The 47,879-nt window shown below is 68.8% G+C and carries 48 protein-coding genes, 1 tRNA gene and 2 pseudogenes; 14 read left to right on the top strand and 37 right to left on the bottom strand.

Translation table 11 applies throughout. The annotated features are described in order from the left end of the window. From WC555_RS10365 to WC555_RS10355, 3 genes and pseudogenes are all read left to right on the top strand, one after another. A pseudogene (locus WC555_RS10365) lies at nt 1-400 on the top strand (RNA helicase); the annotation flags it as partial. Nucleotides 401-508: 108 nt separating this feature from the next. Beyond that, nucleotides 509-1,564, top strand: a complete 1,056-nt coding sequence (locus WC555_RS10360) for a diguanylate cyclase domain-containing protein (RefSeq protein ID WP_373253354.1) — start codon at nt 509-511, stop codon at nt 1,562-1,564. Nucleotides 1,565-1,602: 38 nt separating this feature from the next. After that, nucleotides 1,603-2,388: a lysophospholipid acyltransferase family protein gene (locus tag WC555_RS10355; protein WP_373253353.1), complete on the top strand. Its 786-nt coding sequence runs from the start codon at nt 1,603-1,605 to the stop codon at nt 2,386-2,388. Here WC555_RS10355 and WC555_RS10350 read toward each other — a convergent pair. From WC555_RS10350 to WC555_RS10290, 13 genes are read right to left on the bottom strand one after another with little or no spacing between them, the layout of a single operon-like run. Continuing rightward, nucleotides 2,381-2,743 (bottom strand): TfoX/Sxy family protein, encoded by a 363-nt coding sequence (locus WC555_RS10350; RefSeq protein WP_373253352.1) that lies wholly within the window; start codon nt 2,741-2,743, stop codon nt 2,381-2,383. The genes WC555_RS10355 and WC555_RS10350 overlap by 8 nt on opposite strands. Before the next feature lie 3 nt (nt 2,744-2,746). After that, a complete protein-coding gene (locus WC555_RS10345; RefSeq protein ID WP_373253351.1) occupies nt 2,747-3,553 on the bottom strand; it encodes a MetQ/NlpA family ABC transporter substrate-binding protein in 807 nt (268 codons plus the stop codon). Between the two features lie 23 nt (nt 3,554-3,576). Beyond that, nucleotides 3,577-4,254 (bottom strand): methionine ABC transporter permease, encoded by a 678-nt coding sequence (locus WC555_RS10340; RefSeq protein WP_373253350.1) that lies wholly within the window; start codon nt 4,252-4,254, stop codon nt 3,577-3,579. Continuing rightward, nucleotides 4,254-5,255, bottom strand: a complete 1,002-nt coding sequence (locus tag WC555_RS10335) for a methionine ABC transporter ATP-binding protein (protein ID WP_373253349.1) — start codon at nt 5,253-5,255, stop codon at nt 4,254-4,256. Before WC555_RS10335 ends, WC555_RS10340 begins: the two co-directional genes overlap by 1 nt. Beyond that, a complete protein-coding gene (locus WC555_RS10330; RefSeq protein WP_373253348.1) occupies nt 5,255-5,653 on the bottom strand; it encodes a HesB/IscA family protein in 399 nt (132 codons plus the stop codon). The genes WC555_RS10335 and WC555_RS10330 overlap by 1 nt, the downstream gene beginning before the upstream one ends. A gap of 11 nt (nt 5,654-5,664) precedes the next feature. After that, the gene (locus tag WC555_RS10325; protein ID WP_373253358.1) at nt 5,665-6,039 is read right to left on the bottom strand and encodes an SUF system Fe-S cluster assembly protein; all 375 of its coding nucleotides are present in this window, start codon (nt 6,037-6,039) and stop codon (nt 5,665-5,667) included. 17 nt (nt 6,040-6,056) lie between these two features. Next, the gene (locus tag WC555_RS10320) at nt 6,057-7,295 is read right to left on the bottom strand and encodes an aminotransferase class V-fold PLP-dependent enzyme (protein ID WP_373253346.1); all 1,239 of its coding nucleotides are present in this window, start codon (nt 7,293-7,295) and stop codon (nt 6,057-6,059) included. Beyond that, a complete protein-coding gene (gene sufD / locus WC555_RS10315; RefSeq protein ID WP_373253345.1) occupies nt 7,274-8,302 on the bottom strand; it encodes a Fe-S cluster assembly protein SufD in 1,029 nt (342 codons plus the stop codon). The genes WC555_RS10320 and sufD overlap by 22 nt, the downstream gene beginning before the upstream one ends. Further along, the gene (gene sufC / locus WC555_RS10310) at nt 8,299-9,048 is read right to left on the bottom strand and encodes a Fe-S cluster assembly ATPase SufC (protein ID WP_373253344.1); all 750 of its coding nucleotides are present in this window, start codon (nt 9,046-9,048) and stop codon (nt 8,299-8,301) included. Before sufC ends, sufD begins: the two co-directional genes overlap by 4 nt. A gap of 2 nt (nt 9,049-9,050) precedes the next feature. After that, nucleotides 9,051-9,524 (bottom strand): hypothetical protein, encoded by a 474-nt coding sequence (locus WC555_RS10305; protein WP_373253343.1) that lies wholly within the window; start codon nt 9,522-9,524, stop codon nt 9,051-9,053. After that, nucleotides 9,521-10,987 (bottom strand): Fe-S cluster assembly protein SufB, encoded by a 1,467-nt coding sequence (gene sufB, locus WC555_RS10300; protein ID WP_373253342.1) that lies wholly within the window; start codon nt 10,985-10,987, stop codon nt 9,521-9,523. The genes WC555_RS10305 and sufB overlap by 4 nt, the downstream gene beginning before the upstream one ends. Continuing rightward, on the bottom strand, nt 10,987-12,126 hold the full coding sequence (locus tag WC555_RS10295) for a cysteine desulfurase family protein (RefSeq protein ID WP_373253340.1): 1,140 nt from the start codon (nt 12,124-12,126) through the stop codon (nt 10,987-10,989). The genes sufB and WC555_RS10295 overlap by 1 nt, the downstream gene beginning before the upstream one ends. Further along, entirely contained in the window at nt 12,123-12,608 is a 486-nt protein-coding gene (locus WC555_RS10290) for an Rrf2 family transcriptional regulator (RefSeq protein WP_373253339.1), read from the bottom strand. The genes WC555_RS10295 and WC555_RS10290 overlap by 4 nt, the downstream gene beginning before the upstream one ends. Before the next feature lie 158 nt (nt 12,609-12,766). Between WC555_RS10290 and WC555_RS10285 the strand changes: the two genes are divergently transcribed. Then, on the top strand, nt 12,767-13,417 hold the full coding sequence (locus tag WC555_RS10285) for an alpha/beta hydrolase (protein ID WP_300468072.1): 651 nt from the start codon (nt 12,767-12,769) through the stop codon (nt 13,415-13,417). A 3-nt stretch (nt 13,418-13,420) separates the two neighbouring features. On the opposite strand, the gene WC555_RS10280 is transcribed toward WC555_RS10285, so the two are convergent. Genes WC555_RS10280 through WC555_RS10270 form a run of 3 tightly spaced genes read right to left on the bottom strand, consistent with a single transcriptional unit; the run spans nt 13,421 to nt 16,007 of the window. Beyond that, on the bottom strand, nt 13,421-14,110 hold the full coding sequence (locus WC555_RS10280) for a DUF6624 domain-containing protein (protein ID WP_373253338.1): 690 nt from the start codon (nt 14,108-14,110) through the stop codon (nt 13,421-13,423). Between the two features lie 53 nt (nt 14,111-14,163). Next, on the bottom strand, nt 14,164-15,366 hold the full coding sequence (locus WC555_RS10275; RefSeq protein ID WP_373253337.1) for an exo-beta-N-acetylmuramidase NamZ domain-containing protein: 1,203 nt from the start codon (nt 15,364-15,366) through the stop codon (nt 14,164-14,166). Further along, the gene (locus WC555_RS10270; protein WP_373253336.1) at nt 15,363-16,007 is read right to left on the bottom strand and encodes a DOMON-like domain-containing protein; all 645 of its coding nucleotides are present in this window, start codon (nt 16,005-16,007) and stop codon (nt 15,363-15,365) included. The genes WC555_RS10275 and WC555_RS10270 overlap by 4 nt, the downstream gene beginning before the upstream one ends. 73 nt (nt 16,008-16,080) lie before the next feature. Here WC555_RS10270 and tyrS point away from each other — a divergent pair, with 73 nt between their 5' ends. The 4 genes from tyrS (at nt 16,081) to WC555_RS10250 (ending at nt 19,686) form a co-directional block, all read left to right on the top strand. After that, the gene (gene tyrS, locus WC555_RS10265) at nt 16,081-17,337 is read left to right on the top strand and encodes a tyrosine--tRNA ligase (protein ID WP_373253335.1); all 1,257 of its coding nucleotides are present in this window, start codon (nt 16,081-16,083) and stop codon (nt 17,335-17,337) included. Between the two features lie 13 nt (nt 17,338-17,350). After that, a complete protein-coding gene (locus WC555_RS10260) occupies nt 17,351-17,815 on the top strand; it encodes a peroxiredoxin (protein WP_373253334.1) in 465 nt (154 codons plus the stop codon). A 199-nt stretch (nt 17,816-18,014) separates the two neighbouring features. Continuing rightward, nucleotides 18,015-19,166, top strand: coding sequence for a M23 family metallopeptidase (locus tag WC555_RS10255; RefSeq protein ID WP_373253332.1), 1,152 nt, complete (start codon nt 18,015-18,017; stop codon nt 19,164-19,166). Further along, the gene (locus WC555_RS10250; RefSeq protein WP_373253330.1) at nt 19,150-19,686 is read left to right on the top strand and encodes a polymer-forming cytoskeletal protein; all 537 of its coding nucleotides are present in this window, start codon (nt 19,150-19,152) and stop codon (nt 19,684-19,686) included. The genes WC555_RS10255 and WC555_RS10250 overlap by 17 nt, the downstream gene beginning before the upstream one ends. Nucleotides 19,687-19,827: 141 nt before the next feature. Here WC555_RS10250 and prfB read toward each other — a convergent pair. The 7 genes from prfB to WC555_RS10215 form a co-directional block, all read right to left on the bottom strand. After that, nucleotides 19,828-20,950 (bottom strand): peptide chain release factor 2 gene (prfB, locus tag WC555_RS10245; protein WP_373253328.1). Its coding sequence is split into 2 segments (ribosomal slippage): nt 19,828-20,880 and nt 20,882-20,950, totalling 1,122 coding nucleotides; the frame shifts between segments, so codons are not numbered across the junction. A 187-nt stretch (nt 20,951-21,137) separates the two neighbouring features. After that, entirely contained in the window at nt 21,138-23,534 is a 2,397-nt protein-coding gene (locus tag WC555_RS10240) for a penicillin-binding protein 1A (RefSeq protein WP_373253357.1), read from the bottom strand. 61 nt (nt 23,535-23,595) lie between these two features. Beyond that, the gene (locus tag WC555_RS10235; protein ID WP_373253326.1) at nt 23,596-24,387 is read right to left on the bottom strand and encodes an exonuclease domain-containing protein; all 792 of its coding nucleotides are present in this window, start codon (nt 24,385-24,387) and stop codon (nt 23,596-23,598) included. 27 nt (nt 24,388-24,414) lie between these two features. Then, entirely contained in the window at nt 24,415-25,620 is a 1,206-nt protein-coding gene (locus tag WC555_RS10230; protein WP_373253324.1) for an ABC transporter permease, read from the bottom strand. Next, entirely contained in the window at nt 25,620-26,330 is a 711-nt protein-coding gene (locus WC555_RS10225; RefSeq protein ID WP_373253323.1) for an ABC transporter ATP-binding protein, read from the bottom strand. Before WC555_RS10225 ends, WC555_RS10230 begins: the two co-directional genes overlap by 1 nt. Next, nucleotides 26,327-27,577: an efflux RND transporter periplasmic adaptor subunit gene (locus WC555_RS10220; protein ID WP_373253321.1), complete on the bottom strand. Its 1,251-nt coding sequence runs from the start codon at nt 27,575-27,577 to the stop codon at nt 26,327-26,329. Before WC555_RS10220 ends, WC555_RS10225 begins: the two co-directional genes overlap by 4 nt. Nucleotides 27,578-27,879: 302 nt before the next feature. Then, on the bottom strand, nt 27,880-29,049 hold the full coding sequence (locus WC555_RS10215; RefSeq protein ID WP_373253319.1) for an N-acetylmuramoyl-L-alanine amidase: 1,170 nt from the start codon (nt 29,047-29,049) through the stop codon (nt 27,880-27,882). Nucleotides 29,050-29,531: 482 nt separating this feature from the next. On the opposite strand from WC555_RS10215, the gene WC555_RS10210 reads away from it, so the two are divergent. From WC555_RS10210 to WC555_RS10200, 3 genes are all read left to right on the top strand, one after another. Continuing rightward, entirely contained in the window at nt 29,532-32,171 is a 2,640-nt protein-coding gene (locus tag WC555_RS10210; RefSeq protein ID WP_373253317.1) for an Rne/Rng family ribonuclease, read from the top strand. A gap of 75 nt (nt 32,172-32,246) precedes the next feature. Continuing rightward, nucleotides 32,247-33,653: a M48 family metalloprotease gene (locus WC555_RS10205; RefSeq protein ID WP_373253355.1), complete on the top strand. Its 1,407-nt coding sequence runs from the start codon at nt 32,247-32,249 to the stop codon at nt 33,651-33,653. 24 nt (nt 33,654-33,677) lie between these two features. Then, nucleotides 33,678-34,457 (top strand): thioredoxin domain-containing protein, encoded by a 780-nt coding sequence (locus WC555_RS10200; protein WP_373253315.1) that lies wholly within the window; start codon nt 33,678-33,680, stop codon nt 34,455-34,457. Nucleotides 34,458-34,475: 18 nt separating this feature from the next. Here WC555_RS10200 and WC555_RS10195 read toward each other — a convergent pair whose 3' ends face one another. The 6 genes from WC555_RS10195 to glmU all read right to left on the bottom strand — a co-directional run bounded on the left by WC555_RS10195 (nt 34,476) and on the right by glmU (nt 41,113). Then, a complete protein-coding gene (locus WC555_RS10195) occupies nt 34,476-35,258 on the bottom strand; it encodes a chorismate mutase (protein WP_373253313.1) in 783 nt (260 codons plus the stop codon). A gap of 230 nt (nt 35,259-35,488) precedes the next feature. After that, the gene (locus WC555_RS10190; protein WP_373253311.1) at nt 35,489-36,070 is read right to left on the bottom strand and encodes a prephenate dehydratase domain-containing protein; all 582 of its coding nucleotides are present in this window, start codon (nt 36,068-36,070) and stop codon (nt 35,489-35,491) included. 2 nt (nt 36,071-36,072) lie between these two features. Further along, the gene (locus WC555_RS10185) at nt 36,073-37,446 is read right to left on the bottom strand and encodes a class II 3-deoxy-7-phosphoheptulonate synthase (RefSeq protein WP_373253310.1); all 1,374 of its coding nucleotides are present in this window, start codon (nt 37,444-37,446) and stop codon (nt 36,073-36,075) included. A 206-nt stretch (nt 37,447-37,652) separates the two neighbouring features. Further along, entirely contained in the window at nt 37,653-39,035 is a 1,383-nt protein-coding gene (gor, locus tag WC555_RS10180) for a glutathione-disulfide reductase (protein ID WP_373253308.1), read from the bottom strand. Nucleotides 39,036-39,059: 24 nt separating this feature from the next. Further along, nucleotides 39,060-39,746, bottom strand: coding sequence for a ribose-5-phosphate isomerase RpiA (gene rpiA, locus WC555_RS10175; RefSeq protein ID WP_373253306.1), 687 nt, complete (start codon nt 39,744-39,746; stop codon nt 39,060-39,062). Continuing rightward, entirely contained in the window at nt 39,743-41,113 is a 1,371-nt protein-coding gene (gene glmU, locus WC555_RS10170) for a bifunctional UDP-N-acetylglucosamine diphosphorylase/glucosamine-1-phosphate N-acetyltransferase GlmU (protein ID WP_373253304.1), read from the bottom strand. The genes rpiA and glmU overlap by 4 nt, the downstream gene beginning before the upstream one ends. Before the next feature lie 60 nt (nt 41,114-41,173). Here glmU and WC555_RS10165 point away from each other — a divergent pair. The 3 genes and pseudogenes from WC555_RS10165 to WC555_RS10155 all read left to right on the top strand — a co-directional run bounded on the left by WC555_RS10165 (nt 41,174) and on the right by WC555_RS10155 (nt 42,501). Next, a pseudogene (locus WC555_RS10165) lies at nt 41,174-41,931 on the top strand (HAD hydrolase-like protein). A gap of 1 nt (nt 41,932) precedes the next feature. Continuing rightward, nucleotides 41,933-42,007: transfer RNA gene (locus tag WC555_RS10160), tRNA-Val, on the top strand. A gap of 269 nt (nt 42,008-42,276) precedes the next feature. Next, entirely contained in the window at nt 42,277-42,501 is a 225-nt protein-coding gene (locus WC555_RS10155; RefSeq protein ID WP_292026897.1) for a hypothetical protein, read from the top strand. 56 nt (nt 42,502-42,557) lie between these two features. On the opposite strand, the gene WC555_RS10150 is transcribed toward WC555_RS10155, so the two are convergent. From WC555_RS10150 to WC555_RS10115, 8 genes are all read right to left on the bottom strand, one after another. Then, a complete protein-coding gene (locus WC555_RS10150; RefSeq protein WP_292061961.1) occupies nt 42,558-43,193 on the bottom strand; it encodes a hypothetical protein in 636 nt (211 codons plus the stop codon). Next, the gene (locus WC555_RS10145; protein WP_291838722.1) at nt 43,190-44,080 is read right to left on the bottom strand and encodes a DNA-processing protein DprA; all 891 of its coding nucleotides are present in this window, start codon (nt 44,078-44,080) and stop codon (nt 43,190-43,192) included. Before WC555_RS10145 ends, WC555_RS10150 begins: the two co-directional genes overlap by 4 nt. A 319-nt stretch (nt 44,081-44,399) precedes the next feature. Continuing rightward, nucleotides 44,400-45,977 (bottom strand): Fic family protein, encoded by a 1,578-nt coding sequence (locus WC555_RS10140; protein ID WP_373253303.1) that lies wholly within the window; start codon nt 45,975-45,977, stop codon nt 44,400-44,402. Between the two features lie 231 nt (nt 45,978-46,208). Next, on the bottom strand, nt 46,209-46,628 hold the full coding sequence (locus WC555_RS10135) for an AlpA family transcriptional regulator (RefSeq protein WP_292061956.1): 420 nt from the start codon (nt 46,626-46,628) through the stop codon (nt 46,209-46,211). Further along, the gene (locus WC555_RS10130) at nt 46,625-46,822 is read right to left on the bottom strand and encodes a hypothetical protein (RefSeq protein WP_292069270.1); all 198 of its coding nucleotides are present in this window, start codon (nt 46,820-46,822) and stop codon (nt 46,625-46,627) included. Before WC555_RS10130 ends, WC555_RS10135 begins: the two co-directional genes overlap by 4 nt. After that, nucleotides 46,815-47,102 carry a hypothetical protein gene (locus WC555_RS10125; RefSeq protein WP_373253301.1) on the bottom strand — a complete coding sequence of 96 codons (288 nt, stop codon included), beginning with the start codon at nt 47,100-47,102 and terminating at the stop codon, nt 46,815-46,817. The genes WC555_RS10130 and WC555_RS10125 overlap by 8 nt, the downstream gene beginning before the upstream one ends. Further along, a complete protein-coding gene (locus WC555_RS10120) occupies nt 47,099-47,701 on the bottom strand; it encodes a lytic transglycosylase domain-containing protein (RefSeq protein WP_373253300.1) in 603 nt (200 codons plus the stop codon). The genes WC555_RS10125 and WC555_RS10120 overlap by 4 nt, the downstream gene beginning before the upstream one ends. Next, nucleotides 47,695-47,879 (bottom strand): S26 family signal peptidase (locus tag WC555_RS10115; RefSeq protein WP_373253299.1); only part of this gene is annotated, 185 nt, incomplete at its 5' end. The genes WC555_RS10120 and WC555_RS10115, both read right to left, overlap by 7 nt.

The raw sequence follows: 47,879 nt of genomic DNA, 5'->3' as shown, positions 1-47,879 counted from the left end.
CAGCCGCGGCGCCCGCGGCGAGCCGAAAACGGACGCGCCCGCGCCCGTCGAGGCGGTGTCTTCCGCGCCCGAAGCCGCGCCGGCCGAAGTCGTCGTCGCCGACACCGCAGCCTCCGACGCGCCGCCGGCCCGCCGCTCGCGCAGCCGTCGCAGCGCCAAACCCGCCGCCGCTGCAGCGGAGGCCCCGACGTCGGGGCCCGAGCGCGCGCCGGCTGAACGCGCGCCGGCGCCGGTTCCCGCCGCCCCGTCTGCGGATCGTCCCATGCAGGAAACCCATCTGCGCCAGTCCGACCGTCGCGGCGACCGCGCCGAGGCCCAGCCGGACCGCTCCAACGGGCGTCCGTTCGGAGAGGGCGACGTCCCCGCCTTCCTGCGCCGCCCCGTTTCGATCAAGGCCTGAGCGCTCCCGGTTCCGCAACAGACGCGCGATTTAACCCGTCGTTACGAACCGCGGACATAGATTCCCGGCGCAGGATCGCCATGAGGGCTTGAGCCTGGGGAAGCGCGCATGACGGCCAAGGTCGAAACCACCCTGCGAAGTCCGCAAGCCTACGGGCTCGCGCGCCGGGTCGTCGACCAAATGGAAGCCGCCGGCGTCTGGCCGACACCGCAGAATTTCGAACTCTGGACCCATGCCCTCGCTGAGCCCGAAGGCGCCCTCGCCGGCGAGATCCAGCGCCTGATCGCGACCGCCCAGCCCTTCACCGAGGCCGTGACCGACGGCCTCGCGGCGCAACACCTGCCTCGCGGCCGCCTGACCGAGCAGATCCGCGACGCCGGCCGGGTGCTGGACCGCGAACTGTCCAGCGTTTCCGACGTCATCGCCGAGGCGCACAGATCACAGGCCGCCTACGGCCAGACCCTCGACCAGGCCGCCACCAACATCGAAGCCGCCGGAGACGGAGACGGCCTTCAGACCATCGTCTCGGGCCTGACCACCGCGACCCGGCAGGCCCGGCAGGAAACGGAAGCGCTCGAGAAGAAGCTGGAGGTCTCCACCCAGGAGGTCATCCGCCTGCGTGAGCACCTCGAACTGGTCCGCCGCGACGCCATGACCGACGCCCTGACCGATCTGTCGAACCGCAAGGCCTTCGACGAGCATCTGGCCGCCGCCTGCGACGAGGCGGAGACCCAGGGCCGCGCCCTGACCCTGGCCGTGCTCGACATCGATCATTTCAAGCGGTTCAACGACACTTGGGGCCATCAGACCGGCGACCAGGTTCTGCGCTACGTCGCCAGCGTCCTGGGCCGCACCGCCGCCAACCCGCGCTTCGCCGCCCGCTACGGTGGCGAGGAGTTCGCCATCATCTTCCCCTATGAGAGCGTCGCCATGGTCGAGGCCGCGCTGGAGAACGTCCGCGCCGAAATCGCCTCGCGCTCCCTGCGCCGCCGCTCGACGAATGACGACCTGGGCGCCGTCACCGTCTCGGCCGGTTTCTCCGTCCGGCGGAAAGGCGAATCGGCCGCAGCCTTCCTCGAGCGGGCGGACGCAGCCCTCTATGCGTCCAAGCGCGGCGGCCGCAACCGCGTCACCAGCGCCGAACGCCTGCCCAAGGCCGCCTGAGACCTTCCGGGTTCGCCGATTCACGCCATAGTCGCCGGATGCGCAGCCTCGCCTTCAACATCGCCTACTGGCTCCTGTCGATCGTCTACGCCTCGGCCGCAGCCTTCGCCGCCCTGGCCCCGGGACGCGGCGCCACCAGCTGGATCATCCGCCGCTATGTGAAGCGCATGGTCCAGGCCATGCGGGTGCTGGCCGGCATCCGCCTGCAGGTGCGGGGCCGCGAGCGGTTGCCCACGGGCGTCTTCATCATCGCCTCCAAACACCAGAGCTGGGGCGACGGCTTCGCGACCTACGACCAGTTCGACGACCTCGCCTTCGTCACCGGCGACCATCTTGAGAAATTCCCGCTGCTGGGCACGGTGTTGCGCAAGCTGGGGGCCATCGTCGTCAACAACTGCGGCGGCCGCGAAGCCCGCGAGGCGCTGAAGCACCGCTCGGCCGACGCCCACGCCGCGGGCCGCCGGATCCTGATCTACCCCGAGGGCAATCTGGCGAAGGTGGGCGAGAAATTCCGCTACCGCTCGGGCGTCTGGCACATGTACCGCGACTTCGACATGCCGGTCGTGCCGCTGGCCACCAACCTCGGCCTGTTCTGGCCGCAGGAGGCGTTCCGCAAGACTCCGGGCACGGCCACGCTCGAATTCCTCGATCCCATCCCGACGGGGCTGGACAAGGACGCGTTCCTTGCCCGGCTCGAAGCCGCCGTGGAAGGCAAGACCGCCGAACTCGTCGCCGAGGCGACCGGTCAGCCGGCAACGTCCGCCGTTCGGGTCCTCGCGCCCGACGAGGCCGCGCGCGCCGGCCAGGCCACGCCCCTCACCTGAGCGTCTTCGGTTTCCGCTTCTTCGCCGCCTTGCGGACCGCCGCCGCGATCGACGCCCGCGCCCAGGTCAACGCCTCGTCCGGGTCGTCCGCGGCGCTTTCAGGCAGGCTCCAGTAGGCCATGCTCATCACCTGCCCATTCTTCGCGGAATAGGTGAACGGGCGGGATCCCGCGGCGCTCAACGCCGGCTCGTTCTCCTCATCGACCTTCAACCAGACGACGCCGTCATCCAGCAGGGCCCAGATCAGATCGTCGGCATAGACGGCCGCCGCTCCGAACATCGGCTTGATCCGCATCGGACCCAGGCCGGCGAAATGCTCGAGCACCCATTCGCCGAAGTCGGGATCATAGGCCATCGGTCAGGCCGCCGGGATCACCGCGCCGTCGTATTTGGCGGCGATGAAATCCTTCACCGCCTGGCTGCGCAGCATGGCCGCCAGCGCGGCGATACGCGGGTCGTTCCGGTTGTCGGGGCGCGCCACCAGATAGTTCACATACGGGCTGTCGGCGCCTTCCAGCGCCAGGGCGTCCGTCTTCGGCTTCAGCCCCGCGTCCAGCGCATAGTTGGTGTTGATCACCGCCATGTCGACCTGGTCCAGCACCCGCGGCAGGGTCGCTGATTCAAGCTCCCGGAAGCGAAGGTTCTTCGGATTGTCGACGATGTCGCGCAGGGTCTGCAGCGGATTGGCCGGGTCCTTCAGCCGGATCAGGCCCGCCTTCTGCAGCAGGATCAGCGACCGCCCGATCGACGAGGCGTCGTTCGGCACCGCGACCTCGGCCCCGTTCGGCAACTGATCCAGCGAGCGAAAGCGCCGCGAATAGGCGCCCAGCGGCTCGACGTGCACCCCGGCCACGGTCGTCAGATCCGCCCCGCGCGAGGCGTTGAACTCGTCCAGATAGGGTTTGGTCTGGAAATAGTTGGCGTCCAGCCGGCGCTCCATCAACTGGGTGTTCGGCTGGACGTAGTCGTTGAACACCTTGATCTCGATCTGGAGCCCCTCGGCCGCCAGCAGCGGCTTGATGTGCTCCAGTATCTCCGCGTGCGGCACCGCCGTCGCGCCCACGACCAGCGGCGCGTTGGCGTCGGCCTTCCTTTCGGCGCCCTGCCCGCAGGCGGCGAGCACCAGTGAGGCGGCGGCGAGGGTCAGGAGCGAGCGGCGGATCATGGGCGGGCCTTTCGGGGGGGCGATCAGCGGTGGGAAACGGAGGCGACCAGACGGTCGCCGAGCATCTGAAGAATCTGCACCAGCAGGAGCAGCAACACCACGGTGACGACCATGACATCGGTCTGGAAGCGCTGGTAGCCGAAGCGGATGGCCAGGTCGCCGAGACCGCCGGCGCCGACCACCCCGGCCATGGCGGTATAGGACACCAGGGCGATGGCGGTCACGGTCGCCCCGGCGATGACGCCCGGCATGGCCTCGGGCAGCAGGGCGCGGGTGACGATCTGCCAGGTCGAGCCGCCCATGGCCTGGGTCGCCTCGACGACCCCCTTGTCGACCTCGCGCAGGGCCGTCTCGACCAGCCGGGCGTAGAAGGGCGCCGCACCCACGACGAGCGGCGGAATGGCCCCGGCCACGCCCAGCGAGGTCCCGACCAGCAGCACCGTCACTGGCAGCATGACGATCAGCAGGATGATGAAGGGCACAGAGCGCAGGATGTTGACGATCAGCGACAGCAGGGTGTTGAGCACCGGATTGGCCGCCAGCCGCCCCTTGCCCGACAGGTAGAGCAACACGCCCAGCGGAATGCCGAACAACACGGTCAGGGCCATAGACCCGCCGAGCATCAGCAGGGTGTCCCGCGAGGCGCGGGCGATCTCGGGCCAATCCACGTTACTGGCGATATTGGCGAAGAAGGCTTCCATCAGATCGCCTCCCCCACGCTTTCCACCACCACGCCACGCGCGGTCAGCTGCGCCACCGCCGCTTCCGCGTCGCCGCCGGTGAAGGCCACCACCAGCTGGCCGTAGGGCTCGCCGCGGATGCGGCTGATGCGGCCCGACAGGATGGAATAGTCCACCCCTACAGACCGGGCGACGCGGCTCAGTTCCGGCTCATAGGTCGAGCCGCCGCGGAACGTCAGCTTCGCCAGACGTCCGCCGGGCGGAACGGTGGTGGCGTCAAACCCCTCCTCGCCCTCGGCCAGCATGGCGCGGGTGGCGGCGTGTTGCGGATGCAGGAAGACATCCGCGGTCGCCCCCTCCTCCACCACCCGCCCGTCCTTGAGCACGGCCACCCGGTCGCAGACGCGGCGCACCACCTCCATCTGGTGGGTGATCAGCACGATGGTCAGCTTCAGGTCGCGGTTCAGCTGATCCAGCAGGGTCAGGATTTCGTCGGTCGTCTCGGGGTCGAGGGCGCTGGTCGCCTCGTCGCACAGCAGAACGCCGGGCTCGCAGGCCAGGGCCCGGGCGATGCCCACCCGCTGCTTCTGCCCGCCTGACAGCTGGGCCGGATGCTTCCTCGCATGCTCCGACAGACCCAGTTGTTCCAGCAAGGTCGCCACGCGCCGGTCGATCTCGGCGGCCGGCCGGCCTTCGAGCCGCAACGGGAAGGCCACGTTCTCGGCGATGGTCTTCGCGTTCAGCAGGTTGAAATGCTGAAAGATCATGCCGATCCGCCGCCGCGCCGCGCGCAGGTCCGCCGGCGACAGGGTCGTCATCTCCCGCCCGTCGACGGTCACCGTTCCGGCGTCTGGCCGCTCCAGCAGGTTGACGGCGCGAATCAATGTTGATTTTCCTGCCCCCGAGCGCCCGACCACGCCGAACACCTGGCCCGGCGCGACCGTCAGATCGACCGCTTCCAGCGCCACGCGCTCGCCCGCCGCGCTATGAAAGCGCTTCGTCACACCGTCCAGCCGGATCATCAGTCGACGTCCAGCGCCTTCGCGGGAATGATGGTGACGCTCTCGCCGCAGCCGCAGGCGTCGGTCTGGTTCGGATTCCGGAACACGAATTTCGAGGCCAGCTTCGTGGTCTCGTAATCGATCTCCGAGCCGATCAGGAACAGGATCGCCTTGGGGTCGATCAGTATGGTGACGCCCTTGTCCTCGACCACCTCGTCCATGGCCCCGATCTCCTCGGCATAAGCGAAGGTGTACTCCTGCCCCGCGCAGCCGCCGTTCTTCACCCCGACGCGGAGACCGACATAGGGTTTGGCGGCGTTGGCCATGATCTCGGTCACGCGCGCGGCCGCGGCCTCGGTCAGGCGGACGGCCTTGGGACGCGGGCGGCGCGGGCGGGGCGTGGTCTGAAGCTCGGTCATCGGACGGTCCATCAGAACATGTTCAGGGCCAGCTTGGCCTCATCGCTCATCTTCGACGCATCCCACGGGGGATCGAAGGTCAGCTCCGCGCGCGCCGAGCGCACGCCCTTGACCTTCTTCACCGCCTCCTCGACCCAGATCGGCATCTCGCCGGCCACGGGACAGCCCGGGGCGGTCAGGGTCATCTCGACCACCACGTCGCGGTCGTCGGACAGGTCGACCTTGTAGATCAGCCCCAGCTCATAGATGTCGACCGGGATTTCCGGGTCGAACACCGACTTCAGCGCCTCGATGATGTCGTCCGTCATGCGGTCGATCTCGCCCTGGGCCAGGGCGCTCTTCTGCGGCGCGTCCCAGGCCTCGGCGAAGGCCGGGCTGTCGGACATCGGGGTCGTCGGGTCGCTCATGCGAAAAACTCACGGGCCTTGATCAGGGCGTCGGCGAAGGCGTCGGCGTCCTCGATCGTGTTATATAGGGCGAAGCTGGCGCGGGCGCTCGACGTCAGGCCGTACCTTTTCGCCAGCGGCTCGGCGCAATGCAGGCCGGCGCGCACGGCGACGCCGTAGCGATCCATCACCTGGGCGATGTCGTGGGCGTGGGCGCCGTCAACGGTGAAGGTCAGGATGGCCCCCTTCCCTTCCACCGTCCCGATGACCTTCAGCCAGTTCAGGCCGTCCAGCCGCGCCAGGGCGTGGTCATGGACCGACCGCTCGTGCGCCGCGACCGCGCCGTGGTCGAAGCGCGACAGCCACTCGATGGCCGCGCCCAGGCCGATGGCCTCGACGATCGGCGGCGTGCCCGCCTCGAACCGATGCGGCGGCTGCGCATAGCGGACCGCGTCCTCGGTGACCGACTCGATCATCTCGCCGCCGCCCTGATACGGCGGCAGGGCCTCCAGGGCGTCGGTCGTCCCGTACAGGACGCCGATGCCGGTCGGGCCGTACAGCTTGTGGCCGGTGAAGGCGTAGAAGTCGCAACCGATGGCCTGCACGTCCGGCGCGGCGTGCACCGCCCCCTGACAGCCGTCGATCAGCACCGTCGCCCCGACCGCGTGCGCCATCTCCGTGATCGCCCGCACCGGATTGATCGTGCCCAGCACGTTCGACATGTGGGTCACCGCGACGACCCTGGTCCTCGGCCCCAGCAGGTCCGCATAGGCCGCCATGTCCAGCGAGCCGTCGTCCAGCACCGGGATCCACTTCAGCACCGCCCCCCGCCGCTCGCGCAGCATGTGCCAGGGCACGATGTTGGAGTGATGCTCCATCTGGCTGACGATGATCTCGTCGCCCGGCTGGATCGACTGGCCGATCCCGGCCGCAACGAGATTGATCGCCTCGGTCCCGCCCTTGGTCCAGACGATGTTGGAAGACGCCTCTGCGTTCAGGAACCGCGCCACGCTGTCGCGCGCCGCCTCGAAGGCCTCGGTCGTTTCATTGGCCAGGGTGTGCAGGCCGCGATGGACGTTGGCGTAGCTGCCCTCCATCGCCGCCGTCATGGCGTCGATCACCGCCCGCGGCTTCTGCGCCGAGGCGGCCGAGTCCAGATAGACCAGCGGCTTGCCGTTCACCGTCCGCGACAGGATCGGGAACTGCGCCCGCGCGGCGTAGGGATCAAACAGGGTCACAGGCGAGCCGTCAGCCATTCCCGCACCACCTCTCTCGCGCCCTCAGGCTCGATCCGGTCAACCACCTCGATCAGGAAGGCCTGCGTCAGCAAAGCCCGCGCCTCGTCGGCCGGCAGGCCGCGCTGCTGCATGTAGAACAGGGCGCTCTCGTCCAGATTCCCCACCGTATTGCCGTGCGCGCACTGCACGTCATCGGCGTAGATCTCCAGCTCGGGCTTGGCGTCCACCTCGGCCCGTTCGCCGAGGATCAGGGCGTGGTGGCCCATCCGCGCGTCAGTGCCGTCGGCCCCGCGCTCGACGACGATCTTGCCCTGGAAGACGCCGCGCGCCGTGTCGCGGACGACGCCCTTGGTCAGTTGGCTGGTCAGGCCGTTGGCGGCGACGTGATCGACCACGGTGGTCAGGTCCGCCTGCCGCTCGCCCGACAGCACATAGACGCCGTCCAGCCGCACGTCGGCGCCCTGGGCGCGATGGGTCAGCTGCGTCTCCTGGCGCTGCAGCTTGGCGCCGGTCGTCAGGATCGTCTGGCGATAGATCCCGCCCGCCTCGACCTTCACCATCGCCTGGGTGATCGAGATGGCGTCCGCCGGCTCGTCGGTCAGCACCAGCCGGGTCACCTCGGCGCCCCGCGCCACGTCCAGCTCCAGCCGGTTGTGCGCCACCCAGGCCGAGCCCTCGCCCTCATGCGTCTCCAGCAGCAGCAGTTTCGCTCCGGCCCGCACCGAGATGCGCGCCGTCAGGGCGTGGCCGGTCCCCTGCGCCCGCGAGATCAATCGCAGACGCACCGTCTTGTCGCCCGAGACCATCATCTGGGTCTCGCCCACGGCCCGGCCGTTGACGAACACCATGGCCTCGCCGCCCAGCGCCTCGAACGGTCCGCCGCCCACAAGCGGCACCGTCGCCGACGGCGAGGGCGCCGGCGCCTCGCGCAGATGACGGCGCAGGTCCGAATATTTCCACGCCTCGACGCGGCGCGAGGGGAAGCTGGAGGCGTCCTTCAGGTCGATGAGCGGCAGGGCGTTCACGCCGCCTCCATCGCGTACTTGTCGTAGCCCTCGGCTTCCAGCTGGTGCGCCAGCTCCGGCCCGCCGGAGGCCACGATCCGACCGGCGGCCAGGACATGCACCCGGTCGGGTTTGATGTAATCCAGCAGCCGCTGATAGTGGGTGATCACCAGCATGGCCCGGTCCGGCGAGCGCAGGGCGTTGACCCCGTCCGCCACGATCCGCAGGGCGTCGATGTCCAGCCCCGAATCCGTTTCGTCGAGAATCAACAGCGACGGCTCCAGGAGGGCCATCTGCAGGATCTCCATCCGCTTCTTCTCGCCGCCCGAGAAGCCGACGTTGAGCGGCCGCTTCAGCATGTCGAAATCCATCTTCAGCGCCGCCGACGCCGCCTTGACCAGCTTCAGGAAGGCGGGGGCCGAGACCTCCTCCTCGCCGCGCGCGCGCTTCTGGGCGTTCAGCGCCGTGCGCACGAAGGTCAGGGCCGGGACGCCGGGAATCTCGATCGGATACTGGAACGACAGGAAGACGCCCTTCGCCGCCCGCTCGGCGGGCTCCAGCGCCAGCAGGTCCTCGCCCTTCCACGACACGGCGCCTTGCGTCGCCTCATAGCCCGGCCGCCCGGCCACGGCGTAGCCCAGCGTCGACTTGCCGGCCCCGTTCGGCCCCATGATGGCGTGCACCTCGCCCGCGGGGACATCGAGCGTGAGGCCCTTGAGGATCAGCTTGTCGCCGACGGCGACATGGAGGTTGGATATGGAAAGCATGGTCAATCTGCGTAGACGGGGCCGAGGCGGAAGACGGCGGACCCCTTGGTTGGTGCGGTGAAGGTCGCAGAGGCTCCGTCGAATTTGAGCGTCGGCCCTTCGTACATGATCTCCAGCAGCCGGACGTACCTGGCTGAATCGTCAGGGGGGCAATGAATCTCCCCTCGCCGGGCCGGACTCGCTACCGGGAGTCCGGGGTTCTTCGCCGGCGAGCTTCCGCTCCAGAAGCGCCCGTCGGCCTTGTCGAGAAATCCGGCGTCCAGACAGCCACCGGCAATGAAATAGTAGTCCGGTGCTTCGAAATCGCCCGTCTTCGAATAGAGGCGAATCCCGAGTTTTGTGTCTTGAACGAGCTCTCCGTTCAGCGATTCCAGCTCGCCAACGAAGATGTTGACGCCCGCCTTGCACTGCTCCACCGGTCCGGAGGCGGAGCAGGCGGCGAGGGTCAGCATCAGTGGGAAGAAGGCCAGCCTCACCCCACGCTCCCTTCCAGACTGATCGCCACCAGCTTCTGCGCCTCGACGGCGAACTCCATCGGCAGCTTCTGCATCACGTCGCGGACGAAGCCGTTGACGAGCAGGGCCACCGCCTCCTCCTGCGACAGGCCGCGCTGCTGGGCGTAGAACAGCTGGTCGTCGGACAGGCGCGTCGTCGTCGCCTCGTGCTCCAGCTGGGCCGAGCCGTTGCGGGCCTCGATATAGGGCACGGTGTGCGAGCCGCAGTCCTTGCCGATCAGCAGGCTGTCGCACTGGGTGAAATTGCGCACTCCGGTCGCCTTGGGATGCACCGACACCAGGCCGCGATAGGTCGAGTCCGACTTGCCCGCCGACACCGCCTTGGCGATGATCCGCGACTTCGAATTCTTGCCCAGATGGATCATCTTGGTGCCGGTGTCGGCCTGCTGATGTCCGTTGGTGATGGCGATCGAATAGAATTCGCCCGAGCTCTCCTCGCCCTTGAGGATGCAGGACGGATATTTCCACGTCACCGCCGAGCCGGTCTCGACCTGGGTCCACGACACCTTCGACCGGTCGCCGCGGCAGTCGGCGCGCTTGGTGACGAAGTTGTAGATGCCGCCCTTGCCCTCGGCGTCGCCGGGGTACCAGTTCTGCACCGTCGAATATTTGATCTCGGCGTCGTCCAGCGCCACCAGCTCGACCACCGCCGCATGCAGCTGGTTCTCGTCGCGCATCGGGGCGGTGCAGCCCTCCAGATACGAGCAGTAGCTGCCCTTGTCGGCGATGATCAGGGTCCGCTCGAACTGGCCGGTGTTCGACGCATTGATGCGGAAATAGGTCGACAGCTCCATCGGACAGCGCACGCCCGGCGGGATGTAGACGAACGACCCATCCGAAAAGACCGCGCTGTTCAGGGCCGCGAAATAGTTGTCCGAGACCGGCACCACCGACCCCAGATATTTGCGCACCAGCTCAGGATGTTCGCGCAAGGCCTCGGAAATCGGCATGAAAATCACCCCGACCTTGGCCAGCTCGGCCTTGAAGGTGGTGACCACCGAGACGCTGTCGAACACCGCGTCCACGGCGTAGCGCGGCGCGCCCTCGACTCCCGCCAGCACCGCCTGCTCGCCCAGCGGAATGCCCAGCTTGGCGTAGATGGCCAGCAGTTCCGGATCGACCTCGTCCAGCGACTTGGGCCCGTCCTTCTTCTTCGGCGCGGCATAGTAGAACAGGTCTTGATAGTCGACCGGCGTGTATTTCACCGACGCCCAGGTCGGCTCCTCCATCGCCAGCCAGCGCTCATAGGCGGCCAGACGCCATTCCAGCATCCATTCCGGCTCGCCCTTCTTCTCGGAGATGAAGCGAACGATGTCGGCGTTCAGCCCACGCGGCGCGAATTCGGTGTCGATCTCGGACGTGAAGCCGTGCTCGTACTTCTCGAGCGCCGCGACCGCATCGATGGTCTGTTGAACGGCGGCCATCAGGCGACTTCCTTCGCGCGCGCTGCTGTCCGGGCGCGGTGTTTCGCATAGGCCTCGACCCAGGCCGCGGCGAAGCGGGTCCAGTCGTCCTCGACCGTGCCCCAGCCGCCCGAGATGCGGATGCCGCCGGTCGCCTTGTCGATCAGCCCCGTGGCCAGGATGGCCCGCGAAGGCTTGGTCTTGCCCGACGAACAGGCCGAGCCGGCCGAGACCATCAGACCCATCAGGTCCAGGGTGATCAGCTGCTGCGGGCTGTCCCAGTCGGACACGGCCATGAACAGGGTGTTGGGCAGCCGCTCGGCGCCCTCGCCGATGACGGTCGCCCCGGCCGCCTTGACCACGGCCTCGGCCGCATCCCGCCAGACGGCGTGCGCCCGGGCGTCCGGCAGGTCGCGCGCGGCGCAGACGGCGGCGGCGCCGAAGCCGGTGATCCCCGGCACATTCTCCGTCCCGGCTCGCAGGCCGCGCTCCTGGCCGGCGCCGTGCAGCATCTGGACCGCCTCGCGACCCTCGCCCATCACCAGGGCGCCGACGCCCTGCGGCCCGCCCAGCTTGTGCGCCGACAGGGTCAGGCTGTCGGCCCTGAGGCTGCGGATATCGACCGGGATCTTGCCCGCCGACTGGATGGCGTCGACGTGCAGCCAGCCGCCCGCCGCGCGCACCAGCCGCGCCGCCTCGACGATCGGCTGGATGACGCCGCTTTCGTTATTGGCGTGGTGGATGGCCACGACCGCCCGGCCCGGCTGGCCCAGCAGCTGCCGCAGCTTGTTCAGATCGACGACGCCGCGCGAGTCGACCGGCAACATCTTGACCGGTTTGCCCGACGCCGTGGCCGCCTCGGCCACGCACGGATGCTCGGTCGCGCTCACGATCAGTCGTTCGCAACCGGCCGCGATGGCGCTGAGGATCGCCTGGGCGTTGGATTCCGTGCCGCCGCTCGAGAACACGACCGACGCCGGATCGGCCCCGACCAGTTCGGCCACCTGCGCCCGCGCCGTCTCGACCCGAGCCCGCGCCCGACGGCCGGCCGCATGCACCGCCGACGGATTGCCGTTGTCGGCCAGGGCCTTGGCCATCACCTCCTGCACCTCGGGACGCACCAGGCCCGAGGCGTTGTAGTCCAGATACACGCCGCTCACGCCGCCACTCCGATGTCAGTCTTGGCTTCGGCCTCGGTCGGGCGTCGGCGCGCGCCGGTGCGGTTCATCACCACGTCCTCCAGCGACACACCGGCCAGGTAGCGATGGATCTCGTCGCCGAGGTCCTCCCACAGATTGTGGGTGATGCAGCGTTCCCCGGCCATCATGCAGCCCTTGGGCGACGTATGGCCGATGCAGCGGGTGGCGCGGATGGGTTCGTCGACGGCCAGAACGATCTCGGCCACCACGGTCTCGTTCGCCCCCTTGGCCAGGCGATAGCCGCCGCCCGGGCCGCGCACGCTCTGCACCAGACCGCTTTTCCGCAGCCGGGCGAACAGCTGTTCCAGATAGCTCAGCGAAATCTCCTGACGCGTCGCGATTTCCGCCAGCGACACGGCCCGGACCACGCCATCGGCCTGTCCGTTCCTGGCCAGATCGGCCATCGCCATCACGGCGTATCGTCCCTTGGTCGACAGACGCATCGCGCACCTTCAAAAATCGCGCGCTTTTCGAGGGTCCTGTGCTAGAACCCGCGCCTTCGCAAAGGCGTCGGCGCGCAAGCTGGACTTAGAAAGTCCTACCGCTGCGGTCAAGTATTACGCAGTTGCGAAACGACAGTTGAACACGGAATTCGCCGCACATGCCTGAAGTCATCCTGCCCGGCGCCTCTGGCCGTATCGAAGGCCGTTACTCCCCGGGCAAGCGCCCGAACGCGCCGATCGCCCTGATCCTGCATCCGCACCCCAAGGCGAACGGGCATATGAACAACCCGGTCACCGTGACCCTGTACCAGCTGTTCCAGAAGCGCGGCTTCGCCACCCTGCGCTACAACAGCCGCGGCGTCGGCAAGTCGCAGGGCGAGTTCGACAGCGGAATCGGCGAGCTGGCCGACGCGGCCACCGCTCTCGACTGGCTCCAGTCCAACAACCCCGGCGCCTCCCAGACCTGGGTCGCCGGCTATCAGTTCGGCGCCTATATCGGCATGCAGCTGCTGATGCGCCGCCCCGAGACGGACGGCTTCATCTCCGTTTCGCCGCCGTCGAACATGTACGACTTCAGCTTCCTGGCCCCCTGCCCCGCCTCGGGCCTGTTCCTGCACGGCACGGCCGACACCGTCGTCCCGCCGGTCGAGGTCGAGCGCGTGGTCAACAAGCTGCGCACCCAGAAGGGCATCATCATCGACTATGAGCTCGAAGAGGGCGCGACCCACTTCTGGCAGGACCACATCGACGCCGTCGAACGCCGTGTCGGCGCCTATCTCGACAAGCGGCTGGCCGAAAAGCCGGCGTAAGGCTCAGGGCTTTTCCTCGCACGGCGGATATTTGGCGAACACCTGCTCGTACTCCGCCAGGGTCCAGTGGAAGCCCATTTCGCGGCGACGCGCGTCCGCGTTCTCGGGGTCTTCGAGGTTCTCCCAGTCGATCACCCATTTACCAGCCTTGCAGGTCACCTGCGTGCCGTAGCGCTGGGGCCTGCCTTCATTCTCGGCGAGCCGATCGTACATCAGCCCGTATGACTGCCCGTCGACCTCGCCGGCCGCCACCAGCGGTTCCAGAACCGGCACGAATCGCCGCCAGTTCTCAAGGTCCGAGTGCTGGATGATCAGGAAGGCGGCGCCGGCGGCCCTGTCGCCGTACACGCTCTTCAGGAACCAGCCCTCGGGCGGGATCATGGTCAGAAGCTCGGCCAGCAGCCGCTCGTCCATCGCCGTCAGCGGCGCCCACATGGCGGTGTTGGCCGCCGCGCGCTCCGCCTCCGGCAGCGCGGTCAGGTCGATCGGATTCAGCGCCCGACGCCCGACCTGATCCAGCACGCCCATCCGCTCAAGGCGTTCGCGGTCGCTGGTCGTTGGCGGTAAGGCGGCCTGCCGGGCCTCCTCGGCGGCGATCGCCTCCGCCACCGGCGCGATCAGCGCCCGGGCCTCCGGACTCAGCGGCGCGGGCTCCTGAAAAGTCAGAAGAGCTGCAAACAGTAATGCGATCATGACGTCCTCCCCGCGCCGGAGAACAGCCTCTGATTACGGCGAACTTGCGACCTTCAGTAGAGCAGGTACGGCCGTCGCAGCTCCACCCACGCCGTCTCGTCCCGTCCCGCCAGCGCCTCCAGATCGGCCGGCGTCGCCGCCAGGTCGTCGACCCACTCCCGCAACCCCGGCCCACCGTTGATCACATCGATGGCCAGCTTGCCGAACTCATACTCGTACGGGAAGTCGCGCCACAGGGCGTAGTCCGGATACAGCCGCCGAATCGCCTTGAACCCCAGCGCCTGCAGCCGCCACGGCTTGAACGACGCGTGGTCATAGGCCGGGTCGTCGACATGGATCTGCACCCCGTTGCACAGCTGGTGCACGTGCTTGTGGAAGGTCGGCTCGAACCAGCAGTCCCGCAGTCGGCATCCCGCCAGCCATTCCGGCGCGAAGGCCTGCATCTCCGCGATGACCGCCCGCGCGTCGATATCCGGCGCCCCGAACAGCTCCAGCGGCCGCGTCGTGCCCCGGCCCTCGGACAGGGTCGTCCCCTCCAGCATCACCGTGCCCGCATAGGCCCGCGCCATGCTCAGGTTCGCCGCATTCGGACTGGGGTTGATCCAGCTGCGCTCGCCGATCGGCCAGCCGAAGCCCGGCCCCTGATCGGGCGCCCAGCCCGCCATTTCGACGACGCGGTATTCGACGTCCAGTCTGAAGTGGTCGATGAACCACCGTCCCATCTCGCCCAGGGTCATGCCGTGCCGCATCGGCATCGGCCCGGCCCCGACGAAACTCTCCCAGCCCGGCAGCAGGGTCGTGCCCTCGACCGGCCGCCCGGCGGGATTCGGTCGATCCAGCACCCACACCGCCTTGCCGTGCTTCGCGGACTCCTCAAGCACGTACAGCAACGTCGTCACGAAGGTGTAGATGCGGCAGCCCAGGTCCTGCATGTCGACCAGCAGGACGTCGAACGTCCCCATCGCCTGACCTGTCGGACGCCGGCTCTCACCGTACAGACTGAACACCGGAATGCCGTGCCGCGGATCGGTGAAGTCAGCCGACTCCATCATATTGTCCTGCAGGTCGCCCCGCATGCCGTGCTGCGGCCCGAAGGCGGCGGTCAGGTTTATGTCCGGACAGGCGGCCAGGGCGTCCAGCGAATGCGTCAGGTCCTCCGTCACCGAGGCCGGATGCCCCAGCAGGGCGACCCTGCGCCCCTTCAGGTCGGCCCGCAGCTCGGGCTCGGACAACAGGCGGTCGATGCCGAATTTCATGCGGGCTCCGGAGGCGGCAGGGTCAGGACGAAGGAGTCGGGATGGTGGAAGTCGGGCTTATCGGACGGATGCGCCAAGGCCCAGTAGGACAGACCGCCATCGACGTCCTCGATGACCGCCGACAGGCCGATCCGATCAATGCGAGGCCAGTCGGCCCAGTTGATGATGGCGTCGAGTTCGAAAGCGTCGTCTGTTCGCTCCGCCCGTACCACCTGGATCGGGCCTTCGACGTTCGCCATACCCTCACGATAGCCGCTGAACCCGTAGGCCGCCCACTGTCCTGAGGGCGAGATGTTGAACTCGGCGTAGCGCCCGTCCCTCAGCAGGGCGAACACCTCGAAACAGGTGTTGCGCCATAGGCCGTCGGTTCGGCCGACGTCGGACGCCCTGGGAATATCAATCCCTGATTTTACGCCGGCCATCTGCCGCCGGGTCGCTTCCGCGAACCTGAGCTGTTCCTGCAATCGGACGCTGGCGACCGACGGCGAAGGTTCCGGGATGCGCACACGGTCGCCAAAGCCCGCCATGCGGAAGGAGACGAAGACATAGCTGCGCCCCTCGATATCGACGGAAGCTCGGATCGACCTCCCCGTCTCAGCGGGCAGTTCGCCATAAGGGCGCAGGACGCCGTTGAGGATCATAAGGAACCGCTCAGTTCGCCTCGGCAGACGACCGTGCTACACGCCCCTTCCCTCCCAAGCCAAGCCTGATCCGATGACCGAGCCCGCCTTCCAGTCCGACTTCCTGAAAACCCTTCAGGCGCGCGGCTACATCCATCAGATCACCCACCCGGCCGAGCTCGACGCCGCGGCCGCCGCAGGCGTGGTCACCGGCTACATCGGCTTCGACGCCACCGCCCCCTCGCTGCACGTCGGCAGCCTGATCCAGATCATGATGCTGCGCCGCCTGCAGCAGGCCGGCGGCAAGCCCATCGTCCTGATGGGCGGCGGCACCACCAAGGTCGGCGACCCGACCGGCAAGGACGCCTCGCGCCCCCAGCTGACCGACGAGACCATCCAGGCGAACATCGCCTCGATCCGCACCGTGTTCGAGAAATTCCTCACCTTCGGCGACGGCCCCACCGACGCGGTGATGGTCGACAACGACGCCTGGCTGTCGACCTACGGCTATGTCGAGTTCCTGCGCGAGTACGGCACGCATTTCACCATCAACCGGATGCTGGCGTTCGACTCGGTCAAGCTGCGGCTGGAACGCGAACAGCCGATGACCTTCCTCGAGTTCAACTACATGCTGATGCAGTCGGTGGACTTCCTCGAGCTCAACCGCGCCCGCAACTGCACCCTGCAGATGGGCGGATCGGATCAGTGGGGCAACATCGTCTCGGGCGTCGATCTGGTCCGCCGCGTCGACCACAAGGCCGCCTTCGGCCTGACCACCCCCCTGCTGACCACGGCCTCGGGCGGCAAGATGGGCAAGACGGCCCAGGGCGCGGTCTGGCTCAACGCCGAACAGCTGAGCCCGTATGACTACTGGCAGTTCTGGCGCAACGCCGACGACGCCGACGTGGGCAAATTCCTGCGCCTGTTCACCGACCTGCCGCTGGACGAGATCGCCCGGCTGGAGGCGCTCGAGGGCGCCGGCATTAACGACGCCAAGAAGACGCTGGCCGATGCGGCGACCACCATGCTTCACGGCGCCGAGGCAGCGGCCCACGCCCGCGGCGCCGCCGAGGCCGCCTTCGAACAGGGCAGACTGTCCGCCGACCTGCCCACCGTCGAACTGCCGCGCGACGAGGTCATCGGCGCCATGATCGCCGCCGTCACCGCCCGGGCCGGCCTGACGGCCTCCAACGGCGAGGCCCGCCGTCTCGCCCAGGGCGGCGGCCTGCGGCTCAACGACGAGGCCGTCACGGACGGCGCCCGCCTGATCGAAGCCGCCGACGTCAACGCCGACGGCATCCTGAAACTGGCGGCGGGCAAGAAGAAGATCGTCCTGGTCCGGCCGGTCTGACGGGAGCGAAGAGATGCAGATCACCGAAGGCCAGCCGGCCCCCGCATTCGACATGGCGACCGACGGCGGCCGCCGCGTGTCCCTGGCCGGGCTGAAGGGCCAGACCGTCGTCCTCTATTTCTACCCCAAGGCCGACACCCCTGGCTGCACCACCGAGGGTCAGGACTTCTCGGCCCTGATCGACGACTTCGCCGCCGCCGGCGCCGTGGTGATCGGCGTCTCCCGCGACCCGGTGAAGAAGCTCGACCGCTTCAAGGCCAAATACGATCTCAGGGTCATCCTCGCCTCCGACGAGCCCGAGGACGTGACCAACGCCTGGGGCGTATGGGTGCAGAAGAAGCTCTACGGCCGCGAATATATGGGCGTCGAACGCGCCACCTTCCTCATCGATGGCCAGGGCGTCGTTCGCCGGGTCTGGCGCAAGGTGTCAGTCAAGGGTCACGCAGCGGAAGTTCTCGCGGCCGTGAAATCCCTCTGACTACGGACTGTTCTCTGCAACCAGAGATGTAACTGTCATTTCATAGATTCGCGCGCTCGCCTGACAGGCGAGTTATGACCCCGAATACCGGGTTTATTCGCGCGAAGACGCGTCATCGTGGTTAACAGTTCGTGAAGAGACTTGTCCCCATGGCGTAGCTTGGCGCATATATCCTGCTCGTACGTGGGGGCGTTGCGTGATGACCGAACGTGAGCCGACAGTCAGCCGGTCTCTGATCGGAAAGTGGTTTCCGACGCGATACCTGTATCTGCGCGACGGCGACGCCGTCCGCGCCTGGGCCCTGACGCCGGGCAAACAGATCGTCGCCGCCGCGGCCGCCGTCCTGATCGGCGGCTGGACCTTGGCGGCCTCGGGCAGCCTGGTCTTCGACATGGTCGCGCACAGCCAGCAGGACCGCACGGTCGCCCGCGCCCGCGCCGCGTCGGAACGGATGAACGCCGACCTTCAGGCCCGGCTGGACAGCGCCGTGGTGCGCATGAGCGCCACCACCGGCTCGCTCGATGAAATGGCGCAGATGGTCGAGCGCCGTCACGCCGCCCTGACCCAGGTGATGGGCATGTTCCGCGGCGTCGAGGGCGCCCAGACCGCCCTGCGGCCCGCCCTGCCGCTCGACGCCGGCCGATCCTCCCCGGTCCAGCGCATGGTCGCCGTCCGCATGGACCAGGAGCGGCTGATCGCCCGCGCCGAGAACGAGGCCCGCACCCGCGCCGAACGTCTGCGCCTCGCCTTCCGGCTGGCCGGCCTCAACCCCGCCGCCTACGCCCCCCAGGACGCCGCGCTCGGCGGCCCGTTGGTCGAGGCCCGTGATCCGCGCGCCCTCGCCGCCGTGCTGGATGTCGACGAGGCGTTCGCCGTCCGCATCCGTCACGCCGCCGACAACCTGTCGGAGATGCGGACCCTGGCCAATGCGGCCGAGGGCATGCCCTTCCGCCGTCCGACACAGGCGCGCACGACCTCCGGTTTCGGCGTTCGGTTCGACCCCTTCAACGGCCGTCCCGCCCTGCACCAGGGTCAGGATTTCGCGGCCCCGCTGAACACGCCGATCTATGCGCCGGCTCCCGGGATCGTGTCTTTCGTCGGCGTGCGTTCAGGGTATGGCAACACCGTTGAGATAGATCATGGACGCGGCTTCAAGACCCGCTACGCCCATCTGAACGCCACGGCGGTCACGGCCGGCCAGCGCATTCCGCTGGGCCAGCGCGTCGGCGCCATGGGAACCACAGGACGCTCCACGGGCGTCCACCTGCACTACGAAGTGTGGATGGACGGCCGCCCGCAAAACCCCGCCCGCTTCATGAGAGCCGGAGATCAACTTGTTCAACAAGACTAAGTCCCCCGTCCCGCCGCCGCAGCCCCGCGCCAACAGCGGCTCGGCCATTCCGCCCCTGCCCGATCTGCCGACGCCCGGCGGCCCGGCCGCCGCGCCGCGGTCCGCCTCGCCGGCCCCGGCGAGCCAGCGCGGGCTGTCGACCCTGTCGTCGGACCTCCAGTTCGACGGCAACATCACCGGCGGCGGCGATCTTCAGATCGACGGCTCGATCAAGGGCGACGTGCGCGTCGGCCGTCTGATCGTCGGTGAGACCGGCGCGGTCGAGGGCAATGTCTCGGGCGACTATGTCGAGATCCGGGGCCGCGTCGTCGGGGCCATCTCGGGCAAGCAGGTCAAGCTGATCGCCACGGCCTATGTCGACGGCGACATCACCGCCGAACAGATGTCGATCGACATCGGCGCCTATTTCCAGGGCCGCGTCCTGCAGGGCCGCCGCGAAGCGCCGGCTCCGACGCCCGCGCCCCGCCCGGCCGCGCCGGAGCCGGCGCCGCAGATCATCGACATGAAGCCGGGCGCGTAACAAACGCCTCTCCCTCCCCCTTGGGGGAGGGTCGTCGCGCAGCGACGGGGTGGGGCGGCTCGAAAGGGCCGCCCTTTTCCCTGCCGTCCCCACCCGGCTTCGCTGCGCTCAGCCACCCTCCCGAGCGGGGAGGGAGAAGGCCTACTCGACCGTGCTGCCGCGCGTCTCGCCGACCCGCGCCGCCAGAGCGGCGCCCATGAACATATCCAGATCTCCGTCCAGCACCCCCTGGGTGTCCGAAGTCTCGACGTTGGTCCGCAGGTCCTTGACCATCTGGTACGGCTGCAGGACGTAGGATCGGATCTGGTGGCCCCAGCCGATGTCGGTCTTGGCGTCGGCCACGGCCTGGGCCGCCGCCTCGCGCCGCTGCAGCTCCAGCTCGTACAGCCGCGCCCGCAGCATCTTCCACGCCTGTTCGCGGTTCTGGTGCTGCGACCGGCCGGCCTGGCAGGCCACCACGGTGTTGGTCGGAATGTGCGTCAGACGCACGGCCGAGTCGGTCTTGTTGATGTGCTGGCCGCCCGAGCCCGAGGCGCGATAGGTGTCGGTGCGCACGTCGGACGGGTTGATGTCGATCTCGATGGCGTCATCCACCACCGGCGACACCCCGATCGAGGCGAAGGAGGTGTGGCGCTTGGCCGCTGCATCATACGGACTGATGCGCACCAGCCGGTGCACGCCCGATTCCGACTTCAGCCAGCCATAGGCGTTGGGACCGCTGATCAGGATGGTGGCCGACTTGATGCCCGCCTGGTCGCCCGATTCCTCGGCCTCCAGCTCGACCTCATAGCCGTGCGCCCTGGCCCAGCGGCTGTACATGCGCAGCAGCATCCCGGCCCAGTCGCAGGACTCGGTGCCGCCGGCGCCGGAGTTCACTTCCAGATAGGCGTCGTTGCCGTCGGCCTCGCCCGACAGCAGGGCCTCCAGCTCGGCGCGGCCGGCGCGGTCCTTGATCGCCTTCAGCGAGGCGCGCGCCTCCTCCAGCGTCGCCTCGTCGCCTTCCTCGTCGGCCATCTCGGAGAGCATGACGCCCTCCTCCAGACCGGTTTCCATCTCGCGGACGGTGTTGATCTGGGCCTCGAGGCGCGAGCGGTCGCGCGACACGGCCTGGGCGGCCTCGGGGTCGTTCCACAGCGTCGGGTCCTCGACCCGCGCGTTCAGCTCATCGAGCTTCCTGAGTGCGACATCCCAGTCAAAGACGCCTCCTGAGCAGAGCGATGCTCTGCTCGATGTCGGCCTTCATGGCCTCAACATCCGGTCTCATCGCGAACTCCTGCGATACAAAAGTGAGGCGCGGACATAGAGCGCCGGGACGGAAAGGGGAAGGGCGAGGACGCAGGGCTCAGGGATTAGGGATTAGGGATTAGGTCATCAGGGTCTGACGAGAAGGGGGGCGCCGGGCGGCTGCCGGTGCGGTCATGGCCCGCGTCCCTAATCCCTAATCCCTTCCCTCAGTACAGACCGCTCAAATCCTCGGCCGGCTCCTTCTTCGGCGGCGGAGGCGTGGTGGTCGGTGGCGGCGCCGCGGTCGCGGGCGCCGCGTCGGGCCCCTCAGTCTCCCGACGGATCACCTCATTGTAATTCTGCGGACCCGTGGGCATCGGCTCCGTCGGCGCGCGCCGCTCTTCCTCACGGCGCCGTTCGGTGCCCGGGCGGAAGGCTTCCTCGATGCCGTTCACGGTGCGGAAGACGGCGTTGCGGGGCCGCACGAACGGCCGGGCCGGACGCTCGCGCAGGGCCACCCGCATGAAGTCGGTGAACACCGGCACCGGTCCGGTCGCCCCCGTCTCGCCCGAGCCCAGCGGCCGGTTGTCGTCGAAGCCGATGAACACCCCGACCACGATGTCGGACGAGAAGCCGACGAACCAGGCCGAGCGGTATTCGTTGGTCGTGCCGGTCTTGCCGCCGACGTAAGGCCCCAGGCTGCTGGCGCTGGCGGCCGTGCCCCGCCGGACCACACCCTCCAGCATGGAGCTCATCTGATAGGCGGTGATCGGGTCGATGACCTGGGTCCCGCGCTGTTCCAGACGCGGGGACTCCTGCCCCGTGAACGGCCGCCCGCAGTCGCGGCAGCGGCGCGGGTCGGCCCTGAAGATGGTCTCGCCGTCCCGGTCCTGGACCATCTCGATCAGATAGGGATCGACCCGCCGCCCGCCGTTGACGAAGGCCGCGTAGGCGGCGGTCAGCCGGTACGGCGTCGTCTCCCCCGCCCCCAGCGACACCGACAGATTGGGCTGCAGGTCGTCGGCCACGCCCATCTTCTTCGACAGGTCGACGACGTTGCGCATGCCGATGGCCTGGGCCAGCCGCACGGTCATGACGTTGCGCGACAGCTCCAGCCCTCGCCGCAGCGTCTGCGGGCCATAGTATTCACGGCTGTAGTTCTCGGGCGTCCACCGCTCCCCGTTGCGCCCGCCGGCGAAACTGATCGGGGCGTCCAGCACGATCGAGGCCGGCGTATAGTCGCCCTCCAGGGCGGTGGCGTAGACGAACGGCTTGAACGCCGAGCCCGGCTGGCGCTTGGCCTGGGTGGCGCGGTTGAAGCTGGACAGGGCGTAGGAATAGCCCCCGACCATGGCCAGCACCCGACCGGACTGGGGTTCGATGGCGACCATGGCGCCGTTGACCCGCGGCACCTGTTTCAGGGCGTACTGGCCACCTTGCGCCTCGACGAAGATCAGGTCGCCGCGCTTCAGCGGCCGGTTGGCGTTGGCCCAGGCCGCGTCGCCGGTGATCAGATAGCCGGAACGGTCGCCGCGGGCGGTGCGGATGCGCACGCTGTTGCCGGCGGCGTTCTCGACCGCCGCGGCCTCCCATGCCCGACGCTCGGGCGGCCGCTGGCCGCGTACGGCCGTCTCGCGCCAGCCCTCGGCGAAGTCGGTCGTGCCCCACGGGCCGCGCCAGCCGTGCCGGCGGTCATAGTTCTCCAGCCCCTTCATCAGGGCGTCGCGCGCCGCCGACTGCAGCTCGGGATCCAGCGTCGTGCGCATATAGTAGCCGCCGCGGTTGACCTCTTCCTTGCCGAAGCGGGCGACGGCCTGACGGCGCGCCTCCTCGACGAAGAAGTCGGCGTCGGCGTACTGGGCCCGACGCGGCGCGTCCTGGGTCGTCAGCGGCCGTTCGCGTGCGGCGACCAGCTCGGCGTCGCTCAGCCAGCCGCTCTGGTTCATCTCGCCCAGAACCCAGTCGCGCCGGCCCTTGGCCGCGCCGGGGTGGCGTTTGGGATGATAGTTGTTCGGCCCCTTGGGCAGGGCCGCCAGGAAGGCCGCCTCGTCCGGCGTCAGCTGGCTCAGCGACTTGCCGAAATAGTTGTAGGCCGCCGCCGCCACGCCATACGAGCGATAGCCCAGGAATATCTCGTTCAGATACAGCTCGAGGATCTGCTGCTTCGTCAGCGTCGCCTCCAGCCGGTTGGCCAGGATGGCTTCCTTGACCTTGCGGTTGATGCTGCTCTCGTTGGTCAGCAGCACGTTCTTGGCCACCTGCTGGGTGATGGTCGAACCGCCCTCCAGCCGCCGCCCGGTGGCCGCGTTGAACACATTCTTGAACATGGCCCGGCCCAGGCCGCCCACGTCGATGCCGCCGTGGTTGAAGAAATTGCGGTCCTCGGCCGCCAGGAACGCCTGCACCACCGGCAGCGGAACCTGCTCATACGGCACATAGATGCGCCGCTCGTCCGAGAACTCGCCGATCAGGGTGCCGTCTCCGGCGTAGACCCGCGTCGCCGTCGCCGGGCGATAGTCGGCCAGGTCCGAGGCGTCCGGCAGGTCATGGAACAGCCAGGCCGCATAGACGGCCACGATCAGCCCCGCCAGGGCGATCCCGCCCAGCAGCGCGACACCCGCCATTACGAACCAGCGTTCGGCAATCTTCACCGCAGTCTCCGAATGGCGGGCCCCTGCCACGGGTTTAGCTTGCGTCGTCCGCGTCCGCCATAGCCCCCGTGCGACGGTCCAGCTCCTGTCGCGCCGCGGCCACGACATCGGCGTCCATATCCCCCTGCCCGGCCATCCAGCGCAGATAATCCTCGGGCGGTTCGGACCATGGCTTGCCGCGATGCTTGCCGAACGGAATGCGGTTCAGACGGCGCGGCTCGGCCGTCCAGGCGATCATCTGCTCGACCGTCGCCTCCTTCAGCAGGTCGATCAGCAGATGCGCCGTCACCCAGGCGTCCGGCCCGGCCCGGTGCGCCGGATTGGCCAGGGCCGGATCGAGGTTCAGCCCGCGCCAGTACCTCAATACCTGGTTCGAATGCCCCGGCGCCTGCGGCCACACCGCCTTGGCCGAGCGCACGGTGCAGATCCACGGCAGGCCGCCGTGCGCCGTATCGGCGATGAAGCCCCGCTCGAACCCCGCGCTGTGCGCCACCATCACATCGGCGGGCGGGGCCCCGAACATGTCGCGCAGGGCGTATTCGTCGCAGTGCGGATCGGCGTCGCAAAAATGCGCCGGGGTCAGATGGTGCACCGCCATGGCGTGGAAGGAGATCGCACCGCGCGGCCGGAACAGTTTCGACACCGGCGGCGACGCCCGCCACCCGTCCCCGTCGCGCACCACATCGACGACGCCCACCTCAATGATCTCGGCGGTCCGGTCTCCCCCGGTGGTTTCCAGATCGACGACTCTCAGGCGCATGAACCGCAGATAGGGGATGTAGAGCGGGAGCGCGAGCGGGGCGGGGGTGAGGGCCGTTGTCGCCATTTGACCTGGCGGACCCTCGCAAGATGTTCACTCGTGCCGTAGCGCATCAATGGGATCCAGACGGGCCGCGCGTCGCGCGGGGAAGTAGCCGAAGACGACGCCGATACCAGCCGAGATGCTGAAGGCCATGAGATTGGTCATTGGGTCGAAGATGAAGGGGACGTGCAGCACCTGGGCGAGGATCGCAGTGGCGATCAGGGCGAGCGCCAGCCCCAGCAATCCGCCGATGACGGAGAGGGTCACCGCCTCGATCAGGAACTGCATCAGCACATCGCCCTCCAGGGCGCCGATTGCGAGCCGCACGCCGATCTCGCGGGTGCGCTCGGTGACGGACACCAGCATCACGTTCATGATGCCGATCCCCCCGACCAGAAGACTGACGGCGGCGACGGCCGCCAGCAGTCCGGTCATCACCTCGGTCGCGCCCGTGGCCGCCTCCGCGATCTGTCGGGTGTCGAGGATGTTAAAGTCGTCGTCCTCGTCGCGGTCGATGCGGCGGCGGTCGCGGAGCAGATCCGCCAGTTGCGCCTTCACCTGGTCCACCGAGCCCTCGTCGGCGACCGCGATGGCGATGCTGCCGATGTCCTGGGAGCCTGTCAGTCGTCGTTGCACGGTGCGCAGCGGAAGAATGATGACGTCGTCCTGGTCCTGCCCCATGGCGGCCTGGCCCTTGGCCTCGAGCAGTCCGATCACCTCGCAGCTGAACTGCCGCACGCGCAGGCGGGTCCCGACCGGGTCGCCTTCCCCGTAGAGTTCCTTCCGCACGGTCTCGCCCAGGACGCAGACGGCGCGCCCGGCCTCTTCCTCCGCCTCGGTGAAGATGCGCCCGGAGGCCAGATCGAGATTTCGGGCGACGAAATACGGCCGACTGGCCCCGACGGCCGAGGTCGACCAGTTCTCGGCTCCGAAGACCGCGACCGCGCTCGTCGTCTCGAACCCGGAGACCGCGCTCAGACCGGACAATCGACTCACCGCCTCCACGTCGTCGGCGCGGAACGACGGCGCGCGGGTCCCGCCGCCGCCGGGGCCCATCCGCTGGCCGGGGCGGACCATCAGCAGGTTGCTGCCCAAGCCGGCGATCTGGTCGGAAACGGACCGGGTGGCGCCGGCCCCGACATTGACCATGGTGATCACCGCCGCCACCCCGATCACCACGCCGAGGACGGTCAGCATCGAGCGGGCGATGTTCCGGCGGATGGCCGAAAGGGCGAGTCGCAGCGCGCTCCAGAACATCAGGCGGCCTCGGCCCGCGGCGCGTCCGACTGGATCTTGCCATCGACGAACCGGACGACGCGATGCGCATAGGCCGCCATGTCGGGCTCATGGGTGACCATCAGGATGGTGATGCCCCGGTCCTCATTGAGGGACCGCAGCAACACCATGATCTCATTCCCCTTTTCGCTGTCGAGGTTGCCTGTCGGTTCGTCCGCCAGAAGGACGGTGGGATTGGTGACAATCGCGCGGGCGATCGCCACGCGCTGCTGCTGCCCGCCGGAGAGCTGGGCGGGCGTGTGCTTCTCCCACCCGGAGAGGCCCACCAGGGCGAGGGTTTCGCGCGCCAGACGTCGACGCTCTTCGGTCCCCACCCGCCGGTACATCAGCGGAAGCTCGACATTCTCGAGGGCGCTGGTGCGAGGGAGCAGATTGTAGCCCTGGAACACAAATCCCAGCCGCCAACGCCGCAGAAGCGCTCGCTGGCCCCGGGTCAGTTGCTCCACGGCCAGGCCCTGGAAGCGGTAGGAGCCGCTCGTGGGCGTATCGAGGCAGCCCATGATGTTCATGGCCGTGGACTTGCCGGACCCGCTCGGCCCCATGATGGCGAGGAACTCGCCTTTCTGGACGGTCAGGTCGATGCCCCGCAGCGCCTGGAACGCGGCGGCGCCCGAGCCGAACACCCGCGTGACGCCGGTCAGTTCAATGAGCGGAGCTTCGGATCCGGTCACTGTGCGTCTTCGCCGCCGCCCACGATGACCGCCATCCCCGCACTCAGACCGGCGCCGCTCACCTCGGTCATCTGTCCGTTCGAGGCTCCCGCCGTGACCGGGATGCGTACGGGAACCCCGTCCCGCAGCACCCAGATCTGGCTGCCGCTGGATTGGCGCTGGCCGCCGCCGCCTGGCATGCGCGGCGACAGGGCGCCGGCCAGGCCGGTGGACGACGGCGCACCTGTGCTGGGGGGGCTGAATCTCAGCGCCTGCTCGGGAACAAGGAAGACCTTCTCCCGGCGCAGCGTGGTGATCTCCGCCGTCGCGGTCATGCCGGGGCGAAGGCTGAGGTCGGCATTGTCCACCGAGAGCAGGGCCGTGTAGGTCACCACGCCCTCCTTGGTCTGCGAGCCCAGCCCGACGCGCGTCACCCGCGCCTCGAAGGCGCGGCCGGGAAAGGCGTCGACCGTGAAGGTCGCCGACTGGGCCTCGCGGACGGCCGCGACCTCGGCCTCGTCGATGTCGATTTCGAGGTTCATGCGGCTGAGGTCTTCGGCCAGCACGAAGAGCACCGGGGCCTGCAGCGAGGCGGCGACCGTCTGGCCCGGCTCCACCTGCCGGTCCAGGATCACCCCGCCGATCGGCGAGCGGATCGTCGATTTTTCGAGGTTGGTCCGATGGGTCCGCAGCGTCGCCTCGGCCTGACGCACCCCCGCCGTGGCCGAGGCAGCGCTCGCCAGCGCCCGTTCCGCCGCCGCCTCCGCCGCGTCCACGTCCGCTCGTGCGGGATACCCTCCATTGGAGCTTGTCCACAGGCGGCTCAGACGAGTCCGCCTCAGCCCGGTCTCCCGAACCGTCGCCTGGGCCTCGCGCAGTTGCGCCTGCGCGACGGCGACCGCGGCCTCGCCGCCGGCGATCTGGTCCCGCAACTTCGTCGCATCGAGCGTCGCCAGCACCTGTCCCGGGACCACGACATCGTTTTCCTCGACCATCACGCGCTCGACGGCGCCCGAAAGCTCGCTGCCGACCTCGACCTGGTTGAGGGGCGCGACCGTTCCGGTCGCCGACACCGTCGCCACGAGGTCGCCCCGGGTCAGAAGCTGGGTCTGGTACGGCGATGTCGGCGCCGGCGTGGCCAGCCTCCATATCAGAAACGCCGCCGCGACAGCCGCGACCGCGACCGCAACAACGATCACCGCCTTCGGCCTTTTCCGCGTCCCGGCGCCCGGTACGCCGAGCATCTCTTCAAGGGTGCGGTCCTGCACCCACCCTTCCGCCGTACGGCGGCCGGCCGCGGGCGTCGACGGGGGCTCCGGCTGCCGCGCCTGTTCTTTCGTGGCATCGGGCGTCGTGGTCATTGCTCCCGTATGGCCAATGCCCCGGGCGTGCGCCTTGATCCCTGTCAAGAAGCCGCAGACGCCGCGCCGCGCCTGTGCGGACGGGTCTCGCCTCCGTGATGTTCAGAATAGTGGCCGTCTCGCTACGGTCGGAAGGGCCGTCGGGGCCGGGGCCTGAGGTCGCTTTCTGGAGCCTGCGTCTTTACCTGACGAACCAGGGAGCGGGCGCCCTAAGGCTGGCCCGCCGCCCCGGTCGACGCCATCTGCAGGGTGCCCGCAGGCTCGCGGAAATAGCGGTCGATGCCCTCGGCCACGGCGCGCATCAGGCGGCGGCGGGCGCGGTTGTCGTTCAGCAGCCGCTCGTCCTCGGGATTGGTGATGAAGCCCATCTCCAGCAGCACCGCCGGCACGTCGGGGGCCAGCAGCACGGCCAGGCCGGCGTCGCGGTGACTGCGGCGCAGCATCGGATGGTCGGCGCCCTCCAGTTCGCCCAGCAGGGTCCGGGCCAGCTGGGCCGAGCGGTTCTGGGTGGCGCGCTGGGTCATGTCCAGCAGGATGCGGTCCACCGACGGGTCGCGACCGGGCAGGTTCAGGCTGCGGTGCCAGTTGTCGCCGCGCGTGAACTCGCGCACCGCCCGGCCGGCGCCCTGTTCCGACAGGGTATAGACGCTGGCCCCGCGCGTGGCCGGATCGGCCCCCGCGTCGGCGTGCAGCGAGATGAACAGATCGGCGTCGGCCTGACGGGCGATGGAGACGCGGCGATACAGGGCGACATAGGCGTCGCTGTCGCGGGTCAGGCGCACGCGGTAGCGGCCCGTGCGCTCCAGCTCCTGCTTCAGGGCCTGGGCCGCCGCCAGGGTGACGTCGCTCTCGTCCGAGCGGGCGCCGTGGGCCCCGGGGTCGCGGCCGCCGTGGCCGGCGTCGATGAAGATCAGCGGCCGTTCCGCCGTGCGGACCGGCGCGCGCGGCGCGGGCCGGGCGGCGGCGCGCGTCGGGGCCCGGCCGGTGGCCTTGAGGTCGATCACATAGCGGTAGTGGGCGATGCCGTCGCCGGGGGGCAGCAGGAAGCGACGCTCGATCTCGGCGCTGGTGGCCAGGTCCAGCTCGACCCGCGAGGCCACGCCGGCGCCGGCGACCCGCCAGCCGCGGACCAGCCCCGAGCCCGTGCCGTTCAGTCCCCGCTGCGGCGCCACGCCCGCCAGCGACACCACCACCTGGCCCTGCTCGCCGTCCTCGATCACCTGTCCCCGCGAGGTCCGGTCCAGATCGACCACGACCCGCGTGTGCTGGGCGTCGCCGCCGAACCGCACGCGCAGCACCTCGCCCATGGCCCCGGACGCCAGCCCCCGCCCGGCCGCAAACACGGCGACGCAAAAGACGGCGGCGGCGATCGCCGCCATCGCCCACTCGCGAACGCGCCATTGCGTCAGGTTGATACGCGACAGTCCGTGCATTTGACGGCAGACCCACCTTCTTGGTTGGCCCCACCATGACTCAACGTCGTCGCCAACGGGTTAAGGCGGACAACGCTTTTAATTCGCGACCGCCATGCCTATGCTTGTTCCGTCCGCGAATGATCGCGTCCCCTGATCATCAGGCCGGACGCGCCCTCCTCGCGGCGTGACTTTCACTGATCCGAAAGCCGGCCCCGCCGGTTTGAAGACGGGACCGGGACGCCCCTCAGACGGCGCGTCCGGCCCCAGGACCGTACGAACCCCCATGGGCCTTATCGCCTGCGCTCCCTTCCGGTCTGAACTGACCGACACCGCCCACGGCCTCCGCCGCGGCGACGGGAATGCGTCTGCGTCCGCCCCCCATCCCATTCGGCGAGCCGCCTGCCCCCTTCGCGGGGATGGCCGAGCGCGCCAGAGAGAAAATTTCCATGTCAAAGACCATGTTGATCGATGCGGCGCACGCGGAAGAAACCCGCGTCGCCATCGTCGAGGGCCGTCAGGTCGAGGAATTCGACTTTGAATCCCGCGCGAAGCGCCAGCTTCGCGGCAACATCTATCTCGCCAAGGTCGTTCGCGTAGAGCCCAGCCTGCAGGCTGCGTTCGTGGAATACGGCGGCAATCGCCACGGCTTCCTCGCCTTCAGCGAAATCCACCCGGACTATTACCAGATCCCCGTCGCCGACCGCGAAGCCATCATGGCCGAAGCGCATTCGGAAGACGACGATCACGACGAACACGCCCGCGAGAGCGACGACGAATCCGAAGGCGGCATGGCCGAGGAAGAGCGGCTGAAACGCCGCCTCATGCGCCGTTACAAGATCCAGGACGTCATCAAGCGCCGCCAGGTCATGCTGGTCCAGGTCGTCAAGGACGAGCGCGGCGGCAAGGGCGCGGCCCTGACCACCTGGCTGTCGCTGGCCGGCCGTTACTGCGTCCTGATGCCCAACACCGGCAAGGGCGGCGGCATCTCGCGCAAGATCACCCAGGCCACCGACCGCAAGCGCCTGAAGGCCGCCGCGGCCGCCCTGCACGTGCCCCAGGGCATGGGGCTGATCATCCGCACCGCCGGCGCCAAACGCACCAAGGCCGAGATCAAGCGCGACTACGAATATCTGCTGCGCCTGTGGGAAACGATCCGCGAAACCACGCTGAAATCCAACGCCCCCTCGATCATCTATGAGGAAGAAAACCTCGTCCGCCGCGCCGTGCGCGACATGTTCGACAAGGATTTCGACGGCATCCAGGTCGAGGGCGTCGAGGGCTTCAAGGAGGCGCGCGACTTCATGCGCGTGCTGATGCCCTCCCAGTCGAAGAAGGTGCACCTGTACCAGGGCGCCCGGCCGCTGTTCGCGACCAACGGCATCGAGGAGATGCTGACCCAGATCCACCAGCCGGTCGTGCCTCTGCCCTCGGGCGGCTATCTGGTCATCAACCAGACCGAGGCCCTGGTCGCCATCGACGTCAACTCGGGTCGCTCGACCAAGGAACGCAACGTCGAGGCCACCGCCACCAAGACCAATATGGAGGCCGCCGTCGAAGCGGCCCGCCAGCTTCGCCTGCGCGACCTCGCCGGCCTTATCGTCATCGACTTCATCGACATGGATGAGTCGAAGAACAACCGCACCGTCGAGAAGGTGCTGAAGGACGCGCTGGCCAAGGACCGGGCCCGCATCCAGATGGGCCGCATCTCGGGCTTCGGCCTGATGGAGATCAGCCGCCAGCGCCGCCGCCTCGGCGTCATCGAGGGCGCGACCGAGGTCTGCCCGCACTGCCAGGGCGCCGGACGCGTCCGCTCGGCCGAAAGCGCCGCGCTGATGACCCTGCGCGCCGTCGACATCGAGGCCGGCAAGAACGGCGCGGGCTCGGTGAACCTGCGCCTCTGCACCGCCGTCGCCCTCTACATCCTGAACCACAAGCGCGACTATCTGCAGCGCCTGCTGGCCCAGCGCGGCCTGAACGTCGTCATTCTGATCGACGACACCCTCGGCCAGGGCGACCATTCGCTGGAGCGCACCGAAACCAACGAGGACTTCGTCCCCGAAGAGCGGCCCGAAGCCTTCATCGACCTCGACGACGACTTCGACGACAGCGCCTTCGACGATGAGGACGAGGACGAGGACGAAATCATCGCCGACGACGACGCCTTCGACCGCGAGGACACCGACGACGACGAACCGCGCGAGCGCGCCGAACGCGTTGAAGGTGAAAGCGGCCGCGGCCGCGGACGTCGCCGCCGCGGCGGACGCCGTGACGCGACCGAAACCTCCACGGACGAGGCTGCGCCTGCAGCCCCCGCCCTCGCCGCCGGCGAGGATGACGACGACAGCGAAAACGGCCGTCGCCGTCGGCGTGGACGCCGCGGCGGACGCCGGGTGCGCGAGGAAGGCGGCGAGCGCGACGGCTTCAACTGGGTGCGCGGCCGTACGCCGTCGCTGGAAGATCCCTACGTCTGGTTCGACCCCATCAATCCGGAACGCACCGAGCCGCGCGCGGAAGCGGACGTCACCTCTGCCAGCGACGTCGACGAGGTTGTCGGCGAACGCCCCGAGGGTGAACTCGGCGGTGAACGCGGGCCGCGCTCGCGCCGTCGTCGTGGACGGGGCCGCGGCCGCGATCGCGGCGCCGAGGACGGCCTGACCCACGAGACCAAGGTGGAGACCCGCGCCACCAACGAAGGCATGCCGCCGGACGGTTCCGCCGACACGCCCATGGCCGTAATCGTCGACGACGCCGTCGAGTCGGCCCCGGTCGCTGTCGCGGAAGAGCCCAAGCGTCGCCGTGTGCGCCGCAAGGTCTCGGCCAGCGCGACCGCCGAATCGGAAGTCGAGGCTGTCACCGCTCCCATCGAGTCGAACGAGGCGGAGCCCGAAACGGCCCCGGCCGTGCTGGACGTCACCCCCGCCGAAGCGGCGGAGACCCCTTCCCTGCCCGAGCCGAAGCCAGCCCGCGTGGTCGAGGCCGTCGCTCCCCCTCAGCCCGAAGTCGACGTCGCCGCCCTGATCGCGGATGATCCGAACCAGATCGTCGCCCCGCCCGAAAAGCCGAAGCGCGGATGGTGGCGCCGCTGAAACGCCGTGATTAGGTTGTGACCATCGGCCGGGCGGGGGCGTAGACTTGGGTATGAGGAGTTCGCATTGAACTGGCTGTCCCGAAACGCCGCCGCCCGGCTGTCCGGCGCTGTCGCGGCCGTCGGCCTGCTGCTGGCCGCGGCCTCGCCCGCCTCGGCCCAGAGCGCCATTCGCGACACCGAGATCGAGGGCATCATTCATGAGTGGTCGGACCCCGTGTTCACCGCCATGGGTCTTGAACCGTCCGAGATCGAAATCCTGCTGATCAACGAGAACGACCTCAACGCCTTCGCGACGCGCGGGCGCATCCTGGGCGTCAACACCGGCCTGATCCTGAAGACCCGCAGCGCCAACGAACTTCTCGGCGTGATCGCCCACGAGGCCGGGCACATCAAGAACCGCCACACCCTGCGCGACGGGGCCCAGGGCGCGGGCATGCAGCCGATGCTGATGACCATGGCGCTCGGCGCGCTGGCGATCGCGGCGGGCGCGCCCGACGCCGGCGCGGTTCTGCTGGGCAACAGCCAGTATTTCGGCACCCTCAGCGCGCTGCGCTACATGACCCATCAGGAGGGCGAGGCCGACAATACCGGCGCGCGGGCGCTGCAGAACGCGGGCGAATCGGGCCGCGGTCTGGTCACCTTCTTCGAGAATTTCCGCTCGCAGGAAGTCTTCTCGGATCAGCGGCGCTATCCCTATTTCCGCAGCCACCCCCTGTCGTCGGCGCGCATCGAAAATCTGCGCCGCTTCGTCGCCGAGCAGTCGAACTACGACCACCAGGACAGTCCCGAACGGATCGCCCAGCACGCGCTGATCCTCGCCAAGATCCACGCCTTCATGGATGAGCCGAACCAGACCCTGCGGGACTATCCCGAAAGCGACACCTCCCTGCCCGCGCGCTACGCCCGCGCCATCGCCCTGTATCGCGACGGCCAGACGGAGACGGCGCTGGCGGCGGTCGAGGTGTTCCTGACCGAACAGCCCGAGAACCCGTATTTCTGGGAACTGAAGGGCCAGATCCTGTTCGAGGAGGGCCGGCCCGCCGAAGCCATCGGCGCGCACCAACGGTCGGTGGAGCTGAAGCCCGACGCGCCCCTGCTGCGCATCAACCTGGCCCACGCCCTGCTGGAGACCCGCGACGCCGCCAAACTGGAAGAGGCGGTGAACCAGCTGAAACGCGCCACGGCGCTGGAGCAGGACAACACCATGGGCTGGCGGCTGTTGAGCCAAGCCTACGCCAGCCAGAACAAGGAGGGCGAAGCGCGCCTGGCCTCGGCTGAAATGTATTTCGCCATGGGGGCCGAACGGCAGGCCACCCAGTTCGCCCTGCGCGCCCGCGACATGCTGACGCCCGGCACCGCCGAATGGACCCGCGCCATGGACATCGTCTTCGCCTCGGGCGCGACCCAGGACGACATCGACGACGTCGACCGCCGCAACAGTCGGCGCGACCGCGGCGGCGTGATACCGGCCGCCGGCTGACCTGTTCTTCGATCGAGACTCATGATGACCGACGCGCCTGACCCCATGCCCGCGCCAGACCGCGGCTTCTTCGACCGCCCCCGGGCGGCGATGGCGGCCATGGCCGTATCACTGGTCGCTCTGGGACTGGCGGCCGCTCCCTATCTGACGGCGGGCGACTTCGACGGGCGGGTTCGGGCCTATTTGCTGAAGAACCCGGAAATCCTGCAGGAGGTCAGCGCTGCATTGCAGGCCAGGGAGGACGACGCGCGGACCGACGCCATCAATCAGCGCGCCGCCGCCAGCCCGGCCCTGCTGGCCGTCAGCCCGCTCGACCCCGCCTTTGGCCCGGCCGACGCGAAGGTCACCGTGATTGAATTCTTCGACTTCCGTTGTCCCGGCTGCAAGGCGACCGCGCCGGACGTGCTGCGCCTGATGCAGGCCCACCCCGATGTGCGTTTCGTGTTCAAGGACTGGCCCATCCTCGACCGTGGAAACGATGACGTCTCGCACTACGCCGCCCGCGCCGCCCAGGCCGCGCATCGGGACGGCAAATATCTGGTCGTGTTCCGCGCCCTGATGGCCGAACCCGCGCTGACCAAGGCGGCGACGGACCGGATTCTGGCCGCCAACGGGATCGCGGCTCCCGCGGCGCAGGCGGCGATGTCGAGCCCGGAAACCGCGCGCCATCTGGCGGATGTACAGACCTCCGCCTCGGGCCTGGGCCTGCTCGGCACTCCCACCTTCTTCATCAACGGCCGCGCCAGCGCGAGCATCCAGCCCGCCGACATCGACCGCGCCATCCGCACGGCGAAGGCGGGCTGAGCCCGCCCCGCTGCGGCTCTAGCTGATCGCCCCGACGCAGCCTTCGTCGCCGCCGATCGGCAGGGCGGCGTCGGTCAGGGACAGGGTCCAGCCGTGGTGGGTGGCCAGACCGCGCCGACGGATGCCGCCGCCGTCGCCGGCGTCGCCGCCGGCGTCGACCAGGACGCGCCGGCCGGTCGGCAGCGCCGCCGGATCGATCCGCCCGACCGCGAGGGCGGTCGGCGTCGCGCCGCCGAAGCCGTCGAACACGCTCAGCATCGACCAGTCGCGGCGCAGGCCGATCCACCAGGCGCTGTCGGCGTTGACCGCCAGCACGGCGACGCCGTGGCCTTCCGCGGCCCAGGCCAGGGCGGTCTCGGGATCGCGGACGGCGCGCATATCGGCGGCGGCGCCGAAGCGCAGACGCGCGCCGTCGAAGGCGCGGGTCGGCTCGATCGGCGACCAGACCTGGACCTTGATCCGGCCCTGACGGGCCAGACCCCAGCCGACGATCTGACGCCACAGGGATTCGACGGCCTCGCGGTTGTCGGGATCGGCCCTGGCCAGCATGCGCGCCAGCACGGCCTGTTCGCGGTCGGGGCGCAGTTTCACATGAGGGCCCGCGGGGGCGTCCTTGGCCTGGCCGACGCGGGCGGCGATAGCGAGGCGGCGTTCGAACAGGGCCAGCAGTTCGTCGTCGAGGTCATCGATCTCGTGACGCAGGGCCGCCAGGGCCATGTGCTCGGGCGAGATGTCGGTCACGGCGGGGATGGCGCTGGGCCAGACTTGCTGGAGGGCGGGCTTGGTACTGGAATGGGGCACGGACAGGGACTTTCGATTTCGATCACGGCGATGAGGGAGTTTGCGAGCCGCCGCCCCGTTGCGGGGCGGTCGCCGGCGAGGCCGTCAGGACGAAGTCCCGGACGCCTCAGCCGGCGTATCGAAAGCCGTAGAGATACAGGTCCGCAGCCGCGAAAACGCGGGCGAATGCAGTCGCAGCGGTGGCTTGCGAACGGACCATGCCGCTCAAAGGCCGCACGGATCGTGCCGCGTCAAGCCGGATTGGCGCTGAGGAGGACAAAACGCGTCCGATTGTCCTCGGAATCCTGGATATCGTTGCGCAGGATCGACAGTTCATAGACCTCGGCGGCGCGCGCGGGGGCGACGGCGGCGCGGGTGAGGTCGCCGGCCTCGGCGACGGCGCGGGCGGCGCCGGCGGTGTCGAAGGCCTCGACCGGCGTCAGGCCCAGCGCCGCCAGCGACTCCGGGCATTGGCGCAGGGCGATGGGGTGGCTCTCGGCCGTCTTCACACTGCGCAGGGTGGCGCCCGGAGGCGCCATCAGGGCCAGGCGGATGGGCCGCCAGACTTCGGAGACGACGGTCAGTCCCGCGCCCTCGACCAGCGACGCGGCGGGCTCGACCCGGCCCACGGTGCTGTTCTCGACCGGGATCAGGGCGCAGCCGACCTCCCCGGCCTTCAGGGCCGCGATGGCCCCTTCGAAGGAGTCATAGGCGACGGCCTCGTCCCACGGTCGCAGATCGAGGCAGGCTTCATGGCTGAAGGCCCCGGGCGCGCCCTGATAGGCGCAGCGGCCGCCGGTTTCGTCGCCCGCCGGTTTGCCCACACCCTCCATGCTCACGCCGCCTGCGACCGGCTGACACGGCCGGATTTGAGCCGCTCGGCGACGAGGAAGGCCAGCTCCAGCGCCTGGTCGGCGTTCAGGCGCGGGTCGCAGTGGGTGTGATAGCGGCTGGACAGGTCGTCCTCGGTCAGGGCCTGGGCTCCGCCCAGGCATTCGGTGACGTTCTGGCCGGTCATCTCGAGATGCACCCCGCCCGGGTGGACGCCCTCGGCCTCGGCCACGTCGATGAAGCCCCGGACCTCGGCCAGGATGCGTTCGAAGGGCCGGGTCTTGTAGCCGTTGCCGGCCTTCAGGGTGTTGCCGTGCATGGGGTCGATCGACCAGACGACGCGCCGCCCCTCGGCCTTCACCGCCTTCATCAGACGGGGCAGCCGGTCGCCGACCTTGTCCGCGCCGAAGCGGCCGATCAGGGTCAGGCGGCCCGGGGTGTTGTCCGGGTTAAGGGCGTCGATCAGCGGCAGCAGGTCGTCCGGCTCCATCGTCGGTCCGCATTTCACGCCGATCGGGTTTTTGATGCCCCGGGCGAATTCGATGTGGGCGCCGTCCAGCTGGCGCGTGCGTTCGCCGATCCAGACCATATGGGCCGAGGTGTCGAACCACTCGCCGGTGGCTCCGTCGAGACGCGTCAGGGCGCTTTCCAGGTTCAGCAGCAGGGCCTCGTGGCTGGTGAAGACCTCGACCCGGCTGAGGTCGGGGTGGCTTTCGGGCGTGACGCCGACGGCCTCCATGAAGGCCAGGGCCTCGGTGATCTTGTCGGCCAGCTCGCGGTATCTGGCCCCGTAGGCGCTGTCGGCGGCGAAGCCCATGGTCCAGCGGTGGATGTTGTACAGGTCGGCGTAGCCGCCGCCGGCGAAGGCGCGCAGCAGATTCAGGGTCGAGGCCGACTGGTTGTAGGCGCGCAGCAGGCGCTGCGGGTCCGGCACGCGCTCTTCCGGCGTGAAGGCCATGCCGTTGATGATGTCGCCGCGATAGCTGGGCAGGGTCTCGTCGCCGATGGTCTCCAGCGAGGACGAGCGCGGCTTGGCGAACTGGCCGGCGATGCGGCCGACCTTCACCACCGGCTTGCCGCCGGCGAAGGTCAGGACCACCGCCATCTGCAGGATCAGGCGGAAGGTGTCGCGGATGTTGTCGGTCGAGAACTCCTTGAAGCTCTCGGCGCAATCGCCGCCCTGGAGCAGGAAGGCGTTTCCGGCCTCGACCTGGGCCAGTTTGGCGGTCAGGTGACGGGCCTCGCCGGCGAAGACCAGCGGCGGCAGGGCGCGCAGTTCGTCCTCGACCCGGCCGAGGGCGGCCATGTCCGGATAGTCCGTCGGCATCTGCACGACGGGCTTCTGTCTCCAGCTATCGGGGGTCCAGCGCATACTCATTCCCAAAGGATAGGCGTTCAAACCCTCTGCGACAACGAAAGCCGTGTCGCAGAGGGGTCGGGCGACCCGGCGGTAGACTCCCGATCCGGAAAAATACAGTGGATTGAGTCTACTCAGTCCACTTGCGGGGACCGGACCAAAGCGCCAGGCCGCGCCGGACCCACGGGGCCAGTATGGCGCAGGGGTGCGTCAAAACCGGACGTATCCTATCCCGCTGAGGTGTTGGGCGACTGCTTCTCCTTCAGTGTCACCAGTTCCTCGGCCATGGTCGGGTGGACCGCGCAGGTGGCGTCCCACTGGGCCTTGGTCAGGCCGGCCTTCACGGCGATGGCGGCCAGCTGGATCATCTCGGGCGCCTCGGGCCCGACGATGTGGACGCCGACCACCTTCTGGCTCTCGGCGTCGACGACCAGCTTCATCAGCATCCGTTCGTCCGAACCGGTGAAGGCGTATTTCATCGGCCGGAAGCGGGTGACATAGACGTCGACGGCGCCCGGGCAGGAATGCCGCGCCTCGCTCTCGCTCAGACCGACGATGCCGACGGGCGGCTGGCTGAACACGGCGGTAGCGACGGCCTCGTAGTCGAAATGCTGCGGATTGTCGCGGTAGACGGTCTCGTGGAAGGCCACGGCCTCGCGAATGGCGACGGGCGTCAGGTTCATCCGGTCGGTGACGTCGCCGATGGCCCAGATGTTGTCGGCGGTGGTTTTCGACAGCGCGTCCACCCGGATCGCGCCCTGGTCGTTCAGCTCGACGCCCGCCGTTTCGAGGCCGAGGCCCTTGACGTGCGGCTCGCGGCCGGTGGCGAACATGACCACGTCCGTCTCGATCTCCATGCCGTTTCCCAGCTTGTTGACCAGTCCCGTCGCCGTCTTCTCGATGGCCGTGTGCTGGCAGCCAAGGATGACCTTGATCCCCCGCTTCTCGATCTCGCCGGCCAGATGGGCCCGCACGTCGTCATCGAAGCCGCGCAGGATGTTGGGGCCGCGATAGATCAGGGTGGTTTCGACGCCGAGGCCGGCGAAGATGCCGGCGAACTCCACGGCGATATAGCCGCCGCCGGCGATCAGGATGCGCTTCGGCAGCTCCGGCAGATGGAAGGCCTCTTCGGAGCTGATGGCGTGCTCGATGCCCGGCACCTCGGCCGGCATCCAGGGACGGCCGCCGGTGGCGACGAGGATCTTCTCCGCCGTGATGGTCTGGTCCTTGCCCACGATCTCGACGGTATGGGCGTCTTTCAGAACCGCCCGGCCATGAACCAGATCGACGCCCGCCTTGCCCAGGTTGGCGGCGTAGATGCCCGACAGCCGGGCGATCTCGACGTCCTTGGCCTGGATGAATTTCGGCCAGTCGAACGCGGCCTCGACGGTCCAGCCATAGCCCTTGGCGGTCTCGAACTGGTGGGCGAAGTCCGAGGCCATGACCATGAATTTCTTCGGCACGCAGCCGCGGATGACGCAGGTGCCGCCGACCCGGAACTCCTCGGCGATGGCGACGCGCTTGCCGCCCAGCGCCGTCAGCCGCGCGGCGCGCACGCCCCCCGAGCCGGCGCCGATGACGAAGAGGTCGTAGTCGTAGGACTCAGGCATGTTCTGCTTTCGGAACCGGGAGGGCTACGGAGTTAGGACGTCCACGCCGGAATCCAAGCCAATCATCGCCTCATCGGCCAGATCGAGGAACAGCCCGTGTTCGACCACGCCGGTGATCAGCTTGAGGTCGTCGGCCAGCCGCACCGGGTCGTGGATGGCGCCGCATTTCGCGTCATAGATGAGGTTGCCGCCGTCCGTGCGAACCAGTCCCCGCTCGGCGGTGCGCACCCGCGCCGGCATGGCGATCTCATGGTCGGCCAGCACGTCGGCGATGCGGTTGGCGGTGGTCTTGTGGCCGAAGGCGACGACCTCGATCGGCAGGGCGAAGGCGCCCAGGGTCTTCACCACCTTGGCGCTGTCGGCGATGACGATGCAGCGCGTCGAGGCCTCCCACACCAGCTTCTCGCGCAGCAGGGCCGCGCCGCCGCCCTTGATCAGGGCGAGGCCCGGGCCGATCTCGTCGGCGCCGTCGACGGTCAGGTCGATGCGCGGCGTGTCCTCCAGCGTCGACAGGGTCAGCCCCAGCTCGCGGGCCAGCTCGGCGGTCGCCTCCGACGTCGGCACGCAGCGCAGCCCGTCCAGCCCGCGCGCCGCCAGCGCCTTGACGAACCAGGCGGCGGTCGAACCGGTGCCGAGGCCGACGACCATGCCCGCTTCGACGCGCTCGGCGGCGGCTTCGCCCGCCCGGCGTTTCTGATCATCCGCGCTCATTTCGCTTTCAACGCCTTCTTCGCCCGCATCTTTTCCATGAACCGGGCGGCCCAACCGGCCTTCGCCTGCTGCTCCCCACGCGCGAGGGCGAGATCGCCCGGCGCGACGTCGCGGGTGATGACCGAACCGGACCCCACCATGGCCCCCGCGCCGATGGTCACCGGGGCGACCAGCGAACTGTTGGAGCCGACGAAGGCCCCCTCGCCCACCGTCGTGCGGTGTTTGAAGAAGCCGTCGTAATTGCAGAAGATCACGCCGGCGCCGATGTTGGCCCTGGCCCCCACCTCGCCGTCGCCGAGGTAGGCGAGGTGGTTGGCCTTGGCGCCCTTGCCCAAGCGGACGTTCTTCACCTCGACGAAATTGCCGACCCTGGCGCCCTCGCCCAGATCGGCGCCGGGGCGCAGGCGGGCGTAGGGGCCGACCTCGGCGCCCGAGGCGACGGTCGCGCCTTCAATATGGCTGAAGCTGCGGATGCGCGCGCCCGAGGCGACTTTCGCGCCGGGGCCGAAGACGACATAGGGCTCGATCGTCGCGCCGCCGCCGACCTCGGTGTCGAACGAGAAATGCACCGTCTCGGGCGCCGGCATGGTCACGCCGGCGGTGAGGAAGGTCTCGCGCCGCACCTTCTGGAACAGGGCCTCGGCCATGGCCAGTTCGCCCTGGGCGTTGACGCCCATGACGGCGTCCTCGCCGGCGAAGACGGCCCGGGTCGGAACGCCCCGCCCGCGCGCCAGTTCGACCACGTCGGTCAGATAGTATTCGCCCTTGGCGTTGTCGTTACGGACCTCGCGCAGCAGATCGAACAGCAGGCCGACCGGCGCGGCCATGACGCCGGAGTTGCAGGCGGTCAGGGCCAGGACCTCGGGCGTGGCCTCCCTGGCCTCGGTGATGGCCAGCAGCCGGTCGCCGTCCATGACCAGACGGCCGTAGGCGCCGGGGTCGCGGGCCTCGAAGCCGATCACGGTGACGCCTTCATGGGCGGCGAAGACCGGCTCGATGTCGGCGGCGGTCAGCAGGGGCACGTCGCCATAGGTGATCACCACCTGGCCGACGAAGTCGCCCAGCACGGCCTCGGCGGCGCGCACGGCGTGGCCGGTGCCCAGCGGCGGGTCCTGGACGGCGATGGCGTCCTCGCCCAGCCGTTTGACGACATGGTCGCGCACCTCGGGCGAATGGGCCCCGACGACCACCACGATCCGCTCGCAACCCAGGGCCTCGGCGGCGTCGATGGCGTGGTCCAGCATGGCGCGGCCGCCGACCGGGTGCAGCACCTTCGGCAGGGCGGACTTCATCCGCGTGCCCTGGCCGGCGGCGAGGATGATGGCGGCCCTCCCTTGCGCAGGATGGGGATGCGTCTGGCTGGTCATGAATCGGTCCGGCGGTTAGTCGTCGCCAGCGGTCTAGCCCATCACGGCGGCCGGCGGGAGATGCCGATGACGACGCGCGACCTCGAAGGCTGGACCATCGCCTTCGACCTCGACGGCACGCTGGTGGAGACGGCGCCCGATCTGGTCGGGACGCTGAACCGCCTGCTGGCGCAACACGACCTGCCGCCCGTGCCGCTGGAATCGGCCCGCAATCTGATCGGCCACGGCGCGGTCGCCCTGCTCAGGCGGGGGTTCGAGGCGGCCGGGGCCCGCTGGGACGAGGCCGCCTCCCCGGCCCTGCTCGAGGCCTTCCTCGCCGACTATCTCGACCACATCGCCGATCACAGCACCGCCTATCCCGGATCGATGGAGGCGCTGGACCGGCTGTCGGACCGCGGGGCCATCCTGTGCGTCGCCACCAACAAGCCCACCGATCTGGCCGTGGCGCTGTTCGACGCCATCGGCCTGTCCGACCGGTTCGCCGCCGTCTGCGGGCCGCAGTCGGTCTCGGCGAAGAAGCCGGACGCCGCGCATATTCGCGAGACGGTGCTTCTGGCCGGCGGTCACGCCGGACGGGCGATCATGGTCGGCGACAGCATCACCGATCTGGACGCCGCCCGGGCGACGGGCGTTCCCTGCATCCTGACGACGTTCGGCTACACCGACACGCCGGCCAGCGAGCTGGGCGCGGACGCCGTGATCGCGCATTTCGACGACCTGCCGGCGGTGATCGGCCGGCTGATCCTGATCTGACATCTTGCGCCGTCCGGACCAGCGGGCTATGTCGCCGCCTCCCCGTTTCGACGGGGCGCGACTGATGGATGCGTAGCTCAGCGGGAGAGCACCTCGTTCACACCGAGGGGGTCACAGGTTCAATCCCTGTCGCATCCACCATTTTTACTGAACAAAAACATACCTCTGGCGGAGAGCCACCCTCCGCATACGGATGATTTTTTGGCCAAAATCGAGTTAGTGGGGCAGTAGTGGGGCAGTCGCCGCGCAAAACTACCGCCCGAAACGAGACAAAGCGCCCTGAAAAGCATTGATTGGAACCGAGACCGGGGCTGATTCGACCCCGCTCGGCCGCGGCCTTTTGCAGGGCGTTTCATCCAAATCCGTCTCCCGGCCTCAATCCACCGCGACCCGTTATCGAAAGAGCTCCCATGGCGTTGATCCCGGACCATCCCAACGACGCCGGAACCTGGACCCGCCTGGAGGGTCGGGAGGGGTTCGCGCTTTGGCGTCGCGAGCGTCTGACGTTGGCGCCGGTCACGATGTACTATGTCGTCGCGCCGCCCCGGCAGAGCGAGATTCTCTACGACGAAGCCAAGGCCCGCCTTCGCTTCAACGAACTCGCTGGCGTTTCCGGCCGAGAGACAGCCCTTTAAGGAAGGCTTCGCAGACGCGCGATCCGCCGGCGGTTCCGGCGGCCCGCTCCAGATCCTCAGCCCTGGGCGGCGGCAAATGGATTGGCGAAGACCCGGCGCGCGATGAAGATGCCCGTGATAGCCACGCCTGGAAATCTGCGCGACAGGATCGTGTGGGCCGCCCGAAAATGGGTGCCGGCCGTCAGGACGTCGTCCAGAATTCCGATCTGGCCGAAGGGCGCGACGGCAAGGGACTCGTCAATCTCGTAGGCTCCCAGGAGATCCTCGACCGTGTTTCGAACGCTGCCCGCTTCATGAGAAGCGGTCATGGACCGGGTTTGGCGGATGAGCCGGCGAACATCAGCGGCGGGCTGGATCGCCGCTGCCATGTCGAACATACGGTCGTCGTAAGCCGGGTCGCCCACCATTTTCGAGGGCGGGACGGGGACGATGACGGACTGCCGGATCCAGTCGTGGTTCAGCGCCTTTCCGAGCGCGCCGGCGCACTTCCCGATCGCTTCCCGCTTGTAGCCAAGCTCGGCCGCTGATGCCGTGGGCTTCTTCTTGAGATTGGAAATCAGGGAGTTCGCCTTGCTGTACGAATAGCCCTGCCCCGACGTGAACTCGAGGAGGTACAGGCAGGCGTCCGCCGGCGTCAGGTGGTAGTGATCGCCGCGGTTGCTGTCATCGATCTGCCTGAAGCGGATCGTCATGCAAGGGCGTTCCAGATGTCATCCATCGAGCGAACGCGAATGGCGCCCAGGTCGGCGAACCTCCGGGGCCACGTCAGCTTCAGCGACGGGTCGAAACAGCTGTCGAGGATGAAGAGCTTGCGGCCCTGGTGCAGGGCGGCCCGTGCCTGAGTGAGGGTCCCGGACGTGTCGCTGGCCTCCACGATAACGGTGCCCTCGGTGAGGGCGCTCATCGTCACATTTCGCTCGGGGAAGAACAGGCGATTCTGCTGGGGCCCCTGTTTGCCGTAGCGCAACAGCGGCACCTGCGAGATCAGCAGATGATCCGTGGCGATCTGGTCCTGAAGGTCCCTGTTGGCTTTCGGATAGTACTGTCCAAGCGGTGTTCCGATGACGGCGATAGTGCGGCCACCGCATCCCAGGGCGGCGGTGTGCGCCGCGCGGTCGATACCCTCTGCCAGCCCGGACACGACGGTGAAGCCACGCTCAACCAGGCCTTTGGCGATCTGGGCTGCACGTTGGGTGCCCTGCTCTGTGGCTTTCCGCGCCCCTACGACCGCGATGGAGCGGGTCTCGGTGAGCTCCCATGCCCCCTGGTAGTAGAGGACTTCGATCGGGTGGCGCGCGTCGCGAAGCCGTTCGGGATAGTCGCCGGCATGGTTGATCCGGACGCCGAACCGATGGACGCCCGACTTCTTGAGCCGGGCGAACACCTCGTCCGCAGCCGCCTCGGCGGCGGAGCGGGACACGAAATCGGACGGAAGAGCCGACGGGTCCCGAGCGAAACGGTCTGCGAGCGTCTTGAAGGTCGCGCCCTGCTCCAGCCACAACGATTCGTACGCGCCCAGCTCGAGGCGCGGCGAAATCGGCGCCAGGGCCGCTCCATCTGCACGTAATGCCAGGTTCATTCTGAAGTCCGTTTGACAGAGATTGAATCAACTGTCCCGAAGGATCAACGCCTGAGGTCGGTGAGCGTCACATTATGCTGCGCCGGATCAGGGCGGGCACGTCTTAGGAACGCCCTCCAGGACCGAGGCGAGCGCTTTTCGGGCAGCGGACGTTGCGAAAGGTCAGTTTTAGACGTCCGGCGGCGCCAGCGGCGATCTCCGCTCAGGGCGGTCGTAAGCGGACATTGGCCCGGCGGGCCGGTTCGTAGGGCCTGCCGGCGTCCGCTAAATGGCGAGCTCCCAAGCGCGAGGCAGAACCCTGGTCGACACGGTTCACGGATCAGATCGGCATCGGCGCGCCCTGGTCGCGCCTGAGCGCCTGCCAATAGTCTGCAGGCGCCGGCGTGCCGTCATGCGTCTCGATGACCAGGGCCGGGTTCGGCATCGTCAGCCGGGCGTGACGCGGACTCTCGCAGAAGGCATAGGCGCGCGCCCACGTCGTGATGGCGGCCTCCGTCGTCTCCTCCGAGCAGGCGGCGCTCACGCGCTGGCAGAATTCGAGCGACCGCACCAGGATGGAGGGGTCGTTCCGCCGCGACAGGGCGCGCAAGGCGTCGAGGTAGTCTTCCCTGAACACCGTCGGGATCACGATGCGGGACAGGCCGCCGGCCATGAGCTCCTTCGTCATCATGATGCGGCTCAGGCGCCCGTTCCCGTCATTGAAAGGATGGACGTCCGACAGCAGGAAATGGACGAACACGGCGCGCGAGAACGGGTCCTTCAGGGTCTCGAGTATCGATACGCCCTCCCGCAGGGTTCCCTCGACGCGGTCCGGGGTGACGAAGGTCGTATCCCCGGCCTTGTTGGTTCGCGTCTTGAACTGACCCGGCCGGACCGACGGCCGGGCGTCCATCAGGATCCGGTGCCGCTCCTGGATCTCGGCGAGAAAGGCGTCCGCCCCGCGGGGCACGGCCGCGCGCGGCCCCAGATCGACGAGCTGGAGATAGGCGCCCAGGACGTCGTGCCCGTCTTCCGGCCGGGCATCGGGCATCTTGCCTTCGAAGACGATCTCGACGGCCTCGCTGACGGCGAACTCCGTGCCTTCGATGAAGTTGGAGAAATAAGCCTCCATGAACGCGCCGCTCGTCTTGCGGCCGGGCGTCGCGTCCCGATCGGCGATCGACAGGGGGGCGCGGGCCTGAAGATGATCCGCCAGGGTCACGAGGCGACCGACGCAGGCGGGGTCCAGAGGCGCGCCGGCGGCGCGGGCCCGTCCCTGGACCGTGCTGAGCTTGTCCTGGCGGGTCCGCAGCAGCGCGCCGATCAGACCGTTCAGGACCTCGAATTCCTTTTCCCGCTGGAGGACGGGCGCCAGAACCCGGGCCTGGTCCCGGATATGGTTCAGGCCCTCTTCGCCGTGGGTCGAGCACAGACTTTCAAGAGCGGCTTCGACCCCCGCCTTGCCGAGGGTGCGGGCGGGTCCGTTCCGGGCGCGCGACGGGCTGAGGTTGTCGAGCAGCTTTCGGACCGGTCCGGCCAGCCAGGAGCCCAGATAGGGGATGTCGCCGTCGACGGGTCCAACACCCTGACGGATGTGGATCTCAAGACCCGGGAGGGTGATCACATCGCGGGTCCGCGGCGCGCTGACGAAGACGTGGCCGACCCCGGTCGGCGCGCCGCTGGAGCGGTCCCTCCACGGCTGGCTTTCCATGCCCGTCCGGTCGGTGGCGACGCCGTCGGGAACGAGCCTGCCGAGGATGGTCGACCATTTTCGACGCACGACGGCGTCGACCGGCTCGGCGCCGGGCTCGACATAGACGCCGGTCGCGATGCGAACGAGCTTGCCGCCTTCATGATCGCGGCGGATCTTCCTGTCGGTCGCTTCGCTGCCCGAGGGCGTGAAGAGGATGTCAGCCATGACCGTCTCCCAAGACCGCGCGAAATACAGGAAATGTCCGCCACAGTCCCGTAAATCGCAACAATGTCCGCTAGCGTCACTTAACGTGATTTCACTTAAGACGCCACCCAAAGGCAAAATGTCCGTAAAAGTCCCTTATCGCGCTAAAATGTCCGTCAGGTTCTCTTTGTGCGACTGCGATGGGCAAGATCCGCGGGGGCGGCCTCTAAACCCGTCGCCAGGCCCTTCGCCCTAGAATCCGAAATCGATCTGGTCGGCGGAGGCCTGCCGTTTCCGTCGGGGCGGGGCCGCCGGCGTCACAGGGCTTGCAGCCTCCGGCACGACGTTCGCCGGGGCGGCAGCGGCCTTGTCGGGCTGACGACGGGACGATCGCGCGGTCTGGATGAGCTTGGGCTCCCGGGGCCGGGCCAGCGGCCTCGGACAGGGCAGGCCGCGGGTCTTGCGTGTCGCCTTCCAGGCGGTCAATTCGCTTTCCCACCAGCCGACCCGATTGGGGGAGATGCGCACGGGTTCGGGAAAATCCCCGACCTGTTGCAGACGCCACGCGGTGGACCGGCTGAGGCCCGTGACGTCGCGGACCCGATCCCAGGGCAGCAAGCGGTCTTCCGGCCCGCCCGTCTCGACCGGCCCGCCTTCAGGTTCGAACGTCAAGACGCGCCTCCGAACATCCGGTCGGCCGCCGCCTCGAACATCTCGCAAAGCACGCGGGCGTCGGTCGCGGCGTCCACGCAGTCGCGCGCCGCCCATCGCCGGGCCACATCCTTGATCGCGAAGCTGGCGGCCGGGTCCGCCAGCAGACCGGCGACCGTCGGCGGCGGCGGCGTTCTGATCCCATGGTCAGCCACGGCGGCGCCCTCTCGCCGCCGGCGGCGCGGTGGTGCGGACGTCCGTGATCTGCGATCGCGCCCATTCCCGCAGCAGGCCGCGCGGATAATGGGGCCTGGACCGCACGTGACGGCAGGGCGGACCGCCTCCGCCGGTCGACCACAGCCGCGCGAGGGTGGATGGCTTCAGCCGGATGCCGAACTGGGCCAGGAAGGCCGACGCCTCCGCCCGCGTCAGCAGGTCCTCGTCCCCGCACGGCGAGACCCCGGGCCCGGACTCCGTCTCCGTTTCCCCGATCATCGCCCCGCTCCGCGCGGGCGACACTGGGTCGAACTGGTGATCCCCTGCCCCGCCGTCAGCGCCAGGTAACAGTCCACGACCGTCGCTACATAGGCCTGGGTCTCGGCTATATCCGGCACTCGCCCCAGCCGCGCGACGCGGGCCGGACCCGCATTGTAGGCCGCCAGCGCGAGCCGCAGATCACCGAACCGCCGGATCTGACGCGCCAGATAGTCCGCGCCGCCGCGCAGGTTCTCGACGGGATCGAATCGGTCGCGGACGCCGAGCTCCAGGGCGGTGCCCGGCATCAGCTGGGTCAGTCCTCCCGCGCCGACCGGCGACAGGGCGTCGGGCCTGTAGGCGCTCTCGGTCACCACCAGGGCGTGGAGCAGTTTGGGATCCAGGCCGTGCCTCGCCGCGGCCGCGGCGACGGCCTCCTGGAAAGGCTGGCTGAGGGGCGCGATCCACGCCGCTTCAAGGCTGTCCGGGACATCCTCGGCGACCGCCTCGGCGGGCCGGCCGAACAGATCGCCGCCGGCGTCGCGCCAGTTCACGGCCTGGGCCGACGCCGGCCCCGCGACCGCCGCCGCCATCGCGGCCAGGCAGGCCAGTTTCACCATGTCAGAACCTCCCGGTAGACGCCGTCCACCCCCGACCGCGCGACCGGCCCGAAATAGCGGCTGTCGAAACTCCCGGCGGTGTCGCCCAGCAGGAAGAGCTCGCCGTCGGCCAGCCGCCGGCATCCCGCCCAGGCGGCCAGGGGCGCGCCCCGGCGATCGCGCGCCAGGGCGCGCACCC

The sequence above is a fragment of the Brevundimonas sp. genome (assembly GCF_041648615.1).
Lineage (GTDB): Bacteria > Pseudomonadota > Alphaproteobacteria > Caulobacterales > Caulobacteraceae > Brevundimonas.
The sequence above is the reverse complement of the archived record's forward strand: the minus strand, read 5'-3'. Positions and strand labels throughout refer to the sequence as shown.

Excerpts from the sequence above, each read along its gene's own strand:
- WC555_RS10360 (WP_373253354.1), top strand. The coding sequence starts at position 509 with ATGACGGCCAAGGTCGAAACCACCCTGCGAAGTCCGCAAGCCTACGGG.
- WC555_RS10355 (WP_373253353.1), top strand. The coding sequence starts at position 1,603 with ATGCGCAGCCTCGCCTTCAACATCGCCTACTGGCTCCTGTCGATCGTC.
- WC555_RS10350 (WP_373253352.1), bottom strand. The coding sequence starts at position 2,743 with ATGGCCTATGATCCCGACTTCGGCGAATGGGTGCTCGAGCATTTCGCC.
- WC555_RS10345 (WP_373253351.1), bottom strand. The coding sequence starts at position 3,553 with ATGATCCGCCGCTCGCTCCTGACCCTCGCCGCCGCCTCACTGGTGCTC.
- WC555_RS10340 (WP_373253350.1), bottom strand. The coding sequence starts at position 4,254 with ATGGAAGCCTTCTTCGCCAATATCGCCAGTAACGTGGATTGGCCCGAG.
- WC555_RS10335 (WP_373253349.1), bottom strand. The coding sequence starts at position 5,255 with ATGATCCGGCTGGACGGTGTGACGAAGCGCTTTCATAGCGCGGCGGGC.
- WC555_RS10330 (WP_373253348.1), bottom strand. The coding sequence starts at position 5,653 with ATGACCGAGCTTCAGACCACGCCCCGCCCGCGCCGCCCGCGTCCCAAG.
- WC555_RS10325 (WP_373253358.1), bottom strand. The coding sequence starts at position 6,039 with ATGTCCGACAGCCCGGCCTTCGCCGAGGCCTGGGACGCGCCGCAGAAG.
- WC555_RS10320 (WP_373253346.1), bottom strand. The coding sequence starts at position 7,295 with ATGGCTGACGGCTCGCCTGTGACCCTGTTTGATCCCTACGCCGCGCGG.
- sufC (WP_373253344.1), bottom strand. The coding sequence starts at position 9,048 with ATGCTTTCCATATCCAACCTCCATGTCGCCGTCGGCGACAAGCTGATC.
- sufB (WP_373253342.1), bottom strand. The coding sequence starts at position 10,987 with ATGGCCGCCGTTCAACAGACCATCGATGCGGTCGCGGCGCTCGAGAAG.
- WC555_RS10290 (WP_373253339.1), bottom strand. The coding sequence starts at position 12,608 with ATGCGTCTGTCGACCAAGGGACGATACGCCGTGATGGCGATGGCCGAT.
- WC555_RS10285 (WP_300468072.1), top strand. The coding sequence starts at position 12,767 with ATGCCTGAAGTCATCCTGCCCGGCGCCTCTGGCCGTATCGAAGGCCGT.
- WC555_RS10280 (WP_373253338.1), bottom strand. The coding sequence starts at position 14,110 with ATGATCGCATTACTGTTTGCAGCTCTTCTGACTTTTCAGGAGCCCGCG.
- WC555_RS10275 (WP_373253337.1), bottom strand. The coding sequence starts at position 15,366 with ATGAAATTCGGCATCGACCGCCTGTTGTCCGAGCCCGAGCTGCGGGCC.
- WC555_RS10270 (WP_373253336.1), bottom strand. The coding sequence starts at position 16,007 with ATGATCCTCAACGGCGTCCTGCGCCCTTATGGCGAACTGCCCGCTGAG.
- tyrS (WP_373253335.1), top strand. The coding sequence starts at position 16,081 with ATGACCGAGCCCGCCTTCCAGTCCGACTTCCTGAAAACCCTTCAGGCG.
- WC555_RS10260 (WP_373253334.1), top strand. The coding sequence starts at position 17,351 with ATGCAGATCACCGAAGGCCAGCCGGCCCCCGCATTCGACATGGCGACC.
- WC555_RS10255 (WP_373253332.1), top strand. The coding sequence starts at position 18,015 with ATGACCGAACGTGAGCCGACAGTCAGCCGGTCTCTGATCGGAAAGTGG.
- WC555_RS10240 (WP_373253357.1), bottom strand. The coding sequence starts at position 23,534 with ATGGCGGGTGTCGCGCTGCTGGGCGGGATCGCCCTGGCGGGGCTGATC.
- WC555_RS10235 (WP_373253326.1), bottom strand. The coding sequence starts at position 24,387 with ATGGCGACAACGGCCCTCACCCCCGCCCCGCTCGCGCTCCCGCTCTAC.
- WC555_RS10230 (WP_373253324.1), bottom strand. The coding sequence starts at position 25,620 with ATGTTCTGGAGCGCGCTGCGACTCGCCCTTTCGGCCATCCGCCGGAAC.
- WC555_RS10215 (WP_373253319.1), bottom strand. The coding sequence starts at position 29,049 with ATGGCGGCGATCGCCGCCGCCGTCTTTTGCGTCGCCGTGTTTGCGGCC.
- WC555_RS10210 (WP_373253317.1), top strand. The coding sequence starts at position 29,532 with ATGTCAAAGACCATGTTGATCGATGCGGCGCACGCGGAAGAAACCCGC.
- WC555_RS10200 (WP_373253315.1), top strand. The coding sequence starts at position 33,678 with ATGACCGACGCGCCTGACCCCATGCCCGCGCCAGACCGCGGCTTCTTC.
- WC555_RS10190 (WP_373253311.1), bottom strand. The coding sequence starts at position 36,070 with ATGGAGGGTGTGGGCAAACCGGCGGGCGACGAAACCGGCGGCCGCTGC.
- WC555_RS10185 (WP_373253310.1), bottom strand. The coding sequence starts at position 37,446 with ATGAGTATGCGCTGGACCCCCGATAGCTGGAGACAGAAGCCCGTCGTG.
- gor (WP_373253308.1), bottom strand. The coding sequence starts at position 39,035 with ATGCCTGAGTCCTACGACTACGACCTCTTCGTCATCGGCGCCGGCTCG.
- rpiA (WP_373253306.1), bottom strand. The coding sequence starts at position 39,746 with ATGAGCGCGGATGATCAGAAACGCCGGGCGGGCGAAGCCGCCGCCGAG.
- glmU (WP_373253304.1), bottom strand. The coding sequence starts at position 41,113 with ATGACCAGCCAGACGCATCCCCATCCTGCGCAAGGGAGGGCCGCCATC.
- WC555_RS10155 (WP_292026897.1), top strand. The coding sequence starts at position 42,277 with ATGGCGTTGATCCCGGACCATCCCAACGACGCCGGAACCTGGACCCGC.
- WC555_RS10150 (WP_292061961.1), bottom strand. The coding sequence starts at position 43,193 with ATGACGATCCGCTTCAGGCAGATCGATGACAGCAACCGCGGCGATCAC.
- WC555_RS10145 (WP_291838722.1), bottom strand. The coding sequence starts at position 44,080 with ATGAACCTGGCATTACGTGCAGATGGAGCGGCCCTGGCGCCGATTTCG.
- WC555_RS10140 (WP_373253303.1), bottom strand. The coding sequence starts at position 45,977 with ATGGCTGACATCCTCTTCACGCCCTCGGGCAGCGAAGCGACCGACAGG.
- WC555_RS10125 (WP_373253301.1), bottom strand. The coding sequence starts at position 47,102 with ATGATCGGGGAAACGGAGACGGAGTCCGGGCCCGGGGTCTCGCCGTGC.
- WC555_RS10120 (WP_373253300.1), bottom strand. The coding sequence starts at position 47,701 with ATGGTGAAACTGGCCTGCCTGGCCGCGATGGCGGCGGCGGTCGCGGGG.